44 protein-coding genes and 11 pseudogenes (1 of these 55 only partly in view) are annotated in these 57,671 nt (G+C 34.5%); 17 read left to right on the plus strand and 38 right to left on the minus strand.

Annotation, left to right across the window (positions count from 1 at the left end; translation table 11 throughout):
- From HGO49_RS00535 to HGO49_RS00545, 3 genes and pseudogenes are all read right to left on the minus strand, one after another.
- On the minus strand, positions 1–640 hold the start of the coding sequence (locus tag HGO49_RS00535; protein WP_172758476.1) for a phage portal protein. 773 nt of this gene lie to the left of the window's left edge; only the first 640 of its 1,413 coding nucleotides appear in the window; its start codon is at positions 638–640; its stop codon lies beyond the left edge, outside the window.
- Positions 641–865, minus strand: a complete 225-nt coding sequence (locus HGO49_RS00540; protein ID WP_077188541.1) for a gpW family head-tail joining protein — start codon at positions 863–865, stop codon at positions 641–643.
- Positions 855–1,811, minus strand: a pseudogene (locus HGO49_RS00545) (terminase gpA endonuclease subunit); the annotation flags it as partial. The gene HGO49_RS00540 and the pseudogene HGO49_RS00545, both read right to left, overlap by 11 nt.
- Positions 1,812–2,136: 325 nt before the next feature.
- Between HGO49_RS00545 and HGO49_RS00550 the strand changes: the two are divergent.
- The gene (locus HGO49_RS00550; RefSeq protein ID WP_017532574.1) at positions 2,137–2,643 is read left to right on the plus strand and encodes a phage major tail tube protein; all 507 of its coding nucleotides are present in this window, start codon (positions 2,137–2,139) and stop codon (positions 2,641–2,643) included.
- Between the two features lie 137 nt (positions 2,644–2,780).
- Here the strand turns inward: HGO49_RS00550 and HGO49_RS00555 are convergent, their stop codons facing one another.
- The gene (locus tag HGO49_RS00555; RefSeq protein ID WP_017532573.1) at positions 2,781–3,746 is read right to left on the minus strand and encodes an IS110 family RNA-guided transposase; all 966 of its coding nucleotides are present in this window, start codon (positions 3,744–3,746) and stop codon (positions 2,781–2,783) included.
- A gap of 206 nt (positions 3,747–3,952) precedes the next feature.
- On the opposite strand from HGO49_RS00555, the pseudogene HGO49_RS00560 reads away from it, so the two are divergent.
- The 10 genes and pseudogenes from HGO49_RS00560 to HGO49_RS00605 form a co-directional block, all read left to right on the plus strand.
- Positions 3,953–4,234 (plus strand): annotated as a pseudogene (locus HGO49_RS00560) (phage major tail tube protein); the annotation flags it as partial.
- 95 nt (positions 4,235–4,329) lie between these two features.
- Positions 4,330–5,241: an Rpn family recombination-promoting nuclease/putative transposase gene (locus HGO49_RS00565; protein WP_172758475.1), complete on the plus strand. Its 912-nt coding sequence runs from the start codon at positions 4,330–4,332 to the stop codon at positions 5,239–5,241.
- A gap of 133 nt (positions 5,242–5,374) precedes the next feature.
- Positions 5,375–5,632, plus strand: a complete 258-nt coding sequence (locus tag HGO49_RS00570; RefSeq protein ID WP_017532593.1) for a phage tail assembly protein — start codon at positions 5,375–5,377, stop codon at positions 5,630–5,632.
- 109 nt (positions 5,633–5,741) lie between these two features.
- Complete coding sequence (locus HGO49_RS00575) at positions 5,742–8,048, plus strand: phage tail tape measure protein (protein WP_172758474.1); 2,307 nt, start codon at positions 5,742–5,744, stop codon at positions 8,046–8,048.
- Between the two features lies 1 nt (position 8,049).
- Complete coding sequence (locus HGO49_RS00580; protein ID WP_172758473.1) at positions 8,050–8,397, plus strand: phage tail protein; 348 nt, start codon at positions 8,050–8,052, stop codon at positions 8,395–8,397.
- Positions 8,394–8,603, plus strand: coding sequence for a tail protein X (locus tag HGO49_RS00585; protein WP_172758472.1), 210 nt, complete (start codon positions 8,394–8,396; stop codon positions 8,601–8,603). Before HGO49_RS00580 ends, HGO49_RS00585 begins: the two co-directional genes overlap by 4 nt.
- Position 8,604: 1 nt before the next feature.
- Entirely contained in the window at positions 8,605–9,552 is a 948-nt protein-coding gene (locus HGO49_RS00590; protein WP_172758471.1) for a phage late control D family protein, read from the plus strand.
- A gap of 26 nt (positions 9,553–9,578) precedes the next feature.
- A complete protein-coding gene (locus HGO49_RS00595) occupies positions 9,579–10,079 on the plus strand; it encodes an ankyrin repeat domain-containing protein (protein ID WP_172758470.1) in 501 nt (166 codons plus the stop codon).
- Positions 10,080–10,145: 66 nt separating this feature from the next.
- Positions 10,146–10,373 (plus strand): hypothetical protein, encoded by a 228-nt coding sequence (locus HGO49_RS00600; RefSeq protein ID WP_172758469.1) that lies wholly within the window; start codon positions 10,146–10,148, stop codon positions 10,371–10,373.
- A gap of 20 nt (positions 10,374–10,393) precedes the next feature.
- Entirely contained in the window at positions 10,394–11,317 is a 924-nt protein-coding gene (locus HGO49_RS00605) for a patatin-like phospholipase family protein (protein ID WP_172758468.1), read from the plus strand.
- A gap of 96 nt (positions 11,318–11,413) precedes the next feature.
- On the opposite strand, the pseudogene wmk (HGO49_RS07160) reads toward HGO49_RS00605, so the two are convergent.
- From wmk (HGO49_RS07160) to wmk (HGO49_RS07520), 5 pseudogenes are all read right to left on the minus strand, one after another.
- Positions 11,414–12,245, minus strand: a pseudogene (wmk, locus tag HGO49_RS07160) (WO male-killing family protein Wmk).
- A gap of 113 nt (positions 12,246–12,358) precedes the next feature.
- A pseudogene (gene wmk, locus HGO49_RS00620) lies at positions 12,359–13,289 on the minus strand (WO male-killing family protein Wmk).
- Positions 13,290–13,385: 96 nt separating this feature from the next.
- Positions 13,386–14,564: pseudogene (locus HGO49_RS00625) on the minus strand (hypothetical protein).
- Between the two features lie 103 nt (positions 14,565–14,667).
- A pseudogene (locus HGO49_RS00630) lies at positions 14,668–15,301 on the minus strand (JAB domain-containing protein).
- A 202-nt stretch (positions 15,302–15,503) separates the two neighbouring features.
- Positions 15,504–16,458, minus strand: a pseudogene (gene wmk, locus HGO49_RS07520) (WO male-killing family protein Wmk).
- Between the two features lie 365 nt (positions 16,459–16,823).
- On the opposite strand from wmk (HGO49_RS07520), the gene HGO49_RS00640 reads away from it, so the two are divergent.
- Positions 16,824–17,759, plus strand: coding sequence for an Rpn family recombination-promoting nuclease/putative transposase (locus HGO49_RS00640; protein ID WP_172758467.1), 936 nt, complete (start codon positions 16,824–16,826; stop codon positions 17,757–17,759).
- 289 nt (positions 17,760–18,048) lie between these two features.
- On the opposite strand, the gene HGO49_RS07165 is transcribed toward HGO49_RS00640, so the two are convergent.
- Complete coding sequence (locus HGO49_RS07165) at positions 18,049–22,527, minus strand: DEAD/DEAH box helicase family protein (RefSeq protein WP_237398569.1); 4,479 nt, start codon at positions 22,525–22,527, stop codon at positions 18,049–18,051.
- A gap of 314 nt (positions 22,528–22,841) precedes the next feature.
- Between HGO49_RS07165 and HGO49_RS00655 the strand changes: the two genes are divergently transcribed.
- The gene (locus HGO49_RS00655) at positions 22,842–24,074 is read left to right on the plus strand and encodes a hypothetical protein (RefSeq protein WP_172758350.1); all 1,233 of its coding nucleotides are present in this window, start codon (positions 22,842–22,844) and stop codon (positions 24,072–24,074) included.
- On the opposite strand, the gene HGO49_RS00660 is transcribed toward HGO49_RS00655, so the two are convergent.
- Positions 24,028–25,353 (minus strand): IS110 family RNA-guided transposase, encoded by a 1,326-nt coding sequence (locus HGO49_RS00660; protein WP_172758466.1) that lies wholly within the window; start codon positions 25,351–25,353, stop codon positions 24,028–24,030. The genes HGO49_RS00655 and HGO49_RS00660 overlap by 47 nt on opposite strands.
- A 1,917-nt stretch (positions 25,354–27,270) precedes the next feature.
- Between HGO49_RS00660 and HGO49_RS00665 the strand changes: the two genes are divergently transcribed.
- On the plus strand, positions 27,271–28,596 hold the full coding sequence (locus HGO49_RS00665) for a hypothetical protein (RefSeq protein ID WP_017532019.1): 1,326 nt from the start codon (positions 27,271–27,273) through the stop codon (positions 28,594–28,596).
- 188 nt (positions 28,597–28,784) lie between these two features.
- Here the strand turns inward: HGO49_RS00665 and HGO49_RS00670 are convergent, their stop codons facing one another.
- On the minus strand, positions 28,785–29,441 hold the full coding sequence (locus tag HGO49_RS00670) for an exopolysaccharide biosynthesis protein (protein ID WP_172758465.1): 657 nt from the start codon (positions 29,439–29,441) through the stop codon (positions 28,785–28,787).
- A 322-nt stretch (positions 29,442–29,763) separates the two neighbouring features.
- Here HGO49_RS00670 and HGO49_RS00675 point away from each other — a divergent pair, with 322 nt between their 5' ends.
- Positions 29,764–30,927 (plus strand): actin-bundling T4SS effector WalE1 family protein, encoded by a 1,164-nt coding sequence (locus HGO49_RS00675; protein WP_172758464.1) that lies wholly within the window; start codon positions 29,764–29,766, stop codon positions 30,925–30,927.
- 123 nt (positions 30,928–31,050) lie between these two features.
- Here the strand turns inward: HGO49_RS00675 and HGO49_RS00680 are convergent, their stop codons facing one another.
- The gene (locus HGO49_RS00680; RefSeq protein WP_172758362.1) at positions 31,051–32,289 is read right to left on the minus strand and encodes an IS256 family transposase; all 1,239 of its coding nucleotides are present in this window, start codon (positions 32,287–32,289) and stop codon (positions 31,051–31,053) included.
- A gap of 219 nt (positions 32,290–32,508) precedes the next feature.
- On the opposite strand from HGO49_RS00680, the gene HGO49_RS00685 reads away from it, so the two are divergent.
- A complete protein-coding gene (locus HGO49_RS00685) occupies positions 32,509–32,754 on the plus strand; it encodes a hypothetical protein (RefSeq protein WP_172758463.1) in 246 nt (81 codons plus the stop codon).
- Between the two features lie 216 nt (positions 32,755–32,970).
- Here HGO49_RS00685 and HGO49_RS00690 read toward each other — a convergent pair whose 3' ends face one another.
- From HGO49_RS00690 to HGO49_RS00800, 23 genes and pseudogenes are all read right to left on the minus strand, one after another.
- Positions 32,971–34,500, minus strand: coding sequence for an ankyrin repeat domain-containing protein (locus HGO49_RS00690; RefSeq protein ID WP_172758462.1), 1,530 nt, complete (start codon positions 34,498–34,500; stop codon positions 32,971–32,973).
- Between the two features lie 156 nt (positions 34,501–34,656).
- Positions 34,657–36,147: a recombinase family protein gene (locus HGO49_RS00695; RefSeq protein ID WP_172758461.1), complete on the minus strand. Its 1,491-nt coding sequence runs from the start codon at positions 36,145–36,147 to the stop codon at positions 34,657–34,659.
- A 2-nt stretch (positions 36,148–36,149) separates the two neighbouring features.
- A complete protein-coding gene (locus HGO49_RS00700) occupies positions 36,150–36,581 on the minus strand; it encodes a DUF2924 domain-containing protein (protein ID WP_172758460.1) in 432 nt (143 codons plus the stop codon).
- A 4-nt stretch (positions 36,582–36,585) separates the two neighbouring features.
- On the minus strand, positions 36,586–37,083 hold the full coding sequence (locus HGO49_RS00705; protein WP_172758459.1) for an ankyrin repeat domain-containing protein: 498 nt from the start codon (positions 37,081–37,083) through the stop codon (positions 36,586–36,588).
- A 38-nt stretch (positions 37,084–37,121) separates the two neighbouring features.
- Positions 37,122–37,859, minus strand: coding sequence for an ankyrin repeat domain-containing protein (locus tag HGO49_RS00710; RefSeq protein ID WP_172758458.1), 738 nt, complete (start codon positions 37,857–37,859; stop codon positions 37,122–37,124).
- Between the two features lie 168 nt (positions 37,860–38,027).
- Positions 38,028–39,199: pseudogene (locus tag HGO49_RS00715) on the minus strand (phage tail protein).
- 263 nt (positions 39,200–39,462) lie between these two features.
- Positions 39,463–40,254, minus strand: a complete 792-nt coding sequence (locus tag HGO49_RS00720) for a baseplate assembly protein (RefSeq protein ID WP_172758457.1) — start codon at positions 40,252–40,254, stop codon at positions 39,463–39,465.
- A 2-nt stretch (positions 40,255–40,256) separates the two neighbouring features.
- A complete protein-coding gene (locus HGO49_RS00725; protein ID WP_172758456.1) occupies positions 40,257–40,592 on the minus strand; it encodes a GPW/gp25 family protein in 336 nt (111 codons plus the stop codon).
- A gap of 5 nt (positions 40,593–40,597) precedes the next feature.
- Positions 40,598–40,852, minus strand: coding sequence for a PAAR domain-containing protein (locus HGO49_RS00730; protein ID WP_172758455.1), 255 nt, complete (start codon positions 40,850–40,852; stop codon positions 40,598–40,600).
- Between the two features lie 5 nt (positions 40,853–40,857).
- A complete protein-coding gene (locus tag HGO49_RS00735; protein ID WP_172758454.1) occupies positions 40,858–41,322 on the minus strand; it encodes a phage baseplate assembly protein V in 465 nt (154 codons plus the stop codon).
- Entirely contained in the window at positions 41,309–41,779 is a 471-nt protein-coding gene (locus HGO49_RS00740) for a hypothetical protein (protein ID WP_172758453.1), read from the minus strand. Before HGO49_RS00740 ends, HGO49_RS00735 begins: the two co-directional genes overlap by 14 nt.
- A complete protein-coding gene (locus tag HGO49_RS00745; protein WP_409350572.1) occupies positions 41,776–42,267 on the minus strand; it encodes a phage tail protein in 492 nt (163 codons plus the stop codon). The genes HGO49_RS00740 and HGO49_RS00745 overlap by 4 nt, the downstream gene beginning before the upstream one ends.
- Positions 42,264–42,575: a head-tail joining protein gene (locus HGO49_RS00750; protein WP_172758452.1), complete on the minus strand. Its 312-nt coding sequence runs from the start codon at positions 42,573–42,575 to the stop codon at positions 42,264–42,266. Before HGO49_RS00750 ends, HGO49_RS00745 begins: the two co-directional genes overlap by 4 nt.
- Positions 42,575–43,579 carry a major capsid protein gene (locus tag HGO49_RS00755; protein WP_172758451.1) on the minus strand — a complete coding sequence of 335 codons (1,005 nt, stop codon included), beginning with the start codon at positions 43,577–43,579 and terminating at the stop codon, positions 42,575–42,577. The genes HGO49_RS00750 and HGO49_RS00755 overlap by 1 nt, the downstream gene beginning before the upstream one ends.
- A 43-nt stretch (positions 43,580–43,622) precedes the next feature.
- A complete protein-coding gene (locus HGO49_RS00760; RefSeq protein WP_038536951.1) occupies positions 43,623–43,994 on the minus strand; it encodes a head decoration protein in 372 nt (123 codons plus the stop codon).
- A gap of 74 nt (positions 43,995–44,068) precedes the next feature.
- On the minus strand, positions 44,069–45,106 hold the full coding sequence (locus HGO49_RS00765; protein ID WP_172758538.1) for a S49 family peptidase: 1,038 nt from the start codon (positions 45,104–45,106) through the stop codon (positions 44,069–44,071).
- On the minus strand, positions 45,106–46,512 hold the full coding sequence (locus HGO49_RS00770) for a phage portal protein (RefSeq protein WP_172758450.1): 1,407 nt from the start codon (positions 46,510–46,512) through the stop codon (positions 45,106–45,108). The genes HGO49_RS00765 and HGO49_RS00770 overlap by 1 nt, the downstream gene beginning before the upstream one ends.
- A complete protein-coding gene (locus tag HGO49_RS00775) occupies positions 46,513–46,737 on the minus strand; it encodes a gpW family head-tail joining protein (protein ID WP_077188541.1) in 225 nt (74 codons plus the stop codon). It lies immediately after the preceding gene.
- Positions 46,727–48,554 (minus strand): annotated as a pseudogene (locus tag HGO49_RS00780) (phage terminase large subunit family protein). The gene HGO49_RS00775 and the pseudogene HGO49_RS00780 overlap by 11 nt, the downstream one beginning before the upstream one ends.
- Positions 48,551–50,017, minus strand: coding sequence for an ankyrin repeat domain-containing protein (locus tag HGO49_RS00785; protein ID WP_017532592.1), 1,467 nt, complete (start codon positions 50,015–50,017; stop codon positions 48,551–48,553). Before HGO49_RS00785 ends, HGO49_RS00780 begins: the two are co-directional and overlap by 4 nt.
- A gap of 19 nt (positions 50,018–50,036) precedes the next feature.
- Complete coding sequence (locus HGO49_RS00790) at positions 50,037–50,519, minus strand: hypothetical protein (protein ID WP_017532591.1); 483 nt, start codon at positions 50,517–50,519, stop codon at positions 50,037–50,039.
- 35 nt (positions 50,520–50,554) lie between these two features.
- Complete coding sequence (locus HGO49_RS00795; RefSeq protein ID WP_010405490.1) at positions 50,555–51,769, minus strand: DNA modification methylase; 1,215 nt, start codon at positions 51,767–51,769, stop codon at positions 50,555–50,557.
- Positions 51,770–51,872: 103 nt separating this feature from the next.
- Positions 51,873–52,333: pseudogene (locus HGO49_RS00800) on the minus strand (crossover junction endodeoxyribonuclease RuvC).
- A gap of 529 nt (positions 52,334–52,862) precedes the next feature.
- Here HGO49_RS00800 and HGO49_RS00805 point away from each other — a divergent pair.
- On the plus strand, positions 52,863–53,885 hold the full coding sequence (locus HGO49_RS00805; protein ID WP_172758449.1) for a virulence RhuM family protein: 1,023 nt from the start codon (positions 52,863–52,865) through the stop codon (positions 53,883–53,885).
- Between the two features lie 817 nt (positions 53,886–54,702).
- Here the strand turns inward: HGO49_RS00805 and HGO49_RS00810 are convergent.
- Positions 54,703–56,409 (minus strand): annotated as a pseudogene (locus HGO49_RS00810) (AAA family ATPase); the annotation flags it as partial.
- Positions 56,410–56,628: 219 nt separating this feature from the next.
- The gene (locus HGO49_RS00815; RefSeq protein ID WP_017532059.1) at positions 56,629–57,573 is read right to left on the minus strand and encodes an IS110 family RNA-guided transposase; all 945 of its coding nucleotides are present in this window, start codon (positions 57,571–57,573) and stop codon (positions 56,629–56,631) included.
- Between the last annotated feature and the right edge of the window lie 98 nt (positions 57,574–57,671).

Genomic DNA, 57,671 nt, shown 5'->3' on the forward strand with positions numbered 1-57,671 from the left:
AGATATGTAAAACATCATTTGCCGGTACTCTAACTGATTCTCCAAACGAACCTTCACCTGGGTGCTCTCTAAATAGGTAATAAGCTTCTCTTTGACCAAGTCGGTTAAATTCAATACCACTACGAATAATATTGCCGTTCGCAAGAGTCTGATTGCTTTTGTTATCTAAATGCTCTGATTCCAATACTTGAAGTTGCAATGGTACAGAAAATCCATCTTCGAGTTTACGATTTCGGAGGCGTACAAAACACTCTCCACCTTCTATCATGCTCCTACATACCAGAGCTTGTAATCCATAAAAATCACTTACTCCGCTACTGTCTGCTTCATCTGTCCATTTTAGCCATAATTCTTGTACTTTCTTTCGAAATTCTCCATCTCTTGCTTTTGATTGCGGTTTTATTCCTGTTCCAATAGAGTTACTTACTATCGTATCAATTATATTTGCAGCGTAAGGATTTTTTCTCACCATATCACGTGATCTACTACGTAAAGTTTCAAGGTTTTGAGACAGCAAATTGTTTATACTTCCTAACTCTGGTTGAAAGTGAAAAAATCTTCTTCCTGAGCCTGCTGCATCCCACGCTGAGCTTTTTATCTTTGGTTTGTTAAATAATTGCTTGAAGGTTTTTAGCAGCATTTATAAAATTCCTTTACTCGTTGAAAAAACAATTTTCCTCTTTGGCCTCATGCCTGCAACTTTTAACTCAGCCTTAATTCGTTGTCTTAAATTCAATAAATCCTTTATTTGAACTTCCCCGTACCGCACAACATGGTCACCATATGCAATTGAGACAACTCTTTCTCCGCTTTGCAGTTTTTGAATTGCTTTCTCAACTTGAGTTAAATATTCTTCACTGTACATTTTGATTACCAAGCCACTTACTCTGTCTTACTTTTTTAGGCTTTTTGCTTTCCATTTTTCCACTCAAACTATTCCATTTACTCTCTGGCCATCTATCAATACCAAGCGCAATAGATGCTGCTCTTGCGTAAATTCGGCAATCTAGTACTTCATTTCTCTCTCTTACCTTTTGCCACTCTTGTTTGGTATATCCTTTCACTACTTTACTGACTAATTGCTCTGCCGTTAGCTGCTTAAAATATTCAGGTGCATACTCCGGAAAATGACAATATCCTGCTGGAGCTTCTTCACCTTCTTTTAAAACATTAAGTAATTGAAAAAGCTCTGACTTTAATATCGATACTCCAACTGGCCATAGCTTTATTCCTCTCTTTAGCTTTTGACCACCAACTGTTATATCTACTCTACTTGGGCTGCTAAGTGGTACTAGTGCTTTATTTACACCTTTCACTGCCATTACTCTTCCAGATCCTTGATGACTCCTTACCCAATTATACACTTCTTGCGTTGCATATCCAGCATCAACCGCCATCATGCTTATCATGTATTCAAGCCCATTTTCACCGATAAAATGATGATTTAAGAGCTCAGAGAGTTTTCCCCATACTTCTCCTCCTCCTGTATCTCCTTCAAATACTCGATAGTCTATTGACCAACTTTCACGGCTTTTTCCCCATGCTACAACTTCTACTTCTAACCGGTCTTTTTGGACATCAACACCTGCTGTGAGAACTACTTCGCCTTTTGGTACTGTGCCTATGGGAAAAAATTCTCTCCTGTTAAATAATTGCTTCCAGTCCGGTACTTCTCCTTTATCTACCCAAGTTTCTCCAAGCGTTGTATTTATCCAAACCTTTAACAATTGCTCACTTTCTTTACTATGCAGAAAATCCTCTACTGCTTGATTCCAACTATACCAGCCAACAGGACTGTAAAGACTTGATAGCAGTTGTGTTAAAAATCAATAAAAAAATGAAAAATGCTAAAAATAATTTTTACTTGGTGGGTCAAAGATGCTTTAACGCATTTTTACGTAATTTAAGTTGTAATTCTGAGCTTAAATTCTTTTAACAACTAAGGAAAATATGAAGCTTTAGATTTAACAGGTCAAGGAATATGTGCTTATAGTTTGTGTGGACGCACATATTCCTTAACTTAAAGAAGGTTAATTTTAAGATAGAATGTCAGTATTTTAGCTATCAGCCTTTAGGGTGAGGTAATGGTCAGGTTGGTTAATAAAAAAATATTTTATATTTTAAAGGTATAAAAAGATGTTGCCAAAAATCTTAAAGAACTTTAACGTGTTTGTTGATGGTAAAGGTTATGCTGGGAAAATCGATGAAATCACTCTGCCGAAGCTTACTATCAAAACAGAAGAATATCGTGCAGGTGGCATGGATATTCCAATAAGCATTGACATGGGCATGGAAAAGCTTGAAGCTGAGTTTACTTTTGCTGAATATGATTCAGAGCTATTTAGGCTTTTTGGTTTAATAAATGGAAATTCAGTAGCTTTGACACTCAGGGGTGGTATGCAAGGAAGTGGTAGTAATGATATTGAAGCAGTAGTTATAAATCTTAGGGGAATATTCAAAGAATTTGACTTTGGTAGCTGGAAACCTGCCGAGAAAGCAACACTTAGATGCATGGTTGCAGCTCATTATTATAAACTTATCATCTCTGGTCAGGAGCTTATTGAAATTGATGCAGAAAATATGATCCGTAAAATTAATGGCGTTGATCAGATGGCCTTACTGCAGACAGTTTTAGGTATTTAAGTTTTTATTTTTTATAGAAAATGCGGACAATAATAACCCTATTAGAGTTGAATTTTACATCAAAAAATATTTTCAATGATATAAAAATTATTATTGACTTTTACGCAATTAGAGCACAACCACACTCTACTAAAGATCTAAGCAGATTTAGGGCTGTATTCCTCAGTAAAAACCCTGCCATCTCTTACTAAAGAGTTAGCAAGTAAAAGTAACTTTCTCATAGCAGCAGTGGAAGCAATTTTATATGGCTTTTTATATTGATTGTATAATCTAGTAAAGAAAGGTTTGATATAAGAATTAACTTTTTGTGCACTGAGAATACACATGTGTAAAACTTTCCTGATTTGTGATCTACCTCCCTGGATGCACCTTTTTCCTCTACTAGAGCCACTATCTCGATTAAAAGGTGCAAGTCCGACAAGGCTAGATATTTGTTTTTTTTGAAGGGTTCCAAGTTCAGGCAAATGGCAAATCAAAGTGGTGGCTGTGATTTTACTTATACCTGGTATACTGGTTATTGATATGTATTTTTTCTTAAGCTCTTGGTTTTGATCAATAAATGTAATTATCTCATCTTCTAAAGTTTTTATTTGATTTTGTAAAATTGCAAGAAGTTCTTCTATCTGTTTGATTATAGATGTATCAGTTATCTGTTGGATTTGGTTTTTTTGTATTTTTGCTATTTCTACTAGCTGGTTCCTACGAGATAGCTTTTGTTTCAAGTAATCAATATTACCATTATCAACTTTTAAAGGAATAGCACGCATATCTGTGTTATTAATATAACGTGAGATGATACTGCAGTCTATTTTGTCAGTTTTTGTAGTAATACCGAGGCTTTTAGCATAGTCTCTTACCCACCTTGGTTGAATGATGTACACTTCAAAACCATTGCTTAGTAAAGTATAGGCACATAATTTTTCGTATCCACCAGTTGCCTCAAGACCAACTTTGGTTACATTATGCAAACGTAAAAAGTCCAGCATTTCATCAATGGATTGTACATTGTTTTCAAATATTTTATAATGCTCAAGTGGGTGAATGTGGATATCTAATTTACTTTTGCTAACATCAACGCCAGCAATAATGTTTGATGAATTCATAATTCCTCCATAAAATAATATGTAATACTGCATTTTCCACTCTTATATACGAGCCTAAAAGCTCAATCAGTTGTTCGGAACTTTCAGTATAATAAATCAAAGAAGAGAACCTTGCTATCAAACGGTCCTTGTGACCAAGATGGGAAACGGTTCCTCTTCTCTTCAGTTCTTACTTTAATTTGTAAGAACATATTTCCAACATATAAGATGGAAACTCAGTATCTTTAACGCTCCGTGGAGGATTACAAGGCAGCGGAAACAATGATATTGAAGGAGTAATAATCAACCTTAGGGGCATATTCAGAGAATTTGATTTTGGTAACTGGAAACCTGCTGAAAAAGCAACGCTGAAGTGTACTGTAGCTGCTCATTACTATAAACTTACTATAGGTGGTAATGAACTGATAGAGATCGATGCTGAAAATATGATAAGAAAGATAAACGGTGTTGATCAAATGGCCTTGCTGCAAACGATTTTAGGGATTTAATGGAATAGATGGATGCCTTTTCATATAACCACTTTTTTATTGAAAAATTACTGATAATACTGTATAATTATTAATGTTTTTTAAGCATTTGTGCTATGGCTTTATCTAAATTTCTCGATCCTAAAAATGATATAGCATTTCGCCGTATCTTTGGTACAGAAAAGAATAAAGACATCCTCATTCACTTCCTCAATGATATTTTGAGCTTTACTGGCAAAAATGCAATACAGGATATAGAGTTTTTAAGTACTATTCAAGATCCTGAAATTGCCGCTAAAAAACAAAGTATTGTTGATGTGCTATGTAAAGATTCAACAGGAGTACAATGGATAATTGAGATGCAGGTTGCTAAAACCAAAGGCTTTGAAAAACGTGCCCAATATTACGCTGCTAAAGCCTATTCAAGACAAGCAGATAAAGGTGATCAATACCATGACCTTAAGGAAATTATCTTTATTGCTATAGCAGATTGTATACTATTTCCGGATAAGTCTGAGTATAAATCAAAACACACCATTCGGGATGAAGATACTAATGAACATGATCTAAAAGATTTTTACTTTGTATTTATTGAACTGCCTAAATTTTCCAAAACTAAAGAAGATCAGCTTTCAAATATAGTTGAGAAGTGGGTGTATTTTTTTAAGTACGCTGATGAAACAAGTGAAGAAGAATTGGAAAGAATAACAGGAAGTGACGTAATAATCAAAAAAGCGTACGAAGAGCTAAACAGGTTTAACTGGTCAGAAAAAGAGTTTATAGCATATGAACAGGAGACCAAGCGTATTCGTGATGAACAGGCTGTCCTTGCTCAAAAACTTGATGATGCCAAAAAAGAAGGAAAGATTGAAGGAAAGATTGAAGGAAAGATTGAAGGAAAGATTGAAGGAAAGATTGAAGTTGCAAAAGCGATGTTGACTAATAATGTTGATATTAGCACTATTGTCAAGTGTACAGGTCTTTCTGTCGATGAAGTTCAAGAATTAATTCAAGTTGAGGAAAAATAAACCCTACTATCATCTTTATATTGAGAAATTTAGTATGAAGGATCGTTAATCAAACACAAAAACTATAGTAAAAAAAATTAGTTATGTAAAAGCCGATATAGACTTTTATTTAATTAACTTTTTAAGGAGGAACATGCAAGCTATAACACTTAATAACCCAATAACAGTTGATGGAATTTCTGTTTCAGAACTTACCATTAGACGTCCAAAAGTTAGAGACTATTTGGCAATAGAACGCATTAATGGTAGTGACCTAAATAAGGAAGTGACTTTGACTGCCAACCTGACATCAGTTGCAAAAGAAGCAATTGAAGAGTTAGATATTGCTGATTATGTGAAAATTCAAGAGGTATTAAAGGATTTTTTTTCACCAATTATTCAAAAGACTTGAGATTAGAAGTACTCGTGCTTAGCTCTATCATAGGTGGTGGAGTTGAGCACATTCTTGATATGGAATTTAACGAATTTATCTTATGGGAAGAAACAGCAAAGAGGTCTAAATGTCAACGTTATCTATAAAAATCGGAGCAGTCTTAGATGGCAGTTTTAATACTGTAATAAAAGGAAGTAGCAGTCAACTTACTCGTCTTGGTGAGAATATAAGAAAGCTTGATTCATCTTTAAAATCAGTATCAAAATTTAAGCAGTTGGGTAGTGATGTTTTGACTAGCAGGAGGTCGTGGAAGGGCTTTGAAGATCAAGTAAAATCTTTAGCTAAACAAATGAAAGCGGTGGAGAAACCAAGCAAAACTTTAAAAGCAGAATTTGACAAGGCCAAAACCTCCGCAATAAAAGCAAAAGAAGCATATTTGAAAAAGAGAGATGCTTTGCATTCATTTAATGAAGAAGTAAGAAAAAGTGGAAGAAATATTAAGTCATTAGTAAGCGACCAATATAAACTTGGCTCGTCCATTGAAGCGCTGAAAGGCAAGTATGGTAAGCTTGGATCTGCAATACGTAGTCACCAAAGTTTTTTAGCAAGTAAGGCACATTTTAAGTCACAAATTATAGAGACTATTGGGCTAGGTCTTTCGCTTGCAGCTCCAGTTAAAGTTGCGATTGATTTTGAATCGGCTATGGCTGATGTTAAGAAGGTAGTAAAGTTTGATAATAAAAAAGATGAAGTAACTAAATTTGCTGAAGGGTTAAAGGAAATGTCAAGAACAATACCATTATCAGCCGCAGAATTAGCACAAATAGCTGCAAGCGGTGGTCAACTTGGTATCAAGAAAGAAGATCTTTTTAAGTTTACAGAAACAGTGGCAAAAATGTCTACAGCATTTGATATGTCTGCAGAGCAAGCAGGTGATTCCATAGCTAAACTCTCTAACGTTTATGGAATTGATGTTAGTGAAATGGAGCATGTTGGTAATGTCATCAACCACTTATCAGATAACACTGCTGCTAAAGCAAAAGATATGGTTGAAGCTCTAGCAATAGTTGGTGGTACTGCAAAGCAGTTTGGATTAAAGTTTGAACAAACAAGCAGTTTAGTAAATGCTTTCATTAGTTTAGGCAAACAACCAGCAAAAGCTGCAACTGCTATAAATGCTTTACTTTCTAAGCTTCAAACTGCTGAAGGACAAGGAAAAGAATTTAAGGCAGCGCTAGAAGAAATGGGTATAGCTACAGAAGAAATGGTGCAAAGAATAAGTGAAAATGGGGAAGAAGCATTACTCTACTTTTTTCAAACTCTAAAGAAAATGGATAATCAGGAACGTTCTACAATCCTGATGAAACTTTTCGGTCAGGAATATCAAGATGACATTGCATTATTAGCTGGAAGTTTTAATAAGTATGAGGATGCAATAAAGTTATTGGCTAACACAGAAAAGTACGGAAGCTCTCTGCAAAAAGAATTCAAAAATCGTGCAGACACTACAGCCAATAAATTAAGACTCCTTCGAAATGCAATAGCTGAAGTTGGTATGAACCTGGGCTCGGTGATGCTGCCTACTTTAAAATTTATAGCTGAATTTTTACAAGAAAAAACTAGATATATAGCAGAGTTTGCAGAAAAATATCCAACCTTAACTACAGCAATCATGGGAACTATAGCAGCTTTAATAAGTTTAAAAATTGTAGCAGTAGGACTAGGATACGGATTTACATTGCTAGGAAGTACGATTTTTAGTCTGAAAGCAAACCTACTTGGAGTATTTTCATTTTTATCAGCTACAGTTTTTCCTGCAGTAGTAACAGGACTAAGAGCAATAACACTCGCTATAATGAGTAACCCGATTGGATTTTTAATAGCATGTCTTGTTACTGGTGCAGCTCTTGTTGTGACTAACTGGCAAAAGGTGAAAGACTTTTTTTCTAGCTTTTTGGAATACATAAAATCACTCATTAAACCTATAGGAGAAGCCTTTTCATGGATAGAAAATACAGTTAGTAGCATATTTGCTAAAAATAGTCCACTGAAAGAATTTGAAAAAAGAAAAAGTATTGTTACTGAAATAAAAGCAGTACATAGTCCCCTAAAGAGTAATATTCTCAACAGTGGAAATCCTTTGCTAGGTAACAGTATAATTAAAGAATTTTCCAATAGAAATCAGAATAGCTTCAGAATCAAAAGCCTTATTGAGGAGAAAAAGTTTACAGAGAGTGATAATGATAAGATATTTGCAAAGAGTAAATTTGAAAATAAAGAACAAAATAAAACTCAGAACATCACTAATAATTATACTATCAGCATTAAAGCAGAGCCAAATCAAGATGTTCGTAGTCTTGCAGATGAAGTAATAAAAAGGATAAGAGAAAAGTCACGTGATGTTTTATTTGATACCATAGACTCCGTTTATTAAAATGTTGTCTCTTGGCCCTTATAAATTTGCTCCAACAAGTTTAAAGTATAATAGAGAAAATCGTTGGAGTACAATTGAGTGTATTGAAAATATACCACTATTACAAAATATCGGTCAAGGTATAGAAAATATAGATTTAGAAGGAACGATTTATCCACATAATCTCAACGGGCTAAATCAATTAAAGAATATGAAAGAAGCTGAAAACCCAAATGTTTTAGTAGATAGTTTAGGTAATATTTTAGGACAATTTGTAATTACTCGTTTTGAAGAAAAGCTAACGTCATTTTTCCCTTGTGGGTTACCAAAGAAAGTTGAATTTAATTTAAGTTTGAGGCGCTATTCATGACTATATATTACTTGACAAAAGAGAAGGACATGTTGGACTATATTTGCTGGGAACACTATGGATTTACTTCAGGAGTAGTAGAAGTGGTCTTGGAAAAAAATCCTGGACTTGCGGAATATGGAAGCTTTTTACCGGCAGGACTGAAAATTACATTGCCTGTAAGAGAAAAGCCTCTACAAAAGTCAACTTTAAAGGTTTGGGAATAAAATGCAGCCAGACTTTATTATTGAAGAGTATGAATTAACAAAAGACCGCTTAGTGTCAATGCATATTACTGATGAATCAGGGACTATAGAAGATGTAGTTGAAATATGTGTTGATTACAGGGATGATAACATAAAAGTTCCAAAAGAGCTAAAGATTGCTTTGGGATATAGAGAAACAGGAGTACTACCTATAGGTGTATATACAGTCAATGAAGTTACAGTACAAAGTCCACCAAAAACCTTAACGATCAAAGCTCATGCAACAAATTTGATGATATCACTAAAGGAAAAAGTATCTAGGGAGTGGCACCAGATTACACTGGGTGATCTAGTCAAAGAAATAGCAAATAAACATGGATATGGGCACAAAGTTGCTGAAGAATTTAAAGATATATTGATACCACACATTGATCAGACTGAGGAAAGTGATATAAATTTATTAACTAGGATAGCTATAGAGCGAGAAGCCATGGCAAAATTAGCAGGAGGATATATATTATTTATTCCAAAAGGTGCAGCAAAATCAGCAACAGGAAAGGTTTTAGGAACAACAACTATCAGACCTGAAGACACAATCAATTGGAAAGTACATTTTACTGTACGTAATAAATACAACTCAGTGCTAGCAAAATGGTATAGTTATGAAAAGGGAGAGCAAATATCAGAAACAGTAGGCAGCGGTGAACCAAGTTACGCCATACAGACAATTTATCCAAATGCAGAATCAGCAATTAGTGCAGCAAAAGCCAGATTTAAGCAACTGCAGCGTAATAATGAGACTTTAGAGATGACAATACCAGGTAATCCAGAGCTATTTGCAGAAGCAAAACTTAATCTTGTAGGATTCAATCAAGACATAGATGGTAAATGGGTGGTTGATAAAGCAGAACATACTTTAAATAGTTCAGGTTATCTTACTACATTATCAGCGTCTTTGAGTAAGTATTAAGAGAAAATAAGTAAATTGCTGATTTAATGCTGAACATGAGCAAGATATCAAGAAACAAGTTTTTGTGGTGTATAGTAGCAATAGTATTTATTGTTATTACGTATTACTATCAAAAATCTAAGGCTGCTGAAGATCATCAGAAAATGTTGGAAGTGTCAGCTAAGAACTGTGACTTAGACACTCTGAAATTATTAATAAAAAAGAGTAGAGGTGATTCAAGAGTTAGTGAAAGAGCATTATATGATGCCGCAGAGAAAGGATGCTTAGAAGTTGTCAAATTTCTGCTCGATGAAGGAGTAGATATAAATACTAGTTTAGCGCTACTTAGTGCTGCTGACAGTGGCCAATTAGAGGTTGTGAAACTTTTACTAAAAAGAGGAGCTAACCCTCATGTTGAAGGCCGGAAAAGAAGAACTGCAAAAACTATAGCAATGAAAAGGTCAGCTTATAGTGGAAATAAGAAGTCTTATAGAGAAATCGTAGACCTACTTGCTGAGGCAGAAAAAAATTATAAAACAGAAAAGTAACGGCTAATTCATTTCTACAGTTTGAAACAAAAGCTTTCAATAGTTTTCATAATAAATTAAATCGTTATGCAGAACCAAAAAATCCCAATTACGGTAATTATTACCATATTAATCCAAACCGTAGCATTGATATGGTGGTTATCCAAGTTAGACTCAAGGGTACAATTTCACGATAAACTTATTGAATATGGTTTAATGGAAAAAGTGTTAGTACTTGAGGAAAGGGTGAAAAATCTTTCTGAGGAATTGGATGAGTTTAAATTACACGTTCTAAGCGGAAAAATTAAATCTTAATACCCTTACCTAAATTCATAATGATTAAATATATTTTATCCGTTGATGGAGGTGGAATTAGAGGAATCATTCCTGCCATTATTCTAGCAGAAATAGAAAAAAGAACAAGAAAGAGAGTAGCTGAAATCTTTCACTTAATGGCAGGAACCTCAACCGGTGGAATTGTTGTAGCAGGTTTATGCAAAAAAGATGAACGGGGAAATCCCCAATATTCAGCCAATGATTTAGTCGAGCTTTACCAAAAGTACGGAGCATATATTTTTAAATCTTCATTTTTGAGAAGATCAATATTTTCTTGGCTTAATTGTGCACAATACCCACATAAAAATATTGAATTTGTACTTCATAAATATTTTGGAGAGGATATTCTAAAAAACACATTAAGTAACGTGTTGATTACGAGTTACGATATTCACAATCACTGCCCATTTTTCTTCAAAAGCTGGAAAGAGGATAGAAATTTTATTAAATTAAGGGATGTATTAAGAGCTGCAACGGCTGCACCTACTTACTTTGCACCTAAATATTTAAAAGTCAACCAAAAGGAAATGGTATTAGTGGATGGCGGGGTGTTTGCCAATAATCCAGCGGCTTGTGCATATGCAAGTGGTAAGAAATTGTTTCCAAATGATGAGATTATACTGTTATCAATAGGTACTGGCAGAACAGATAGGAGCATAGATAATTCAAGGAGATTTGGAAAAATAAGCTGGATAAAACCACTACTACATGTGATGTTTGCCTCAAGTTTAGATGCAGTAAACTATCAACTTAATCAAGTTATAGCTGATAAATATATACGTATACAATCGCAACTAAAAATAGCATCACCTGACATGGATAATATTACATCAAAAAATATCAAATCTCTTCAGCAAGAGGCAAATGCAATGATAGAGGACAACCAGAAATTAATAGATAAACTTTGCGATTTCATATCTTAATTTATACCAAGCAAAATTCAACTGAGCCAAAAAAGTTGGTTAGCAAATTCTGCTGGTTAAATCATTAACTAACTTTACTTATATCTTTAACACAATTCAATTTTCACACTCATCAACAGTTAGGCCACTTGCTCGCACAATAATATCAATAGCAACACCTACCTTTGCTAGATTTTTTGCAACCTTGATCCTTTCTGTTTTTTTAACTTTTTCCTTGCCACTTTTCATATTTTCAGATAGAGATTTGACTAATGATTCTTGTTCTCCGTACTCATCCATTAAACTCAATAGCTTTTTGCTTTCTCTTGTTTTAGGTAGCAGAACTTTAATATTCACTGATAATGCATTTGATATTTCATATAATTTATCAAATGTTATAGCAGTATAGCCTCTTTCATACTCGTGTATTTCCTTAAGTGTTAAACCAACTTTATCCGCCAAATCTTTTTGAGTGTATCTCCTTATCAATCTCCATTCTCTTATTCTTTGTCCTATTCTGTAATATATAGAATCAGTGCAGATTTCTCTCTCTGTACTATCATACTCGTAAATAGATAAACCCGTTGCCTGGGAAATTATGTCAACTGAAACTCCTTCTTTCACTAGATTTTTTGCTATTTCCAACCTTGCCTCTTCTTGATTAATTTTTTCGCTAATATGAACAAACCTGACTAATGAAGGTACTATTTTGCCTAACTTTTGATTCTCGTATATTTTCGTTAGATAGAGTATTTCCTCGTCTTCATCTTCATACTCTCTTACTGTTATTGGTTTAGGTAATAGATCTACAGCATTAACTGATAATACTCTTGCTATTACATATAGCACTTCAACTGGAATAGGAATATACCCATTTTCATAATCCTTTATTTCTTGATACGCTAATCCGATTTTACTTGCCAACTCTATTTGAGTATGCTCTCTGCATTAACCTACAATTTTCTACTCTTTGCCTATTCTAGCTTATAGAACTAACATCTGCTTGCAGAAACAAACATTATACCTCATTTAGAAATAAAACTTTTCATGCTATAATTTGTTTTACGAGCGAGCATCTAAAACCATATCAATAGATAAACCTACCGCTTGCAAAATAGTATCAACAGAAATTCCCCTTTTACTAGATCTCTTGCAACTTTGATCCTTTCCGCTATCTCTCTCACTTTCTCCTCACAAATACGTATCCCTTCAAACAAAGATTTTATTAGTGCATGACGTAGTTCTTGGCTCTCAATTTCTTTGTATTCTTTATCAAATTCGGTAGCTCATTTTCCACTTTACTACCTTCATCTTCCTCTGTTAGTAGATCTGTAATACTAATCGATAATGTTTCTGCTATCTCATATAATTTTCCCAGTGGAGTAGCTACGCGTCCTTGTTCATAGTTGCTTATTTCGTCACGTGTTGTACTCATTTTCTCCGCCAAATCCTTTTGAGTATACTCTCTCACTAGCCTCCATTCTCTTATCTTTTTGCCTATTTGGTAGTAGATAGAACCAACGTTTTTTCTTCAACACATTCATCAGCAGACAGAGGCCAATTGTTTTCGCAACAACGTCAACAGAAACTCCTGCTTTGACCAGATCTTTGCAATCTTTATTTTCTCCGCTTTCCTACTACTTTTCTCACTAACTTGGACAAATTTGGTTAGCAAACAAAACATCCTACGTAACTCCTGATCATTAATTGTTTCATATTTTCTTACTAAATTTAATATTTCTTCTCCCTCATCTTCAAGACAGCTTTTTGATATAGGAATAAGATCCGTAATACTGATTGATAGTGCCTCAGCTATAGCATATAACCTTTCAATTGAAATTCTACGGTTCCCTTTTTCATATTGCAGTATTACCCAGTACTTTACACCAAGTTTCTCTGCTAAATCCTTCTGAGTATAACCTCGCTCTAACCTCCAATTTTTTACTTTTCCCCCTACTTCACAGTCTAGACTTTTTTCCACTAAAAGAACCATACATATAATATTTTCTACTATAGCTTAATTTTGTTAAGGCTCCAGATATAACGGTAAGAAAAAAACTCTGGAACCTTAAAGTTGACTGTAGACACATTAAAGTTCCCTAAAGGTTTCTTTACTACCTCCACATACCCTATTTACCCATGAAGACAATACTTCATCATTGCTAATCTCTTTTATAGCATACTTTTCACTCCATATGCCACATCTAGTGAAATTACCTCTTTCTACCACTTCCTTAAGCTTCACTCGAGAGGCAATTTTTTCCTACTTCTTCGCTCTTTTTTGTAACTCAGCCCACATTTCCTTGTTTTCTACTCTGACTTGTACTTGATCATATTTTTTTACATCGTGGTACAATATAATATTTAGCTTACCAATGCTTGTAGGAAACTCTAATATAATAGAGCTTCCATCTGACATATCGATATAGTTTCTTATACCTCCCTTCTCACTTTTAACCTCAACTGCATCATTGCCAATTTTTAAAATATTACTTCCTAACTCTCTCAGTATTTTGGCTACCTCTACCTTGCTATCATCAGAAAATTCTATATATGATGTTGTATTGTCTATCTCGAAATCTATTAAGGATCCTTCTTGAACAGCACTTTCGCCAGCCTTCTCTAGTTCTTCTAGTCTCTTATCTATCTGTGGCTGAACTTCTGGCTGTAGCTCATTATAGATTTCACCTATCAATTTATTCTCCAATAAAGTATCATGAAACTCTGCACCGTTTAGCATTAATTTACGCATTATCTTTTTTCGATCAGTCTTATCAAATTTATGAAAATGTGTACCCAATACTGCATACTCTGCAATGCTCCATTCCCCATCGTTATATGCATTTATTCTTGCTCCTGAGGCTAGTACTTGGTCTATAGTTTTGTACAATTCATTTACGTTTTTTGCCTCTACCACAGCACTCTTAAACCAACTCAACTTTTCGCTTTCGCTTATACTTGGCTTTATTTTTTGCAAAGCTGAAGCAAATGGATTTTTATCTTCTTGATCATTTAAAGGTTTTGTACCATATATGTAGTCAAGTCCTTTCCCATAGTTGATTTTGTTTTCGCGAACTTCTCTAGCAGGGAAAGGTGCTATTTCTTGAGACTTTTTAGCCTTATTAATTTTGCTTACAAAAGTGGACTGCTCTTTAGTACCTACAATAGCATTTGATATTTCACCCTTCGATAATCTATCAAGATCAATGTTTAATTCGTAAGTATCTCCCTTTTTATCATTAAAAGGTACAATTGTTTTATTAACCATATTATCCTCACTATTAAAAATACTTTTTAAGTATACAAACCTTAGTTTATATATTCTATTACTCATTATAAATTATAGTGAGTAGATTTGCAAATACTTTCTGCTATAACAATCCGTTTTCTCGAAAGCTGAAATAGCCTCCACTTGTGATGATAATATGGTCAAACAATTTTACGCTTACAGTACTACATGCTGCTGCTAAGCTCTTCGTTACTTCTTGATCTTCTTCTGACGGCTCTAAGCTCCCTCCAGGGTGGTTGTGTGACATTATTATTAATGCTGCATTTTTTATTAATGCTTTTTTTATAATTTCCTTTATGTATACTGGTGCTTTTTCCATTTCACCAATATAGGATTCTTCTCCGATTAATTGACGCCTTTTATTCAAATACAGTATTTTTACACATTCCCTTTCTGAGTGGCCTATACTTACGTTTAAGTACTCTACTAGCCTTGTAAGTCCATTATTGGCTCACTCTTGAGCTTTTCTCTCAGTACCTTTCTAGTGTTTCCTTAACACACATAATCATTGCTACTGCAGAATCAGTTACTCCTTCTACAACTTTCAGGTCATCCATTTCTCGGCCTAAAATCCTTCCTACTCCTGTATAAGTATTCACCAGATTTTTAGCAATTTCCTGAGCTTGTGGCCTTTCATGTACCGCACTTAGAAACGTTTCCATTATTTCACGATCAAGTAGTGCTTTGCCTTTGCTTTCTAATATTCTGAATTCGATTTCTTCTCTATGATCTCTCTACTTTTCTTATATTCATAAAAATTACCCTTCACTAACAACAAACTGTTTTTAATTATTTACTGCTGTTTTTTATCAGCATTGGCATAAAGCCATAGCTTCCGAGTGAAGTCAAATCAATTTCTCAATCTTTTTTACTTATTTTTTCATCTAAGAGTGAAGATATTAACATATGACTGATTTTTTATTTTATATGTTGAATTTCGCCTAAAGAGAGGCCTGTTATTTGCAAAATAATATCGGTAGAAATTCCTTTTTTAACTAAGTTCTTTGCAATTTTCATCTCTTTCTTCTCTCTCTCACTTTCTCCTCGCAAACTTGTATGCTTTCAAACAGAGATTTTATGAGTACATGACGTAGTTCTTGGCTCTCAATCTCTTTGTATTCTTCTATCACTCTGTAGCTCACTTTTCACTATACTCACCTTCATCTTGCTTCTGGATTAGCAGATCTGTAATATTAATCGATAGCATCTCCGCTATTGCATACTAACTTTTCCAGTGGAAACGCAGCTCGTCCTTGCTCATAGTTGCTTATATTCTCACGTGATGTATTACGCCCACTTTGCTCTGCCAAATCTTCTTGAGTGTATCCTCGTATCAATCGTCCATTCTTTTATCTCTTTGTCCTACTTTATACGGAGATAGAACTGTTTTTTCTTCATCATCATCATCATTCAGCAGAGAGGCCAAACTGCTTGTGAGAGACACATCGACAGAAACTCCTGCTTAACCAGACCCTTTGCTACTTCTATTTTCTACCGCTTTTCCACTACTCTTCTCACTAACTCGGACCAATTTGGTCAGTAAACAAAACGCTCTCGCGTAACTCCTGATCGCCAATCTCTCTATAGTCTCTTACTAGATTTAATACCTCTCCTCTCTCAAGTACAGATCTCATTTGATACTTCTTGTCCGCAAGTGAGATCTCTAGCAGTCTATCGATAACGCTTCTGCTATATGCGTACAACTTCTCAATCGAAATTCTGCGTGTTCCTTTTTCATATTGCAGTACTACCTGATACGTTGTACGCCGATTTTTCCCGCTAATTCTTTTTGAGTATATCCCTTTGCTAACCTAAAACTTCTTACCTTCTCTCCTACTTTGTGATCTAAAGGATTAGTATAGCTAACGGTCATTCTTTTTCATAACTTACCATTTTAAAAGTTTTAGATAGAAATTTTGCTAGCATATGTTACCTTTGTTGAAAACTAGTATATTAAATGCCTATGCTATGACAAGCTAAGAAGTTCACACTTTAAATAGGTATCGGCTGCTAAATCATAAATCCATTTGTTAGCATTTTAATATACCTTATAGAAGAGTTGATAAAAAGATCTACAAAAGGGCGTCTAAGGTGCATAGTAGCATTCTAAGGTTATCTATGAAAGTAATTTTTCCCAACTCTTGAAATTTTGCTAACTTTAATAGACTTTAGCACAAAAACGTTGAATATTTCTTCACAATTGTGTATAATTATTAATGCTTTTTAGGTTAATTTATCATGGCTTTTTCTAAATTTCTTGATGCACGCAATGATTATGCCTTTAAAAGAATATTTGGCAACGAGAAGAATAAAGATATTCTCATTCATTTCTTGAACGATATTTTAGGCTTCACTGGCTTAGCTGCTATTCACGATGTTGAATTCTTAGCTACCATTTTGGACCCTGAAATTGCCGCTAAAAAGCAGAGTATTGTCGATGTTCTTTGTAAAGACTCTCAAGGTTCAAGATACATCATAGAAATGCAGTTTACTAAGACCAAAGGCTTCGAAAAACGTGCTCAATATTATGCTGCCAAAGCCTACTCAAGTCAAGCTGATCAAGGTGATAATTATCATAATCTCAAGGAAATTATCTTTATTGCTGTTGCTGATTGTATTATTTTTCCAGATAAGGCTGAGTACAAATCTAATCATGTCATTTTAGATCAAAATAGCTTTGAACATGACTTAAAGGATTTTTACTTCGTATTCATAGAACTACCAAAATTTACAAAGACAAAAGAAGATCAACTAGAAAATATAGTAGAAAAATGGTGTTATTTTTTTCGATATGCAGCAGAAACAAACGAAGAAGACCTAGATAAAATAGTTGGTAGTGACGTAATAATAAAACGAGCTTATGAAGAGATGAATAAGTTTAATTGGTCAGAAGAAGAGTTACTAGCATATGAACAAATGAAAAAACGCATAATGGATGAGGTAGCTGCTTTTGCTCAAAAATTTGATGAGGGTCTTAAAGTTGGTCAAGAAAAAGGTAGACAAGAAGGTATCCTCATTGGCGAAGAACGTGGCATCAAAATTGGTGAAGAGAAGGGCGAAAAACAGACTAAAATAGCTGTGGCCAAAAACTCACTCAAGGCCGGTGTCTCTATTGATGTTATCGCTGAAATAACAGGCCTTTCTTTGGATGAGATTCAAAAATTAAGAAGTTAATTTAACCTTATCCTGAGTAAAATCACTTTGAGGTCTTGAATTTATTTGCCCATCATTCACTTGTTCCGTACGTATAGCTCTTTTCACAATAATCCGAACGTATCGTAATATGCTACTGGCCCACTATCGACATAAATACATATCTTATCACGTTCGAACTATTATAAGAAAGTCTATACTTCTTGGCACACCTTACATTTTTGTAATTACTAACTTTTATCATCTGTGCTCTCTAAAATATTTATTTCTTAACCACTCCTTTTTAGCTTTCCTCCCTTTCTCTTACCTCCTATAAACATTTCGAAGTGTCTTTCAATTTTGCTATAGGATTAATAAACTCAGTGCTTGGTGAAATAACTTCTTCAGTAGTAAAAGGCTTGACGTTTTTCTCAAGATCATTTTTAACTTCACTTGCTTTAGCAACAACACTATCGATAATTATTTTGTCTTCTTCTGAGCTTTGCTTATTTTTTGCTGCACGAGAAGAGTCATCAAGTAGCGGAGAGATAACATAATCTGCAGCTTCTTTTGCCAATTTTATATTTTCCCTTTGTGACAAAACCTTTAGCTCATTTAAGTCACTTCTACATGCACTTTTAGCTTTATCTTGTTGTAATTCTATATATTGTTGTCTATGCTCACCTAATTTTTTATCCTCTTCAATGTTACATGTATTATTAACCCTATATTTTGATAACGCAGAAGGAATAATAGAAGCATCCTCTTTTACTCTGTAATAATAATTACTATAGATGTTAATCCTTTCAGTTATACTCTGCAAATAAGATTGCACCTCCCCTATATCTTTTAAATCATCTTTTGTGAATTGAAAAGATTTGTCTTTTAAATTTTTCCTAAATTTTTTCAAATTCTCCACTTTATCTTGATTGCTTTCTCCTGGATAAATTTGATCAAGTAATTTGAGCAAATAATCACCTTTCATCAATGGTGATGTTATTTTATCAAATAATTTAAGATGCACTGGATGTTTCAAACATGCACTCATATGCTCTAAATAATTGTTGAAGCTTTTAGTGTCAGCTTCGTCCTGTGGTTTTTCTCTCTGTTGATAAACTGCATTAAATTTCTGACTTAACAAATTAATCTCTGTGACACTTTTAACGCTATACTCTGCTATAATATGAGCATACGTGTCTACATTTCGATCATTCTTCAACTCATTAACTTTCTTCAAAAAGCTATTATAAGTATCTCTTGTTTCCAAGTAATATATGAAACAATTAAGAAGATATATAACTGTTATAAAAGCATTTTTTAGCATTATAAGCAAAGTACCACCATAATTATCTCTTAATTCTTTTTCGTAATTATTAAGCTTTCTTTGTGCATGTTTTAATACATCAATAAATTCCTTCTTACTTTTATTGAAGTCATGCCCATTGGTATTATAAACTTCTATAAACGAATCTAAGGCAATTTGAATACTTTGATCAGCCAAATCGTCAATTCTTTTCAGGCTTTTTATTTCCTGGTTAATATAATCTATTATCTCTGTTGCAAGCTTATTTCCGTAAATTTGCTGATTTGACAACTTTGCTACTGATTCATTATAAGCATCAATATACTCTCCTCCTTTCTTGAGTAGATTTATGTCAAAGCTCAGTTCACCATTGGAATAGCAAAAGAATATGGAGTGTCTATTAGGATTTAGGCATCTAAGTCTACCTGGAGCTTGAATAAGTTGTGCAGGCTTATTAAAATCAGTGGATATTGGGTCTATTAGCATCCCAATATGTTGTAAATTGATGTCATTGTATCCCTGTACCTTGGTAGGATCTACATCATTACCAACTAATCCCATGCGGCACAAAGCATGATGATCGTTTTCTTCTCCCAATAAACCCTCATATAAATCCTTTAGCTCATCTTCTAATAAATGGTCTATTGCCAATTTAGCTAACTGTTCTTGGTTTAATTTTTTTATAATATCTTTCTTATCAGAGTTAATTCTCTCAAGCTTCCGCTTAACATACTCCTGAACATCCTTCAGAATATAATTTAACCGTCCTATGTCCACCTTTTTTAAGCATTCTTGAGTAGTCAACTCTTTTTTATTGTGATAAGTAGCGAGTAGCAAGTCTATTATAGACTCTACATTTTTATCACCTGGGCATACCTCATCTCTCCACCATTTAAGACGTTCTTCATAATGGTCAGCTCGCTTAATCTTAGCAAGCATCTCGGCAGCAAAATCATTCTTATTTAGATCTATTAGATCTTCACATATGCCTGAACTGTTACTCGAGGACAATTTCTTTTTTACAAGCTCTAATTCTTCTAATGGTTGACTACTTATATAGTCTGAAAGCTTATTCTTAAAGTCTTCCGCAGATAAATTGCCTGAGCGATTTAAATTTTCTAATTTTGCTTTATACTTATTTTCATAACAAAAATCTTTTAGTGCGCTTAATGGATATGCTTTTTCATTACAAGAATACGAAGGCGTGGACTTCTTATAAGTCAGCTCACTACCATTTTCTAATGTCATTCTAAGTGCTTTTCCAAGCTCCTCGAGTAGCTTTTTCTCACTTTTTCCTAGAGGTGTAGATTCTTTGCGCTTATCTTGTTCTTCATCACTCAACTCTCTTAAAGAATTAATAAACTTTCTTCTTTCAGTAGATGCTTCTTTTTCCAGTTTACATAGGTCATCTATTTCACTTTCTTCTACTCCATAATATTCAAGATAGTCTCTTACTACAGCATCGTTGCCGTTACTGAGTAAATCTACTAGCTTTTTAGGAACTTGTTCTAATCCTTCAGATGACATCAAGAGGTGAAGTTTTTTATCTTGGTTCCAGTTTCTTATCAATCTTATGAACAAATCATAGTCTTTGTTTTCCTTTAGAACATTAATCACAGATTGCATATGTTGAGCAAGCTCTTGCTTCAATTTATCGCTTTGAACACCTTGGTCTTTAACGTATGTTTCTAAATCATAATTATTGTCTAATGCTGCTTTAACTTCTTCTACTAAGCCTTTCAAATCTGTACACCTCTTTTCATCAAGCTCGTGTCTGTTTAGACCCGTTAAGCATGAAAGTGTATTCTCAATTATTCCATGCATTACGCGGAATGCAGAATAATCAGCAATACCACTAAAATCATAATATTCTTTTACAATTTTAGATGCCTTTTCTTTTGTAATATTGAACTGCTTAGCAACTTGCTCTGTTATGAGAGCAAACTTTTTTGACTGGGTTACTAACTTATATTCTGGTTTAGAATCAAACTTTCGCGCTAAGAAATCAAGAATCTTTGATCCAATAGGTTGCGGCAAGGTTTCGTTTCTACCATATTTCAATATTTCTTTCAGATTATCTATCTGCTTATTTGACTCAGCTAAAATCAATGCTGGTTCACCAATTACGCTTTGAACATTTCTATACAGATAATTCTCTACTTCTTTTCTTAACTCATCGTCTGTTAAACTTGCATTGCTATATTTATTGTTTTCTTCCGGCTTAAAATCCACATACTCTTCAACGCCATTAGAGTATTCCTTTGCTAGATTTTTACTTTTTACTTTTGTATGAACTTGTAAATTTAAAGCTCCATACACACCTGACTTCATTTTATCTGTCAAAGAAAGAGTTTTAAGTAAACCATCATTTTCTTTAATATATTTATGAGTGCTTATTGAAGGCGTTGCACTTAAAAACAGCGTAGGTACAAGTGCAGATAAGAGCCCCATACGATGTTTATACAACTCTTGCTCTGCCACTCGGTGCTCTTCATCAAAGGATAAAGATATAGATTTTTCAATATTTAGCTCAAATTCTTGGTCATCAATTGTAACTTTACCATCTTGAATTTTATATTCCTTATCTCCAAATTGAATTTTATCCGCAAGAATCACAAAATCCTTACCATCTATATTTATTTTCCCATTCTTTATTTTAAATTCTTTATCTCCAATGTTGAGAGCTTTTATAATATCAGGAAGCTGTCGAAGACCTATTGCCTCTAAAAATTGATCCCAATTTTTCATCAAACTTTCGCTACTCAATATAGAGCACCCTTTATTACCGCTTATCTCTTTCAACTCAATATCTTCAATATCGGAATCAGATAATACTTTTTTCCAATCATCGCGTTTCTGTGTTACAAGATCTTCATTAGGTGCTAGGGATATATAAGGTACACCCATTAGCCTAGCAGGCAAATATTCAACAAGCAGTTCTATGAATGTTTTTCCAGTTCCTGTTGCAAGCGCAAACTCTTTAGTTGGATTCTTACCTTCTTTCAAGTGCTCTATTGTTTCTTTGATGTAAGATAAATGTTGTCGAAATATTACAATTTTACCAGGCCCACCTACTGTTGCACTTTTTTCTTTACCTTTGATTGTTAGACTATAATGGTGATTACCTTTCTTATCTCTGCTGATTGTCAACTCATGCTGTGTGCACAAAGTAAGCAGATCCTCGGCAGTGTAATCTTTCGTATCTTTAATATCTACCGAAGAAGGATCACTTTCATCAAATTTGACACTGTATGTACCTTCTGCCTTCTTCGTTAAAGTTACACCAATTTCTCTTTCACCTATTATTACTTTATCATTTATTTCACCTTCATTGTTACTCAACAAACTTTCTATTTTTTCTTTAATGCCCTTCGCAATTTGAGAAGTTTTGCTATTTAATTCAATTGACAGCAAGACTCCCAAGTAAGTCTTTTCTAGCCCTTCTATATTTCTCTGTTTTGAATCGTTATCAAACTTTGTGAATATTTGCGCAGATGAATGTACCATGTTTTTACCTTTAAAATACAGTGTTAATATTCTAATAATATACGAGATTAGATAATTTATCAAGATATTTAATTAATGAATTATAAAATAGTCATAAATTTTCTATTATTTTCAAATAAATCAGTATTAACTCTTTAATGTACGTTAGTAAAAACCCAAATAATATAACCATTGATAACAATAAAAACCAAAGATCGTGAGAACTGTTTTTCTTTGAATCTGCAGGTCTAGTTTATTAATTAATTTAAAGTATTACATACTATCTTTATTTATATTATAATTAAAATAATAAATTAACTATAGAGAGGTATATAATGAAAAGTATATTTAATAAAGCTAATGCACCTTATCTTGTGAGTGGTACTTTGGCCACTGCAGCTTTATTGGCATCAGGAGTATTTGCTGTAGCTCCTTACATTGGGTTTTTAGCTCCAGTTGCAGCTTTAAGTCTTGGCCTTCCACTTATTGTTGTTGCTGCTGTGTTTTCTGTTGTAGCTATTGCGCTTTCGTGTTCTGCAATTAGTAAAAACAACACCATTGCTGAGAAAAACAAAGTTATTGATCAGAAAACAAAAGAGATAAAATGTAAAGACAAGCTCATCTCTAGGAAAAAAGGTGAACTTAATCAGACAAACATTGAGACTTCTAGCCTGAAAGAGAAACTCTCTAATAAAAAAGCTGAAGTACAAGCTCAAAAGCAAAAAATTTCTGAGAAAAATGACCAAATAACTCAAACAGAAGAAGAAATGAATGTCCAAGCAGCATTGACATCTACAAAAGAAGCATCTACTAGTGGTCGTGCAACTCGTATTGTTAAAGATGGCTTAAAAGATGCTTATAGTGCTATGCCGTTAGCTAACTCAATAAAAGAAATATTCGGCAGTGTTTATGATAAGTCAGTCGAGTATACAAAAGGTGCACCTAACAGTGTAAAAAATGGCTTAAAAAGCATTATGCCGTCAGTTGATTCTATAGAGGATACCCAAGCAGCATTGGGAAAAGCATTTATATCTACAAAAAAAGCATTGATCAGTGGCCGTGTAAATCGTATTGTTAAAGATGGCTTAAAAGATGTTCACGACGCAATTCCATCAGCTGAGTCAATTGATAATCGAGTTCCGATTGCAGAAACAATAGGATGGACATTCACAGCAGTGAATTTGTTAATAAATCTAATGCCTTTTTTTGCTAATCAAAGATTTGATGTTGCTACTGACACTTCGCCTAATGCAGTAAATCCCATTGCTAAGGATTTAGGAAATCATACCTTAAGCTCAAATTCACGCCATATACCTGTTTCCCTACAGGTTACAATGGAAAATAAGACTAATGAGTATAGTAAAAAATTAGATGATGCTTTGGAAAGTGCTAAAAATAATTTTGGTATACCTCAAGATCATTCTGAACCTCAATGGGTTAAGGACTTACATAAATCAGAAATTACAGAAGAAATTGTAGATAATGGGACTCTTCCTAATCTTCTAAGAAACTTCCCATTAGTTATTCCTGTTGAACTAAGATATAACCGAATTCCTGTGCCTTTTTGATTAAATTTTTTACAACCCTCTCTTTGTAACGTGTTTCATAATAGTCCATACCTCTTTCTACATATTCTTGTCCATACTTCAACATACTATAAAAGATACATGCTAATTTTCTTGCCGTAGCAGTAATCGCTTTTGGTGCACCTAGTCTTTTTTTTAACCTTCTACAATATGCACCTATTCCGCTATTGCTTCTTGATACACAGTGAGCAGCCATTCGAAATGCATTCGCGGCACGATTAATGACTTTACGTGTTCTTGTGCTAAACACTTTTTCCCCTGTAATTTTATTAGCAGGGCTTAGCCCCAACCACGAAGTAAAATGCTTTTCTGATCGCCATTTATTATAGTTAACACCAACTTCCGAAATGATAGTTTGTACAGTTAGTATATCCAATCCAGGAATTTTGGTAAAATCTATACCAGTTACTCGATATAATTCTTCATGCAAAGCAAAGTTTGGTTTACTTTTTCTATGCTTATTTTTCTCTTCACCTAACTTTTTACTCTCATCAGACTTTGTCTCAAATGTTTTATAATATTCTTCAATGCTCCTGTCACATTCTGCTACTTTTTCCTGATAAATATTATATAGCTCAAATTCTTGCTTTAATGTAAATAGGTGTTCTTTTCTATAGTTTCCTGCTAATGCTTTTGCAATAACAGATTTATCACTTTTTATTCGTCCATCTCTTAGTTCAGCCAATTTTTCAGGATTACTCTCACCATCTATTATTGCTTTAATAATTTGCATTCCAGTTACACCAGTTGTATCGCTTATAACTCTATGTAGTTGAATATTCATTTGTGTTAGCGCTTTTTGCATACGCAAAGTATGTGTAGAAGCATTTTCAATTAAATTTTTACGTTGCCGAACATAACTACGCAATACACACATTTGATCATCTGGCCTAAATGACCCTTGGAGTAACCCGTAACTGTGTAGTTGTTGAATCCATTGACAATCTTGCACATCTGATTTTCTCCCAGGTACATTTTTAACATGTTTTGCGTTTACCAGTTTTACTTCAAATCCGTGTGATTCAAGTACTTGAAACAAAGGAATCCAGTACACTCCTGTTGACTCCATGGCTACTGTATTAACTTTACATTTTTTCAACCATTTTGCTATGTTGTAGAGATCTTCCGTAAAGCAGCTAAATTTTTGTATACGTTGTTCATCGCTTCCTTCGGGTACACATACATAATGTACAGCCGAGCCAACATCGATTCCTGCTGCATTAGGATTCGTTATCTCTAATTTACTTTTGACCTTTGCCATTTTTAATCTCCATTATATAATAATCCATAGTTGAGAAGTGCTTAAGCTTGGGACGGTTGAGTTATACATTCTTCTAATCGAGGTAGCCCAAAAGGCTCCATCAGTGGTTTGACCGTTCCTCCAAAGCCACGCTATTCTACGGGCACTTAAGGCACCATTGCACAGTTCGGCTATAACTGCAAAAAGCTCTTCTCTACAAAATTATATATAAAATTTGCCGTACACTCAGCTAGGAAGTTTCTTTTTGGTTTGACAGGTTTTATCTGTCCGGCGCTATTCTCTGAAGACAGTAATAGTGATTATCAATGTGCTAAACCGAGTGTAAATCATGATGAGAGTAGTAAAACTGTTGATACAGCTATAGCAACAGTGTATAGTAATGCTCATACAAGCAGCATATGTTCTATGAAAGATAATACTAGTAGTTTATTCTCGGGAGTGTTAAATAAATTACATCTATCAATCCTTTTGGTTCTCGTGAAAACAACACTAGTATTGTAAATGGCAGTGATAATCAATTTGCTAAACCAGATAGCGTTAGAGCGATTAGTGAAACTAATACAGCTGTAGCAACATATAGCAACACTGATGCAAGTGGCACATGTTCTGCTAATTATGAAACATCTTTAGCGAAGTATGATAGTACTGGTACATGTTCTAGCCAAGATGTATGTCTTAATAAAAATGGTAACATATGGTCATACATTAGCAAATTTATACCTTTTGGTTCTCAAAGATCAAGTAAGACAGATGTAGCAACATATAGCAACACTGATGCAAGTGGCACATGTCCTGCTAATTATGAAACATCTTTAGCGAAGTATGATAGTACTGGTACATGCCTTAGTGATAATCAATTTGCTAAATCAGATATAACTCAGGTTGAAAGTGGTAAAGCTATTTCAGAGTCTAATAGTTCTAATGTTGTACCATTTTGTGCAAAAGTCTCTAATGATATAGACACGTCAAAATCCCAAGGCACCCTTGTTAATTCTGTTGAGTTAGAAAGGCTAACTAGAGAAGTCCATCCTTCAATTACTCCAGAGGTTTACTAAGGGTTCTTTAGGTATCAACTTTCAAAAAATTGGCGTAAGTTTAGGCAGTGTTATGTCTAGATTTACGCGCATGCTACACAAGATTCTAAATCATATTATCCTTTTGGAACACATGTAGGCTATAGGTTATAATAAATGATCTTACCATTCTAAATAAATTATATTAACTTAATATTATATATTATTAATAACCTTAATGATATAACCATTTTTAGCACCCAAAATCAGTTGTTGTGAGAAGAGTTTGTTTTGGAATCTCATGGTCTACCATGTGATCTGTACGAACTTTTTAATATAGTGATTTCATTATACGCTAAAACTAGCCACATTAGCCCATTTCATCAATATCCACATACGAACTGTTTTGCCTAAGCTTATTGAAATAATTTAAATCTTCTATTTTTATAACCTTATTTTTACGCGGCTTGTTCTCACAAATATACGACCTTTTTTGCAATCTTAGGAAGAGTCAATAATTCAATTCTTTAGCTAGCATGGTATCTTCACTAAAATATTTTTTGAAAAAGTTAGTTGACTTATAAATAACTCTCTACTAATACTAGCATGTGTTTGTTTATTCTGCTGAACATGCAAATTTAATGTGCAAACTTCAGCAGCCTCCTTAAAGTATATTCTATCTTCCTTCATATTCTTATGGTCGTGATATTAAACATCATTAGTATTTCTCAATTTTGTTAAATAGAGTAAAGTTAGCCTGCATTTATAAGGAATTTTCAACCATCTCCATACATTAGACCATAAAAACTGAACAAAAATATGAATAGTAAAAAGATTATGGTTATTGACTTAATGTTATATATCGCATACAATATGCCATATATCTTAGTTTAGAGGGACAAGTATGGCGTTAGAACATATTTTAGATAATAAGCAAGTTTGTACAAAAAAGCCATTTGGTGGGTCAGATACTGAGGAACAGCATACGCAACATTTTGGCCGGTACACTCTTGAAAGCAGCGCATCATCGTTAAGTCAAGAACAAACTGATGACTGGAATGAGTCCATTATTGAAGATAAAAATACCGTTTTTGAAAGTTCTTTTATTCCAGAAAACTCACTTTTTATGAATTTATCAAATCTGTTAACTGAAAACGAAAAAGTTTCGATTAATGAATTTCATGAAAAGATGGAAAACATAATGAAAGAGTTTCATGAAAATAGATACGAAAGTTCTGCAAAGGTTACTCTAGAACAGATGGAACGTTTAATAGATGAATATTTGAAAAGGAAAATAAAGCTAAATTTACGCTGTGATCACTATGAATGCACTGTATCGAATTTTGTATTCAAAAAAATAATTGATATTGCTAATGCTAGTAGTGTTATGCGTATAACGCCTACTACTAGATCACGTTATAAAGACAATGGGGAAGAAGCAATGGATGAGTGGGAAGAAGGTTTAGAACCTTTATTTAACATTGTCAATAAACTATTATCATCAGGTGCAAAAATAGAGTCTGATTTTTACAATAATAGTATGATAAGTGAAGTTATGTGGGGAAATGATGAGCCTATTTTTACAGAACGTAAAAAAATCAAAGAGGAACTGAAAAGTATAGCATATGAAGGTTTAGTAAACAAGAATGAACAAGTTCAAGGTGATGATCTGACAGGAGAAGTAGATAACAATCTTGTTCTTTTTAGGTGGCCAAAAAACAGTATCGTTGAAGTTGCAAAGGTTATGAATAGTAAGGTGAATGAAAATTTCAGTATAGAAAGTAGCATCTTACAGATCGGGAAAAGTATAATAAGAGTTGAAAGCATAGGAAGAAAAAGAAATTATACAGATGTCTTGGGAGGTGGAATTGAAATGTCCTTTACCACTGAAGTAGGCAAGATTAGTATTCATCTATGTCCTAGTGATGAAGGTAATAATATAATAGAAGTAAATCTTGATGGAGAGAGCCAAGAGAAGTTTGACAAATTAAAAGATCAATCAATTCTAGGGGAAAGCTGCCTTTTAGGAGGAAAAAGTGTTCTACAAGCTATAAAAGATAAAGGTTTTGAAAGAAATGGTGGAATATTTATAGAGCTAGCTGAAACTATCAAACAATCAGATTTTGTAGTGAAAGAATCAGGTGTTCCGTCTACTCTTATGAGATCGGTTGATAGTTTAGACCAGTTGCAAAAGATGAAAGCTTCGAAAGAAATACTAGTGTGTTCATAAAGTCAACTAAAATTATAAAACAAAAGAAAGGTCTTGGAGGGGTAAAGAGATTGATCTTTCTCAGCCGACTTATCTCTCCCTATGTAACACTTGTCTCTCATTCTTTGTCACTTATATTGCTTGTTACCCTCCTATTTTTTGCTTACCTCATCTTATTCCCTTTCAAAATAGGTTCTCACAGTTAAAAATTAACCATATACACAACTTTTGAGAAAAGAAAACGCACTAATTATAAGCTGTGGTCCTTTAACCATTACAATAAGAGCAAATAATATTCCACATAAAGATACCAACACTCCAAGTATCGAGACAAGCCCATCCTTACTCATAATACCAAGTGAAATAAGGGTTGTACCGATTGCTGGAATAAAGTGAGTTAACGGAAACGGATTTGCTATCATCAACGCACAAATTAACATTATAAATGCCAAAATCTTTTCACCTGGCCCTCGGAAGATAAAGGACATTCTTGGTTTCATGAACTTTTCTATTTTTTTTAATGCAGGTAAAGTTTTTTTGACCACAAGGGTTAGTGTTGAACGTTTAAAGGATTTTCTTTCTAACCAAATTGGCATCCAGGGAGAATGAAACCCAAGCAGAAGCTGCAGTGAAAATAAGATTAACGGTATGGAAAGTATAGTTGTATAGCCAGGTGGAACTGGTATAGGTACAGATAGTGGCAAGGAGAAAATAATTATTAAAATACCAAAACCACGTTCTTGTAGAGATGTTTTAATTTCAAACAACGTCACTTTGTCACTATTAGTATTACCAGCATCTGCAACCTTTTGTAGAATATCAGATGCTAATTTTTTATCTTCAGTCAAATTCTCACTTTTTTGCACAATTACTTTTTAACAAAATCATTCCTAATAAATAGCATAATTACTCGTATATTCCAATCTTGATTTAACACTATTATCAGGATAATCCTCTGATATTCTATATACAGCCTTATCAGTTTGAATCTAATTATTTTGGCTGAACAAAGTCTCTTGAGTCATTTATAATTACTATACTCTAGGCTCTAATCGTAAATTTGAGTCTCTATAAAATCATGTCCAGCTAAATTATTCTAAGCTATACCAATATTAGTAATCAAGTTAACACTAATTTAATGATGACATATATAAAATATAATATATTGAATTAATAGTGAGGTTAAAAATGTTACCTAATGAAACAAATTCATATTCTCTTGTAACTCAACAAGAAAATGATCTTGATTTTAAGAAATTTACTGAAGATCTATCGAATATGAAGAGTGTTAATAATCACAAAAAGCTAAAGGAAAGAATCACTGACCTGTTAAAAGGAGATACAGAATTCTCTCGCATGAAACAAGGAGAGCAGGCTCTTGTAGTAGGTACAGCAAGTGGGTTATTTACAGCATTATTACCACTTTTAGCAGTTGGTGTAACACTTGCTATACCAGGTGCTATAGTTGGTCTTACTTTATATTTCGCTGTAAAAGTAGCTGTAAAATCAGTTCAATCTGGATATAAAGGACTCAAATGGTCAGCTGAAAAAACTGTTGAAGGAGCACAATATACTGCAGGCACAATAAAAAAAGGCTTTATAAATGCTAGAGATTCATTAAAAGAAGCTGGAAGTTCTGTAGCACAGAAAACAAGAGAAGGCACCAGTGATACACTTAAAAAAGTAGGAAGTAAATTGGGTAATTTGGGTTCAAGTATATCTAATTTGGATAGCATTCCATATTCAATAGACTTACAGAGTCAAACTGTTGTTTTAAAAACAGAAGAAAAAACGAAAAATTTCAACAGTGTGAAGGAGATGCTTGTTAGTGAAATTTTGCAAGACAAGACTGTAAATAAGTCTGCTTTAATTAAGGAAATATTCTCTGGATTAAACAGAAAAATATCAGAAAAAGCTGGTTCTATTGATGGTCCACAAGGTTTCAAAAAGGATCAGTTAATCAATCAATTGAAACAACAAGCAGATTTTGTCAAAAAATTGGATGATAAGAAGTTGCAAAATTTATTGGCTCAAGATGATAACAATCTCTATGAAATTTTCTCTGAACATCATGATGAAATTAAGAGGATTATTAGAGAATGTACAATAGAGCATAAACTTTCTAATTCTATAGAGAAGCTTAATAAGATAGCAAGCAAGTGTGGTGAAAGCAAAAAAGTAAGTAATGTGAAGTATCAAGTTTTAGCTGCAACACCAACTGCAACAATAGGAAGTAGACCAGGAGTAACGCGACGTAATAGCACTGGTAACCTTACTAAGGTATTAACTCCAAAAGTACCAAATATAAGTGCTTCACTGACTAATTTGAATGAGGTTATAAATTCATTTTGAGGATGTTCAAAAAAGTGTGTCAAACCGAATTTTTAATTCAACTCAATCTTTAATCTACTAGGGAAAAAAATATCGAGTTGAGATATAGAGAGGATGTTCAAAAAAGTGTGTCAAACCGAATTTTTAATTCAACTCAATCTTTAATCTACTAGGGAAAAAAATATCGAGTTGAGATATAGATAATGCCCAATCATGTACAGGCATCGTCCATTTCTCTTCCACCTTTCTTATAGCACAATATACCAGCTTGTACAAGGCATTTATGCTGGTGAATGCGCCTTTGGTCTTGGTAAATTTCCTAATTTGCCTGTGTAGCCCCTCGATGAGATTAGTGGTATAAATTAGCCTTCTAACAGGACCTGAATACTTGAAGTAACCAGATAAACTTTCCCAATTGTTCTGCCAAGATTTTACAACTAATGGATACTTTTCGCCCCATTTTTCCTCCAGCTCAAGCAAATAATTTTCTGCAATTTCTTTACTTGTAGCGCGGTATATTTTTTTTAAATCATTCATGAAAACTTTTACATCTTTGCTTGATACGTATTTCAGAGAGTTCCGTATTTGATGCACTACACATAGCTGTACTTCCACATTAGGAAATACGCTATTTATAGCTGCAGGAAAGCTTTTTAGGCCATCGACACAAGCTATCAAAATGTCTTCTATTCCTCTCTCTTTCAAGTCATTTAATACGCCTAACCAGAAGCTAGCTCCCTCGCTTTCTGCTAAGTAAAAACCCAGTACTTCTTTTCTGCCATTTTGGTCTATTCCTAATATGTTATACATGCACTTACTTACACAGCGACCGTCTTCTTTTACCTTAAAAAACATCCCATCCATAAATACTATTGGATACACTGATTGCAGTGGACGGCTACGCCATTCATTGATTATAGGTAGTAATTTATCTGTAATTCCAGATATCTCTGCTGCAGATATTTTATGGTCATAAATTTCTTCCACATATGATGCTATATCTCTGTATCCCACACCACTTGCAAACATGTTCAAGACCTTTGTTTCAAGTTCTGGATGTAGGCTTGTTTGCCTTTTTTTCACTATCTGTGGTTCAAAACTTCCCTCTCTGTCTCTTGGTGTCAATAGTTCAAATGAACCTGCACTTGTTTTCAAAGTTTTTCCATTCCTTCCGTTTCTACGATTGTTTTCTTCGCTTTCAGTAGATAAATGATGTTCTATTTCACCCTCCAAGCTTGCTTCAAGTAGCCTTTTTACAAATGGCGTTAATGCACCATCTTTTCCCATTAATGGTCTACCTTCTCGTATAGACGACAAGATATTTGTTTCTAATTCTTTATAATCTACCAAACCAGTAGTTCTATCTGCTATTCTTTGACTCATGTCAAACCTCCATTTTTATCTCAATTATATTTTACTTCTCGGTTTGACACACTTTTTTGAACATCCCCTTCATTTTCACAAAATTCTCTAAGTGAAGATGTTTTCAATCATCCTACTGTCAAACGCAATCTGGATATTTTATCTAATAGAACTCCAACTCGCAGTAATTCTGTTAGTAGTTTTGCTTCTAATAATATCCATTCAAGTTTTAGTAGTAGTATGGATGGCAGTATTGAGTCTAAAAGCAGTTCTTTTATTGACCTTAGTGGTTCTGATAGTGGAAAAGGTACATCTATTCCTTCTACACCAGAGAGGATGATTATTTCTTCGGACGACTTAATTAAAACTAGGTCACAATTGAAAAAAGTAAATTATCAGGAAAAAGTAGGGAAACAACAGCCTTCTACATTTATGTCTGGTCAAGAGCCTATTCAGGTGACACAATCTTTGCAAACATCAATATAAACAAAACAGCTCACCTTCTTCAAAAGGATGTTACTTATTCAGTAATGTCCTTTTATTTCTTATTACAATATAGATTTTCGATTATATTTTAGATAAGTTGTTAAAAATCCTTTTATTAAGTATAACCAAATTTTAAATATTGTATACCTATTAACTTTAGTTAAAATATACATAATAGCATTATTCAATGTTATGTTGGTTGTACTATCTGACTTATCAGAATAAATCAAGGCTTTGTTCTAATTGAACAGGTGTGTTATCATTTTCTGTATCATTTCCGTATATGAATAGCTTGTTACTAAAATTAACATATAAGTTCTCGCGATAACAGCAGTCTTTATTTATTTCTAGATTATGGTAATTTTTGTAGTGAAGATTATTATTACGATCATAATAGATAAACTCATCAATAAGATGACCTACTTTTCTATTTGTTATAACTTTATAAACACTTACACTCTGCCCCTCAGAATCGTTCTTTAACTGAAATAATGGTCTCCAATCATAGGATAGATTTAAATTTCTACCTTTCTGTAAACATATATGAGAATTTTCAACGAAATCTGGCAATTCTCTGTACTCTGGATCATATTTTTTATATTCGGACAGTAAGTTTCCTAAGCTGTTGCATAATGCCAACTTTAGTTCTCCATCATCATCACGCACCACTCTTAAAAAGCTGAATTCCTGAGGTATTTTGATATTCTTATCAGTGAAATAATTGCGTATATATAACTCATTATCCTGAAAAAAGTATCCTATATTTGAAAAGTTACCAACATCGTTATTTTTCTCATTTGATATCTTTGTACTACTAATATCACCATAATTTTCTCCCTTGACGATCTTAAATAACATACTTGCTTGTGTGTTATTGTGATCTAAAAATTTATAGTTTTCATTATTAGCAACATCTAGTACTGCTTTTGCTAGTTCTTTTAACTTAGTAGTCATAAGTTGCTCTGTAACCTTCTCTGGTTTTACATCTTCACCTTTAAGTCCTGGATCGCCCTTTTCTCCTTTAGGACCTTCTGGCCCTGGGCTACCCGCTGGCCCCCTAGCAGAATTTTGAAACTCAGTATCACCCTTTACACTCTTTGCTACTGCACCCTGAAAATCTGAATTATTAGCAATCTCTGTTACCAACTTATTCTTATGAGATGGATCAGTAACCAATTTCTCAGCAACTTTCTCAGGATCCGCATCTCTTCCCTCAAGACCTGTATCACCTTTCATTCCCTTTTCGCCCTTTGGTCCTTGTTCACCTTTTATGCTTGCTTTGAATCTGTCGTCTTTCTTAAGTGTTTCTGATATTCGTCTTGTTAAACTTGATAACAACTCCTCACCCATAAGCTTGTCTGCTACTTCTTTGTGACCCCGCAATTCAGCTTCATGAAGTGGAATTTGCCCTTTATTATCCTTAGAATTAACATTAGCACCCTTCTCCATAAGCTGTTCTACTACATCTAAGTGACCATAGTATGCAGCTTTGTGTAGTGGTGTTTCACCCTGATCATCCTTAGAATTAATATCAGCTTTACTTTCTATAAGCTTTTTTACTATATCTAAGTGACCTTTCTCTGCAGCTTTATGCAATGGAGTTTTACTATGATCATCCTTATAATTAACATCACCTCCCTCTGATATCTTATTTGCAACTCTTGTAATATCTCCTTTGCTTGCAGCCCAAATCAAGTCTTTATTCAATTTTTCCTGTTGTTCAGGAGTTATTTCATTGTTAGACATGTATACCTTCTTTTTTTGTTACAGAGATTATTGATTCATAAACACTTTTAAAATCTGATATATTAAGTTATATTATCAGAATGTGTATGTAATACAGCGTAAGTAATTACAATTTGTTAATTTCCTGTGATTAGTATAGATTATCGCGACTGGTTTTTAGGAACAAGATAATGCTAATTTGTAAAATTTCTTCATCTGCTCACTCCAAAGCATCGGTATTTCTCTTAAATCAGCTAGCCTCAAATTACTTGGTTGCCTCCCATTTACTATATCTTCTTTAATCTTTGGTGCTAAATAATTCAGCCTTAAAATTTGCTGTATACGTTTTGTACCTATATTAATTTTGGCACTCAGTTCCTTTACACTTCCATATTTTCCCTCTTCTAGTTGACGTTTCCATAGGTGGGCTCTTACCACTGCTTTGAGTAACGCATTGTTTGTTTTACCTTCTGGCTCTACTACTGTGCATTTATTTCCTTTCTTTTTTATTGGTATAAACTTTTCCTCTGATTCAGAATGCACCTCTATTCCATCTTCTCTTACCATTACTCCCTTTATTAACTTTTTCACTACTTCTTTCTGTTCTCTGAAACTTAAATTTTTCCATTCTTCTCCCCATTTTTCATATAGCTGCTCTGTCTTTCTCATTACTTCTTTTTCCACCTCTCCCGCTACTATAGTTCTGTTTATTGATTCACAACCTTTTCCCCTTAAATGGTTATTACATATATAATATCGGTACCTTTTATTCTCTTTTTTTGAGTACGTCAAAGTCATATTTACATCACAGCTTTTGCACTTAATTATTCCCTTTAGTAGCGCCTCTTCATATCTTGCTTTTCTATATGGTTGATTCCTTATCAATTCCTGCGCTTTTTGCCATTTTTCTTCCTCTATTATCGCCTCATGTTTTCCTTCATACTCTTTCTCATAATGCCTTATTTTTCCCGTATATATTGGATTTGTTATTATTCTTCTCACCGTCGCTTTTTTAAAGATATCTGATTTTCCTTTCGTACGGTACCCTTCTCTGTTTAACTCCCTTGCCAACTCTGCCATTGACTTCAGCTCCACATATCTTTCAAATATATGCTTTACTGTTTTTGCTTCTTTCTCATTTATTATTAATTCTTTATCTTTTACATCATATCCAAATGGCAAAGTTCCTCCCATCCATAGTCCGTGTTCTTTTGATGTTGCTATTTTATTTTTTACTCTCTCTACTATCATCTCTCTTTCTAGCTGTGCTGCTCCTGATAACACCGTTTGTACGAACTTTCCCATTGGCGTATTATTATCAAATATCTGCGTTACTGCTACAAAATTTACTCTATGTCTTCTAAAAAATGATGTAACTTCGATGCTATCTTTTGTTTCCCTTGATAGTCTGTCTAGTGTGTACACTACTACACAATCTACTTCCCCTCCCTTAACATCTTCAAATAATTCCTTTATTGCTGGTCTTTCTAAATTCTTTCCTGAATATCCTCCATCATCGTACCTTTTGGCCAATATTACCCAGCCTTCTCTGCTCTTTATGTACTTTTCACATGCTACTCGCTGTGCATCAAGACTGTTAAACTTTTGTTCTAGTCCATCCTCATTTGATTTTCTCGTATATATCGCACATCTTACTTCTTTTAGCATTTTCAACTTCCATTTTTTTCACGCATTCCAAATAATAAAGGTCCGTTGTAACTCATTCCCATTATTTTTCCGGCTACTGCTGACAATGACGTGAAAAACTCTTCTTTGTAGATTAAACCCTTATCTGTTACCATTACCGCATGAGTCTCTTTACCTCTTTCTAATATTAGCTCTGTTCCTGCTACCGGAAGTTTATCACTACTTATTCTCTTTCCCTTCTCCAGCCGATCTGCTAAATAATCTAGTCTTTTTAACCCTTTTCTTGAAATTTCTCCATATGCTTTTTCCTGCATTCTATAAGCTAATCTTGGTATCAGATATTTCTTTGAATGTTTAGGTGCCTCTTCCCCAAATACCTTCTTCCACATTCTCCTTAGCTCTTCTAACGTTTTTTTCTCTAAATTCATTACTTTCTTTTCTGTTTCTTCCTCCATGTTTTTAGCCTCTCATAGAAGATTTCCCACTTTGCTGTTCAAATAACTTTTCAATTCTGTCTATTTCTTTCTTTAATACCTTGGCTATTTCTTCACTATTTTTTGCATAATCCATCGCTGTCATTCCGAACTTATCTTCTTGCTCTATTTCTGCTCCTGCTTCCACTAACTCTTTTACTATTTCTACTTTCCCCACCATACATGCAAGGTGCAATGGAGTGCATTTATTGCCATACTCTTCAGCATTTACATTCCCTCCTGATTTTATCAATTCTCTCACGGTTTCTAGACGTTTCTCCGTTACCGCTAGGTGCAGTGCTGCGTATCCTTTTACATCTGCTGCATTCACATTCGCTCCTTTTTCGACTAACAACTCCACTGTTTTTACCTCTACTGCATAATGTAGAGCTGTTCTTCCATTCTTGTCTCTTGCATAAATATTTTTATATAAGTTCTCTAATAGCGATTTATTAAATGATTCTTTGTTACCAAGCTTTAACATAATCCACCTCACCTTTTCTTTAAAATCAAGTCCCCTTTTTAAGCCTTTCTTCCTACTACATTTTCTACCTCATCTATCATTTCATTCACTTGGCTGATTATCTTGCTTGCTAAATTTTGACATTCTTTCTTTATTAGCGATTTGTCTCTCTTCCTTATTTCTCCTATCTCTATTATTTTTAGCTCTGGCATGTAGCTTCCATTCAACATGTCTGCTATTTCTCCCACTAGCCTCTCTATTCCATAGCATGTCAGTTCTCTATTTTTTATTACTCCTCCTTTTTCTCTCAAAAACTTGCTTGCCTTTTCACTTTCTTTGCTATCACACAGAGAATACTTTTCACTTTCCCAGATGTAATACATTGGTGTTGCACCATATTTATTCAGTTGATTAACCTCAGCTCCTGCTTTTACTAGCTCTTTTATTATTTCAACTCCTGCTCCTCCTATTTTGCACGCAGAGTGCAGTGGCGTACATCCACTGACATATTGAGTGGCATTTACTTCTGCTCCTTCTCTTAGCAGTACTTTTACATTTTCTAAACTCTTTGCGAATACTGCACAGTGTAGTGGTGTATAACCATTTTTATCTCTTGCATTTACCTCTGCTCCTTTTTTTATTAATAATCTCACTATTTTGTAATCAGAGATTTCTACTGCTTGATGCAAGATCGTCTCTCCTTCTTCATTTCTTTTATTAATGTTTTTAAACCCGTTACTTGATACTTCTTTAAAAAACTTACTAAAAGATTCTCTCTTTTCTTCGTTGAACCCCATTGCATACCTCACAAAATTAGCTTTTCTAGCGCCAGATAAATTTCTTATGTTTACCTTCCGCTATTCAAGTCATGTCCTTTTTAGCATGAGAAAGCAAGTCTTTTTCTTTTTATTTCATACACTTTTACCTATTATTAATATAATATATGAGTATCTAAATATAAATACTTAACTTATTAGAGATATTATTCGACTATCTTTCCAACTTCTGTGTAAATGTCGATGTTCGTGCCACTTCAGTACTCCCAGGTAAAATACTAAAATGTGCTTTTCTAATTCGTGTATTGAGTCTTTTTGCTCTGAATCCAAATCATTTTTATAGTAAACGTTGTGTTCTGCTAAAACATATTTTCTGACCTTCTGATCTGTATAATTTTCTACTTTATAGTTGTGAGTAACGCTAAATCTTTCTAAAATTGGCTTGTGTTTTAAATTCCAACGTTGCCCTGAAAGTTTATCGCTTCCCAATACAAATTTATTTCCTCTTTCTTCTACGCTACTAACTGGAAAGCACGCATTTATTTCTCCTAACCTCCAACTGTCCGATAATACTATTTGTGCCTTAGCAAACTTAATCGATGGTAATAAACTTTGTGGTAATGGATATAGTGCTTTTAAGTTGTACCACTGATGACTTCTTTCATAGATACCGTTTGTAATCCTTTGTGTGAGGCTCTGTTTCTCCAAGTACTGCCACATCTAACCGATATATGTCATTACTAAATGCCTGCTCATAATGCTCTCGTAAATAGTTGTCTACAATCTCTACTTGAATTCGAGACCTCTAGAACTGCAAATGTGTTCTTTCTTCCAAACGACAGCACTGGTCCATCTTTTTCAACCTTTATACCTGAGTAGTCCGATAACAAACTTCCAAATAAACTTTCATCTAAAATAAACCTATCAACGTTGTAGTGATCATTGACATCCTCATTAGCCGCGATCTTGCTGGTAACGATAGTTTTGCAAGCTCTACTACCGCATCCACAAAAAAGTCATTTGGAACATCCTTATCCTATCTGCAGCTCGAAAAAATGTTTACCAGGTGGTTCTTCGATGATTGTAATATCTTCTATATTTGCCCACTTTAGTGCTATTTTAAGTGATGCAGGTGTTCCTCTCAGTCTTTGAAATTTTACTCCTTCTACTATCGCCCTTCTTTTATTTTTTACCCAGCGCAATATCTCTTCTAAACCATATTCTTCTATTATCCATGGTAATGTTTCTTCTTTCAGGTTGAACTTAAACCCTCTGATACAGCTTGGATCAACCTTATAATCTATTGCATCAACCAGTGCTTGCTCTTGCTTTGTTGCGTTTGGCGGTAATAAACTTTTCATTTGTCTTTTCTTTCAAGTTGCTTTAATTTCCTTTATTTAGGTAGCTTATGAGTAAGCAAGAGATCATTTCAGAAAAATAAAGATGTTCTTAATATCAAAAACACTTTCCATAATGTTTGACAATATTATCCATACTTTAAAAAACAAGTTACAACTTCTGGAAGAAAATCAATACTTTCGTCTCCCTAACATTGGATCCAGTAAACCTTAAACCACTTATTGCACGCAATCCCCTCACTGGCACAAAACAAAAAAAATACGTTTTAAATCCTATCTAACTTGACGTAGCCAAGCACTGCACACTCATTCCCCAGAACCACAACATCCTCTCTTGGCTCGATTAATTCTACGTTTTCTACACCATCTACAAATAGATTCGCTATTATCCAAGATCTTGTTACGTTCCATCCCAACCTTTTGCTTGCTTCAAACTTCTTAATGAACTGCTTCTTGATTTCCTCCTTTGATATTATAGGACTTATACTCATTCTGCTGTGAATATCTATTTCCGTAATATTGCAACCAATGACTGTTACTGTATCTGTTAAAACCCTTATATCATCTCTAGTAACCTGCTTTCTTATAATTTCAAGTAGCTCTTCTGGCAGTGTGGATAATTGTGTTGATAAGATTGAAATTTGTACTTTTCCTGGTATAGGTGATTCTACCAATGCATCTTTTACTCTACTATCTGCTGACAGTGCATGATATTTATAATATTCCTTACTTCCTCCTGTTGACCAACCTGCTATTTTTGCTTTTACCCTCTTTCTAAATCGTTCGTCATCTTCTTCTTTCTGCCTCTCTACTCCATAAAATTCAGCCAAATTATCAAGATCTTCTCCCGTTGCAAATTTAAGTAAATTACCCTTTACAGCTTCGCTTATCCTTTGTCTGAGCAAAAGTTCTCTCCACGCTGCTACTTCCAGAACCTTCATTGCTGGATCGGATTCTACTAATCCTGAAAAGGTTTCATCTCTACGGACCAATTCTTCCTTCATTCTCGAAAAGATTTCCTCAAAGTTCAGTGGCTCGATAATATTTGGCTGCTGCATCTTTATACCACAATCCCATCAAAGCGAATGTTTTTCCCACTTGGCACGTATAATCCTTCCAGGTCAAGCGTTACTTTTCCCTCTTTTACTTCTGTAATTTTTACTTTTTCTAATTTAAACCTTTTTTCCCATTTTTCCAAAGCCTCTGCTGTTGCTGCATATATCTCAAGTGTTAAATCTCTATTTATCGGTTTATCAACTAATTCAAGTAGCCTTGAACCATAACTTCTCCTCATTATTCTACTGTTTACTGGAGTGGTTAATATATCAATTATTGATTGTTTAAGATGGTCTAAACCTTCCAATTCCTTTCCACTAGTAGCACTCATACCACGCATCTTTTTTACCCTACAAATACATTTTTGCTATTACCCATCACATAAAAACCACACGATACTAAATCTCCTGTTCTCACTACACCAATACCATTCACAAATACTCTGTTTGAACCTTGTACTATCGTCTCTCCCAAAGTTGCAATATCACCTTTTCGACACACAGATCTTCCTTTCTCAAAAACATTGCTGCTTCCACTCATACAAACATGAGCTGGTATTCCACTGCAATAATCTCCTACACAAGCTACTGTTTTTCCCATGTATTTTAATTTAGGTCTATTCTACTTCCTTTCAGTTTTATTCCACTTTTTGTCATCTCTATGCTCGATTCCCCAGCCTTCAGTGTTATTTTATCTACTACTTCAATCTCTAAATGATGTTTATCTTTATCGTATGACAACTTTGTTCCATCTTGAAACTTCACACTATTTATTTCTTTTTTATTCTCTGGTGCAGAGTATTTTTCCTGGTATATCCCTCCTAACACCACTCCTAACGATAATTCGCCAAGAGGAGAAAATATCATAACCTGTTCACCGATATCTGGTGGAGACCAATCTCTATCTTTTCCTGCTTTATTTGTTATCCACGGTAAATAATCTGTTAAAAATTCGCCTATTTTAATTCTTACTTTTGCTTTTTCATAATCTACTTCTTTTACAAGCCCTATTCGTACAATGTTTGCTAATTTTCTTTGCAGCTCTGAAATAGCAAAATTACTCTCTAACATTTTCTCCTATTGTAATCGTATGTGGCTTAATCTTATTTTCTGTCCATATCGATTTACCTAAATGAAGCTGATGATTCCAATCAACCATCCACACCAAATATGCATCTAATTCTGGTCTAAATCCATCAGGCTCTGCAGAAAGAAATTCAGCCGGAGATACATTCTTTTCCCAGGTATTCTTGTTCACTACTCTTGCTACTTCTGCTGCTAATGACCTTACAACTAACGAGGAATCCTCTACTGTTCCATCAACTACAATTCTCGCTTCAAATCTTGCTTTCAGCGCTAATTCTTCTGTTCCAGGATCATGTCCTTTTTCAAATCCGCTAAGTTCCACAAACACCGCTGGCGCTAATAATTCTTTCCTTATCGATGGATAAATTTCACAAGTTTGAATTGCTGGTATTTCTTTCTTCAGCGTAGTGCAGATTGCGTTATGCAAATCTTTAAAATTCATATATTTCTTGTAATATCACGTTCAAAGAACTTTTCAAACACTTCCTCAACCTCATAATTAACAAGATTCCCTATTATCCTTGAAGCCTCTGGTTCCAGTGGTAGTTTTACTTCCTTTATTGGCAATGCTGCTCTTCCTTCACGTTTAAAAATACCGCTATTTCCTTTTGGCATAACTGCTGCAAATCCTCCTATAAACTCATGCTTTCCTACTTTCGATCCTCTTCTTGTTTTTTGTATTTTACCAATTGTCGATGCTTTAATGTCATAGAGATTTGCTCTAATTAACACTTCTAATCTGCTAGTTTTCGCCTTAAAAATTCTTAATCTCTTTCTTATCAAACTTTTCTTTTCCTCACTGATTTCCTTAGCTGCTTTTGATTTTAGCCATATTGCTGTTTTGTTCAGCGCTTTTGTAACTGCCAGTTTTATTTTTTGCTCTTTTCTTTCAATATTGGAGATTATTTCATTAATATTGTTACTAATCACACACTTTCTATTGCCTCAATTTTTAATATTTTACCTGAAGAATCTTTCAATGGTTGTTCAAAAATCTTGTAGAACCTTTTTTCAATCTTGATATAATCACCTATGCTAAAGGAAGTAACGTCCTGATCACGTATTTCTATAGAAGCAATTTGCTGAGTTAATTCTCCACCTGCACCTAAAGAGTACGTAGTCTCAGGACATTTAATTAGCACTTTTATTTTACGAATGCCCTCCTTATTTTTATTACAATATGTGGCTTCCACTCCTAAATGCTCAAAACAATCTTCCAATAATTTTCCTATATTCATCAACTAGAACTAATTTTTACCAAAATGGCCGGACGATGGCACATTGGCAGAGGATTTGACTGCGTATGTAAATCGGTCCCTCTATCGAATCTTCTCGGCTCTTGTTTTGCGTATAGTGGCTGTCCAAGAGTATTTACTGTCTCATTAAAATCTGCTGGTGCAAAATATGTTGTAAATGTGCTTGCTGTTCCTACTGGAAAACAGTGCCCTGTATCTTTCTCAATAAATCTTCTAACCGTTCCTTCAGGGCCAGTTGCTTGCCCTCTATATTCCTCAAATGTTATGCCACAGAACGTAAATCCTGACCTCATATCATTCCGAAGTGCTGCTCCTTCTTGCCATCTTTCGTATGCTTCTTTCACTTTACTATGCGAAGTTAATGCATCAAAAAACTCAGGGCTTACCAAAGCATGAATCCCGGTCATATATTCACCACTTAGATTATCTTCAATATGCCGCAATACTTCTAGACATTTACGCTTGACATCGGTTGTCGCTGTTCCTAGTGCAAAATTTACTACTTTTGGTGTTATTTCAAATTCGTTGTACAGATTTAGTAATTCTGACCCATCAGCATCTAAAATTATTCCTTTCAGCGCTCCCATCCGCAAATGCTCCAACGTTATTGCATGTTTATTTCTCATTAGCTGCAAATGGTCAGTTATTACATCTGCCAGCGCTTTCAGTTCACTCTCTGATCCAAATGCCCTTATTCCTTGTACTTCCTCTGGCAGTACTACATCATCATGTGGAATATGTGGAATCGTAAACGTTCTTACCTTTCTTTTTCCTCTTTTTCCTACTGTTGCTGGCGCCCCTGGAACTTGCGTTGGTAGTAAACTTAAAACTCCGTTATGTTCTTCTATTGTAATATGTCTAAATCTTACTGACCTATTTGGAAATAAATTTAAATTTTCAACCCGTCCATAATTTATCGGCAATATATTCATCGCATTTGTTAGTGCCGTCATGCTAAATGCTGTATTTGTAAATGGATTTTGCATTTTTTCTTTTCCCCCTTTGTGTTTTTTATTGTTTAATATAGCTTTAGGCCGCTTTACGGATAATGATTCCTCGTCCTTCAAGTTGCTTTATTGCTGTAGCTTTCTGTTCTTCAGTAATATTTGCTGGCCACACAACTGCATGATCAGCTAGCATGGCACCACGAGCAATAATTACTCCTTTACTATTTTCCTTTGCGTTTACATCGCTTGCTATCACTCCTATCGCCGTTTGTGTACCATCTGTGGCAGTTGGATTTAAAGCTTTAATAAAACCATCTTTAGTATCATAACCAACTACTGTTCCCAGCTTTAGATTTTGTCCCTTGGCTACTGTTATCTGATCTCTTGAATATAAGTTGGACACTTCATATTTCAGAAGATCTCCTAAATTATTTCCTTCAGTTATACTTATCATGTCTTTTTCTCTCCTTTTTTTATTTTTTTACCGCCATATTTGTGGTTGTTATACACGGCGGTTATACACATACTTTAAATGTTTGATTGCCCACGACTTTTCGCTACCTGCATCATCAACTCTTCTCCTGAATTCTGTGGTATTGCACTCAGTATCTCTGTCTTTTTCGTTCGCTCTGCAAGTAATTCCATTAAAACCTCCCTTGCTTGCTCAACACTTACACTTTGCTCAATAAATTCTCCTATCTTTTCTGGCATCTTCGATAAATTACATAAACGTATTAATTCAAGAACTTCAGTACGATACTTGGTTAAATTATCAGTTTCTAGGTCATTTGTAGTTTGTTCATTCATAGTAATACTCCTATTTTTATTAATAGATGAAAGAATTGTCATTCCGTCTGCAAGGCCTATTTCTACTGCTTTCTCCCCAAAATATAGCCCTGCCTCTGTTGATCGAATCTTTTCAATTGAAAGACCTCTGTTCCTTGCTATTAGCTGCAAAAACATTTCATATAGTCGGTCTACTTCTTTTTGTAAGCTTCCCAGACTTTCAGACGTCATTGGCTCATGTGGATTTAAATCATTCTTTCGACTACCAGCAAAGATTGTGGTATACTTAATACCTTGCTTTTCATCAAACCTACTTTGATCTATGTGACTTGCTATTACTCCAACACTTCCTACTCCTGAAGTTCTACTCACAAATACCTTCTCAGTGCTAGAAGCTATAGCGTACGCTGCAGAATATGCATCATCATTTGCTATCGCTATTATCCTCTTTTTTCCTCTTGCACTATAGATAAAATCAGCTAAGTCAAATACTCCATTTACCTCTCCTCCTGGGCTATCTATGTCCAGTAAAATAGTCTCTATACTACTATCTGCTAATGCTTGTGCAATTTGTTCTTCTATTTGCTCATATGATGTCATCCCAAGCATTTCATCAAACGCACCTGGTTTTTTCGTCAAGATTCCATGAATTGGTATAATTGCAGTTCTTTCTACGTTACTTTTGATAGAGTGATTTTTGAAAATTGGCTGTTTTCCTTTGTATAGCGATAGTAGCTCAAAACTCCTTGGTTCAAGCATTAATGGCTTTCCTAAGAGCATCATAATCCTTTACAATCAGAGTCAAACATTAAGTTGAGACTATTTGCACGACTCTGATCTTCTGCTATTTCTTGATCTATTTCTTCTACATCGTAACCCATTTCTGATACTACTTCCGATCGACTTTTGAAGCCATTCCTTACTGCCATTTGCTGTGCTTGTTGATCTTTTAAAGGATCCACCCAATCAAATCCCTGTGGTATCCATTTTACTTCTTCTTTCGCTGCTTTTACTACTTTTTCATCTATACGGAGTTCTCCACAAAGTACTGCTAATTCTAGCCATCTATTCCAAATAGGTCTACAAAACTGGAACACTATCACGTTATGCTGTAACATTGCACACCTTCTGCGAAACTCTATCAGCCCTGCTCGAATGGATGAATAATTAACACCGGTTAAATCTCCTGTTAGCTGCTCATATGTTATCCCTGTACCAATCGCTATTGCTCTGAGTTGCTGTCTCATAAACGCTTCATAACTTCCTCCAACATCTGATGGCTCTGAAAATTTTATATCTTCTCCTGGGTCTAAAAGCTGCATTGTTCCAGGTTCCAGTCCAGATAGTGCTACTCCTTGCTCATTACTTTCACTTTCTCCCATGATATTTGCTTCTGGATCAAGTCTTGTAATAAACCCTGCAAACATCGCTGCTGTCTTTTTTCTCACTAATTCTGCATCATCGTATTGATCAAGCTCATAAAGTTTCAGCAGTATATTAGAAAGCCAAGGCTCCCCTCTGATTTGCCCAGGTCTTAAAGGTTTATAGATATGTAAAACATCATTTGCCGGTACTCTAACTGATTCTCCAAACGAACCTTCACCTGGGTGCTCTCTAAATAGGTAATAAGCTTCTCTTTGACCAAGTCGGTTAAATTCAATACCACTACGAATAATATTGCCGTTCGCAAGAGTCTGATTGCTTTTGTTATCTAAATGCTCTGATTCCAATACTTGAAGTTGCAATGGTACAGAAAATCCATCTTCGAGTTTACGATTTCGGAGGCGTACAAAACACTCTCCACCTTCTATCATGCTCCTACATACCAGAGCTTGTAATCCATAAAAATCACTTACTCCGCTACTGTCTGCTTCATCTGTCCATTTTAGCCATAATTCTTGTACTTTCTTTCGAAATTCTCCATCTCTTGCTTTTGATTGCGGTTTTATTCCTGTTCCAATAGAGTTACTTACTATCGTATCAATTATATTTGCAGCGTAAGGATTTTTTCTCACCATATCACGTGATCTACTACGTAAAGTTTCAAGGTTTTGAGACAGCAAATTGTTTATACTTCCTAACTCTGGTTGAAAGTGAAAAAATCTTCTTCCTGAGCCTGCTGCATCCCACGCTGAGCTTTTTATCTTTGGTTTGTTAAATAATTGCTTGAAGGTTTTTAGCAGCATTTATAAAATTCCTTTACTCGTTGAAAAAACAATTTTCCTCTTTGGCCTCATGCCTGCAACTTTTAACTCAGCCTTAATTCGTTGTCTTAAATTCAATAAATCCTTTATTTGAACTTCCCCGTACCGCACAACATGGTCACCATATGCAATTGAGACAACTCTTTCTCCGCTTTGCAGTTTTTGAATTGCTTTTTCAACTTGAGTTAAATATTCTTCACTGTACATTTTGATTACCAAGCCACTTACTCTGTCTTACTTTTTTAGGCTTTTTGCTTTCCATTTTTCCACTCAAACTATTCCATTTACTCTCTGGCCATCTATCAATACCAAGCGCAATAGATGCTGCTCTTGCGTAAATTCGGCAATCTAGTACTTCATTTCTCTCTCTTACCTTTTGCCACTCTTGTTTGGTATATCCTTTCACTACTTTACTGACTAATTGCTCTGCCGTTAGCTGCTTAAAATATTCAGGTGCATACTCCGGAAAATGACAATATCCTGCTGGAGCTTCTTCACCTTCTTTTAAAACATTAAGTAATTGAAAAAGCTCTGACTTTAATATCGATACTCCAACTGGCCATAGCTTTATTCCTCTCTTTAGCTTTTGACCACCAACTGTTATATCTACTCTACTTGGGCTGCTAAGTGGTACTAGTGCTTTATTTACACCTTTCACTGCCATTACTCTTCCAGATCCTTGATGACTCCTTACCCAATTATACACTTCTTGCGTTGCATATCCAGCATCAACCGCCATCATGCTTATCATGTATTCAAGCCCATTTTCACCGATAAAATGATGATTTAAGAGCTCAGAGAGTTTTCCCCATACTTCTCCTCCTCCTGTATCTCCTTCAAATACTCGATAGTCTATTGACCAACTTTCACGGCTTTTTCCCCATGCTACAACTTCTACTTCTAACCGGTCTTTTTGGACATCAACACCTGCTGTGAGAACTACTTCGCCTTTTGGTACTGTGCCTATGGGAAAAAATTCTCTCCTGTTAAATAATTGCTTCCAGTCTGGTACTTCTCCTTTATCTACCCAAGTTTCTCCTAAAGTGGTATTTATCCATACTTTTAGTAATTGTTCACTTTCCTTTGCATGCAGAAAATCTTCTACTGCTTGTTGCCAACTATACCAACCAACTGGGCTATAAAGACTTGAAAGATGAAATCCTTTTTTCTCCCCTTCTTTTGCCTCTGTAGCTCTCCATTCTCCACGCTCAAGCATCTCTGTCTTTTGATGATTTTCTATTTTGCCGCTACATTCAGTGCAGACATAATGTGCTGTTCTTGAGTCGTTGTTTTCCCATTTTATTTGTGACCATTTTAGAACTTGATAGTAATTACAATACGGACAGGGAACAAAAAAATATCTCTTATCTGTTGCTTCAAATTCTTTCTCAATTCTCATGAATCGTTGGTGTTGATACTAAAAAAATCTTTCGCCTTGCAAAGGTATTAGTTCGTGCAATACTGAGCAGTACTGGATCTCCTTCACCTCCTGAATCTCCTGGATAGGCATCAATCTCATCAAGAAAGAGGTATTTTACTGGCATAGATCGGAGTCCTACACTGCTATTTGCTCCAGTTATTACTACTATTCCACCTGGAAATTCCTTACTTTGCACAGTATTCCCTGAATCTCTTGATCTTGGGTCTTTTACTTTACTTTTTAAACATGGCGTACTCTCTATTAACGGTGCAAATCTTCCCTTCGACCAACGCTTTCCCATTTCAACTGTTGGCTGTACTACCAGCATTGGACCTGGTGTCTGATCTATGATATAGCCAATCCAGTTATTACCAGCTTCTGTTCCTCCAATTTGTGCTCCTTTCATGAATACTATTTTCTCCGCTGGTGAAGATGGAGATAGTGAATCCATGATTTCTTTTAAATAAGGAGTTCTTTCCGTTCTCCATTTTCCTGGCTCTGATGCTGCAGTTGGCGCTAAAACTCGATACTCATTCGCCCACTCTGATACTTTAAGCTGCGGATCTGGTCTTAAACCTTCAGAAAAAGATGTAGCATAGATCATACCTTAACCCTACTTATTGCTGGTTCTATCTCAACATCATTAACAGTAGAACTACATTCCTCCAGTTCCATAAACATCTTTTTCTGAAATTCGTTTTCTATATATCTTTTGCTCATCTCACTTATCATTATTGCTATAATAAGTGCAAGTATTCCTGTTATTGTTGCAAAAATGATTGCACTACTTATTGTTGTTGCTGTTAACCCTATATATACCGCTATTGCTACTGCACTTACTGAGGTAAAAATACAGATCACATTATTGTATTTTCTTACTTTTGCATCTCTATGCTCTATACACCTATAATAAATTGGTACAGATCTGCCTATCTCATCTGGTAATTTGATACTCTTTTCTTTAAATAAAGTTTTTAACAATTCTAAATTATTTGACTTGATTGCTGAGTGCAGAACAGGTGTATAGTTTGCTCCTTTTTCCAGTAGTAATTTTACTACATGTAAATGTCCTTTTTCTGCAGCAAGGTAAATTGGAGAGTGACCTTTGTTATTTAAGATATCAATATCAATTTCTTCCTTTAAGATTGCATCTACAACTCCTTTTTGTGCGGCTAAATGCAATAGACTATTCTTTTCAGAACCGTACTTATTGTTCATCAAAGCCTTCTTGATCTCAGGTCTATTTTCAGCGTAATCAAATGGTGTCTTGCCGCTATCATCTTTTACCAGAGGGTCTATATCTTCTCGCGTTAGTAAAACTTCTATTGTTTTCAGTCTTTCAGCATAATGTAGTGGTGTTTTATTTTCGTAGTCCTGCAAATTGACTTGAGCATTAGGCTCCTTTATTAAGCATTTGAGAATATCGAGACATAAATCTCTTTCATCGTAATTAGTGTTACTTACAGCTATATGCACTGGTGATAATTTCATCGAATTTTGTCCTACACGTGCGCTATTTACATCTGCTCCTAGCTCCAGTAATAACTTTACTATCTCCAATTTTTTGTTGTTAACTGCATAGTGCATCGGTGTCTGATTTCGTACATCAAAGACATCTATTTCAGCGTTTCCTTCTCTTATCAAAATCTTTACAACTTCTGCATGTCCTATTCCTGCTGCTAGATGTAATGGAGTATGATGCAGAGCATTTCGTACATTAACGTCAACACCTTTTCCTATCAAATATCTAACTGCATTAACTTCACCTATCATTGCAGCTAAATGAAGTAAGTTATCTTGCTCTGATCCGTATTTGTTATTAATTAGCGCTTGTAATATTTCTGCTTTTTTCCCTTCTTTGGCATAATCAAGAGATGTTTTACCTTCATTATCTTCCACAAAAGGATTAATGTTCTTCTTCGTGAGTAACAAATCTACCATGCTTAATTCATCAAACTCTATAGCGCAATGCAGTGGAGTTTTTCCGTTTAACCCTCTGACATTAACATCTAATCCAGGTTGATTGATGAGGCACTTTATTAACTCCAAACTTAAGTTATCAGCCATTTTATATTCAAAATCTTTTTTATATTTGAAATTTAGTATTAGATAATTCTTGTAATGAGTTTGTAATCTCTTCGGTTAGCGCCATATGAATCTTTTCAGTGTCACTCAGTGATGCAAGCAGTGCTGAAACTCTATTTGGAATATTAAGCAGATTATTACGGACAACTCTTGCTACATTAAATGCTTCGCTCTTTACTTCCTCTACTGCTACAAGTTCACCAATCTCAGCTTTTGCCTTTGCCTCAAGTAGTTTACCTCGTTCCATTTCATTTTTTATTCGCGTTTTTAGCAACATTGTGGAAAGGTTACTTGTATTTTCGTTTTCTGGATTTTTCCTCCTCAGTGGCTGACTTGGATCTCTTATTGCCGCTACTGCTTCATTTGCTTGTTCTCTATTGATCAAACCATCCTCCAACTCAACTATTCCTTTTTTTACTAAATAACAGACATACTGCTTTGATACTCCTATCTCTCTTGCCCATTCTGTTTGTGTGATTTTCACTTTTTTTCTCCTCTCTCTCTTTATTTACCTTTTTTCTACGAATTTTCTTCTTGAATCTTTGAAAAAGTTTTACCAGTACCAGAAAGAATTGCCTCCCTACCTGTGTACACTTGCCAACGTTTTATGGTTACATCTACAAATTTTGAATCTAGCTCTATTGTCCTACAAATTCTTCCTGTTCTCTCACATGCAATCAGTGTGCTGCCAGAACCGCTAAATGGATCAAGTACTATGTCTCCTGGTCTACTGCTATTAACTATTGCTCTCTCCATTAGCTCTACTGGCTTCATCGTTGGATGTAGTGTATTGTGTGTTGGCTTATCATAAAACCACAGATCACTTTGATTTCTTCCTCCATGCCACTCACGTTTATTGCCGCTTTTCCATCCATAGAGCATTGCTTCGTATTGTCTTTGATAATCAGACCTGCCTAGCGTAAAGTGATTCTTTGCCCAAATGATAAATGTCGACCATTTTCCTCCTGCTTCCTCAAATACTTTTTGTAACGTTGAAAACTCTGATGATGATATGCAGATGTAAATTGCTCCCTTCGTATATGCTAAAATATTGGAACAGATGTCGTAAAGAAAAAGCTCATACTTTTCACCTTGATTATCATTTAATATTTTTTTATCTTCTCTTTCTTGACTGCTACCATAATCAACGTTATATGGAGGATCACAAACAGTAATGTCTGCCATTTTATCATCTAACAGCGCTTTATATGATTCAACTACAGAGCTATCACCACAATAGATTCTATGATCACCTAAAATCCAAAGATCACCTGGTTTTGTTACTTTTTTGTTATCAACAGCTAAATCAGAAAGATCTTCTTTTTCACCATCAAAATCATCGAGAAACCTTTGAACTTTTTCCAATTCAAATCCTGTCATTTTAAGGTCAAATTGCAAATCTTCTAACTCTTGAATTTCCACCTTCAAAAGATCATCATCCCACTTTGCCCAGTTAGCTGATTGATTGGCAAGCAGTCGAAAAGCTTTGGTTTGTGGTCCATTTAAATTATCACTTAAGACTACGGGAATACTTTCCATACCAAGTTTTCTTGCTGCTTTAAGTCTTAAATGACCATCAACCACAGTACCATCACTTTTTGCAACTATTGGAATACGAAAGCCGAATTCCCTGATTGAAGCACACATTCTGTTGACCACATCGTCATTTTTACGAGGATTACGCTCATATTCAACTAGATTTCGAATAGGATAGTAGTGGATTGCTAAATTCATATCTTAATAATTAAAAAGTTAATATTCAAAATATATCTGACGCTAGAGAAGGCCTGGGGTCAAACCTACCAAACCCGCCATTATGGACGAAAGGACCCACTTTTTATGGGTTTTTTGTCTTATTAATATCCTTACTAATATAGAACATTAATGCCAAAGCATCGGCCTCATTATCATCTCTAGGTGAAAAACTTTTTTCACGTATCGCTTCAATAACTTCACTCTTACTTGCATTGCCTTTGCCTGTTATAAAGCGTTTTATAGTTTTAACATTAACACCTTTGTACGGCACATGATGTTCTTCACACCAAGCAGAGAGAACGGCAAGAAAACCACCGTAGCAATGCGCTGCATCAGTTCCTAGATGTCTTCTCACTTCCTCAAAATACACTGCAGTGAACTCATGTCTTTCAAAGAATTGAGCCAATTACGAAAATTCAAGAAGCACATGCCACCTCCGCTAAAACGGCTACCATGAAAGCTTTTGCTTCCACTTTCAATTACTCCATCTGTTAGAATTGCCCAGCCGGTTTGTTTGCCGAGGTCCAGTGTTAGGATTGACATTTGCTATTATTAAAATTACAAGTAGCACTGACTCCTAAATATCGTTTGGTTCCTCGAACGTACTATTAAAAAGCGGTTTATAGTTTTTTTGTTGGCCAACAACGGAAATTCGAGAATCATGTGCTACTCCTAAGAAGTATATGGATTAAGGTTGTCTACGTTATAGTAGCTCTTTCAACCACCTCTTAACAGATATATACTAGAAATGAGGTTGGAAATTTGATTTGCACTAAAATTTTTTCGTTTTAGTTAAGTTATTTCTTCTCAATTACGCAACTTACCAAACATATTATACTTCGTTTTTCTTGCTATCAGCTAATTTAAAGGCTTTTTGGGAACACTCAATAAAAAAAGATGAGAGATACAAGGAACTTATGAAAGCTATTGCAAAGTGAGTTTTCTTCTTTATACAAATTTTTTCTTTACAATGAATGAAAACGATGTTAAACTTATTCATAAGTTTACTTATATCAATCCAATCATTAGGAGTACTTTTTATTTGCTTTTTAAAGGGTGTTAAAGGAAGTGTATGAATAGAAATCATAATGAAATTTTGTTCTATGAAACAGATGACGGAAAGGTATGTATTGAAGTTAGATTTGAAAATGAAAATCTATGGCTTACTCAGAAACATATGGCTGAGTTATTTGGCTGTTCAACTGATAATATTTCATTGCACCTGAAGAACATTTATCTATGTAAAGAACTAGATAAAAACTCAACTACCGAGGAATCCTCGATAGTTCAAAAAGAGGGAGAAAGAGAAGTAAAACGTGATGTGGTTTTCTACAATTTAGAGGCTGTGATATCAGTTGGTTATCGTGTCAATTCAGAACGTGGTGCTGCTTTTCGTACATGGGCAACTGATAAGCTAAAGAAGTATATTTTCAAAGGTTTCGTGATTGATAGCAATAGATTTAAAAATGGCTCTAGATTTGACACTCGGTTTTTTGATGAGTTGCTTGAAGAAATTAGAGAAATTCGTGCAAGTGAGCGTATGGCTTATCAGAAAATCACAGACATTTATGCAACTTCAGTAGACTATGCAAGCTGTTCAACTGAAACAAAAAATTTCTTTGCTATAGTGCAGAATAAATTGCATTTTGCTATTACTGGAAATACAGCAGCAGAAATTATTGCTAACAGAGTGGATAGAAGTAAACCTAATATGGGATTAACAAATTGGCGTAAGGGGCCTAAGGGAAAAATCTTTCTTTCTGACACGCAAGTAGCAAAAAACTATTTAGATAAAAATGAAATTGCTCAGCTAAACAGAATAGTAAATATGTATATAGATTACGCAGAGTTTCAAGCTGCCAGGGGTAAAGTAATGTATATGAAGGATTGGAAAGAGAAACTCGATGCATTTTTAAGATTTAATGAGCAAGATATATTACAGAATTATGGCAAAACCTCTCATGAAGTAGCAATTGCCCTAGCTACAAAAGAATATGAGGTGTTTAGAAAAACACAGGATAAGTCATACAAGTCAGACTTTGATAAATTGGTAGAAGAAAAGAAAAGTCTTGATCAAAAAAGTGTAAAAGCTTAGGGCTGAATCTTGTAAAGGTAAAGAAATCATAAAAAAATCTATTTGTTATTTAGGTTTCAGAAATTTTCTTTGCAACTACAGTTTTTTAATAAATAAAAGTTTGGGGTAAAAGGCACTATTTTTTAAAGCCAGAGTATAAACGTTAAAAGGTACAGCTCTAGTTTTGCCCATCAACATGGAGACATAAAACCCAAAATTTAAATCTTCGTCTCCTCTTTGCGTTAACAGTTTTTTTGAAAAAATTTCTTTCTTCTACGGTGATTCAAGAATAGCTTTTATTTGAGCTTTAAGGTCTGTTATAAGCCTGACTATACAGATATCCTAAAATTACACCTAGCTTAAAAATGTGTTTTTACCTTCTCTAAAAAAATTTAAAGCATTAGAGTTAAATTTCTAGTTTAACCACGAAGACTTAAAGTTATACACTTCAATTGCACATAGAGCTGTAGCCTACTTTGTTGATTAAGTTATTTGCACCTGTTTTTCTGACTTCCTTTAATTTTAAGAAATTATATTTATTTTAGTTGCAAAGGTTAGGTACAAGTAGTATGTTTTAAAGTCATACTACTATATTATTATTATATAATAATAGGAGTTATTCTGAAAACTGAGAGTTGAACAAAACCCTCTATATTCCTGAAGTTTTTCCCTATTGTTCAGTCTGCAGCTATAAAATTCAACAATCCCTCTAAGCTGTTGAAAATCTCGCATTTCTTTCATCCTTACTAAATTCAGTCTGCATAGACTAAGCAAATTCTGAAGACAAACTGAGCAAATCCGAAGACTGAAATAACTCATATTTTCTATTTTAATTTTATTAATTGCAGATGCTATGATGAACCCAAGTATTCGGATTTTCAACTGGTAAAATGCTACCATTCTCCAGTGATTTATAGTCGGTTGGTAAGACCTTTTCATAAATTGTCACTTCTTTATTCAGTTGATGATCAAATACCTTACTTTTCTTTTCCATGCCTGCAACACAAAGCACCCCATATCTAGTTCTTGCTCCATTTTTACCTTCTCTATTAAATTTTATATAGCCCTTTGTAGCTAAAGTATCAATACGTTCACGGATCGAATGTTGACTACCAAGACCTGCTTTATTCTCAAATGCCTGACAGAACGAATTTATTGTATATAGACGTCCCTTCCGTGCTTCATCATAAATTAATTGTAGAATAGTATCATACCTACGCGAACGTTCTGCATCTAACCTTTGACCATAATCTTTATTCACAAGTCTTTGCGATTCATAATCAACCACGTACCAGTTATTGTTAATTTTATCAACGTATTTTGATGCAATAGCATGACCATTGCGTAACTCAAAGATTAGCTGACGTTTACTTTGTTGTTCATCTGGTCTGTGCATAATTATTCCTGTAGTATAAAATCCCCTTAAACTGCTTGCACCGCTAAAACTTTGAAATGGGTCTTCTTCCAATGATTTCTTTTGCATCTTCTTTGTGTGGTGTACTAAAATAACTCCTGCATCTTGATTAGCCAGCTTTCTCAATTTACCAACCCTTTCTTGTAGAAAGAATAACATAGCATTGTTGTCATTTTCACTACTATTCTCGCCGGCATCAAAAATATTGCGTAGTGGATCTATTGCTATTATATCAACTGCATTCGAGCCAAATGAACTTTCTATTTTATCTACAATAATCTCTATACTATCATCATTTAGAAGTAACTCCACTTGTGGTGTAATAACTAAGTTATATCCAGCAATTTCAAGAAGTTCTTCATTGATTTTTAGTTGCTGTAGACGTTCACGCATATAGTGGTAGCCAATTTCAGTTTGAAGATAGAAAATCCTCAAAGGCCTTTTAGGTATCATATCAAGAAATTGAACTCCTGCTGCCATGTAAATTAGCCATGAAATGAGAAAGTCACTTTTTCCTACTTTAGGTGCTCCAGCAAACACTAAAAGTCCACTTGGAGTTAAAATTCGAGGAGCAACTATATCTTCTGGCATCGGTGATTTATCGTTAAAGTATTGCCTTGCAGAAAATGAAATCAAACTTTTTGTACTTAGAGTATTAGTAGTAAGCGCAGTTGAAGCTAAAAATTCTTTAACATTTATTCCTTCTAATACACCATCTGCAGCATCCCAACCTTTCGGCCTATCTTGTGGTATCTTAAGCTTAACAAGTGATGCAACTCCGATCTCTAAAAGCTTTTTTTCAGCATTTTTTGCGTATTTATTACCTGCTTCATCATTATCTGGCCATATAATAATATGTTTGCCCTTTAGGGGCGACCAGTCTGTTTTATCAACATCTGCGTTTGCTCCAGACATTGTTGTTGTAGCTACAATTCCTTGTTCTATCAGCGCTTCTGCACATTTTTCTCCTTCAACCAGAATAACTTTATCAGACTTTAAGATTTCTGGAATGTTGTAGAGTGGCCTTATCTCTGGTGCTGCAAACTTAGATTGTTTGACATCAAAAGGCTTGTATACTTTTTTCTTTCCTGGAGGATCAGAACGGTAAACTTTTACAATTACCTGGCCATCAACTATGTTTTTTAAAATTTTTTGAGTTTAGTCTCATTTGTTCATAATTTTGCATTTTTATTCAATTGAAAAATGTATTTTGGCAACAAAGATCCCAGTTTATACAGAAAGAAATTTATATCAAACAGCAACCACTGCTTAGATTTTATGGTTAACGAATATGTGCTTTAAATGTGTGTAGACTCACATATCCGTTAACCTATTTTCTATGCAGATTTTTTATTTCATATTAATTGCTTCTTTAAGTCTTGCATTGGCAATTACTATGATTTTTCGCATTAGAGCTGTTATAGCTACCATCTTCTTTTTACCTCTACCAATAAGATTAGAGTAAAAAGCACCAAGTGCAGATTTAGATCTTGCAGCAGCCATAGCAGCTGTAAAAAGCTTTGCACGAACATTGCTTCTACCACCTGTTATCCTTCGGTAACCAATAGTTTTACCGCTTTCTTTTGGATGTGGAGCAACCCCAGCAAGACTTGCAACTTCTTTTTTGTTTAGGTAGCCAAGTTCTGGCATTAGACACACAAAAACTTGAGATAGCTTGAGACCTATTCCTGGCACTGTTCTCAGGATCTTTTGACGCTTTTGTAACTCTGGATTTTTATCAATAATTCTTTGTATGGCATCGTTGAACTCATTTATCTGATTGGTAAAAAAGTCTATTGTTTTTTGGCAACTTTCCTTTATATAGTCGTTTTCAGGTGCTGCAAGCCTACATTTCTCTTGAGTTCTCATTTGCGTAATGTCATCACGACGTTGACAGAGTGCAACTAAGGCAGTTTGTTCTTTTGACATAGGCACAAATAGAGATAGAGCACTATAGCGTTCAAAACCATATTGAGCAAGGGCTTTTGCATCTGATTGATCAGTTTTTGCTAAAGTTCCATGTGATATGATAAAACTTTTTACTTTACGAGTATTAGCTCGATGCACAGCAACATTCATATCAACAAGATAACGTGCTAAACCAAGCTCATATTTTCCTGTATTTTCTAAAGTTACAAAAGAATTAGGTAGAATATTTGAAAATTCTTGAAACAATTGTTGCCAACCAGCATCATTATTATTGAACTTGATAGTGTTTTTTTGGTTGTACACTGCAGCAACATTTTTGAATTTTCCAATATCAATGCCAATAAAATTTTGATAAGATGCAATCATAATAACCTCGATAGTTTAATTAATTTAAGATTGTAAACGGGTGCACATATATGTCCCACACAACTATTCAAACGTATCGAGGGATAGGGCTAGTGTAC

Origin of the sequence: Wolbachia endosymbiont of Diaphorina citri (assembly GCF_013096535.2) — a bacterium.
GTDB lineage: Bacteria > Pseudomonadota > Alphaproteobacteria > Rickettsiales > Anaplasmataceae > Wolbachia.

Coding starts and splice junctions, on each gene's coding strand:
- HGO49_RS00600 (WP_172758469.1), top strand. CDS start 10,146: ATGCAGAACCAAAAAATCCCAATTACGGTAATTATTACCATATTAATC.
- HGO49_RS00590 (WP_172758471.1), top strand. CDS start 8,605: ATGCAGCCAGACTTTATTATTGAAGAGTATGAATTAACAAAAGACCGC.
- HGO49_RS00680 (WP_172758362.1), bottom strand. CDS start 32,289: ATGAGTCAAAGAATAGCAGATAGAACTACTGGTTTGGTAGATTATAAA.
- HGO49_RS00710 (WP_172758458.1), bottom strand. CDS start 37,859: ATGGGGTTCAACGAAGAAAAGAGAGAATCTTTTAGTAAGTTTTTTAAA.
- HGO49_RS00575 (WP_172758474.1), top strand. CDS start 5,742: ATGTCAACGTTATCTATAAAAATCGGAGCAGTCTTAGATGGCAGTTTT.
- HGO49_RS00690 (WP_172758462.1), bottom strand. CDS start 34,500: ATGTCTAACAATGAAATAACTCCTGAACAACAGGAAAAATTGAATAAA.
- HGO49_RS00805 (WP_172758449.1), top strand. CDS start 52,863: ATGAATAGAAATCATAATGAAATTTTGTTCTATGAAACAGATGACGGA.
- HGO49_RS00640 (WP_172758467.1), top strand. CDS start 16,824: ATGGCTTTTTCTAAATTTCTTGATGCACGCAATGATTATGCCTTTAAA.
- HGO49_RS00585 (WP_172758472.1), top strand. CDS start 8,394: ATGACTATATATTACTTGACAAAAGAGAAGGACATGTTGGACTATATT.
- HGO49_RS00595 (WP_172758470.1), top strand. CDS start 9,579: ATGCTGAACATGAGCAAGATATCAAGAAACAAGTTTTTGTGGTGTATA.
- HGO49_RS00765 (WP_172758538.1), bottom strand. CDS start 45,106: ATGCTCTTAGGAAAGCCATTAATGCTTGAACCAAGGAGTTTTGAGCTA.
- HGO49_RS00795 (WP_010405490.1), bottom strand. CDS start 51,769: ATGAATTTAGCAATCCACTACTATCCTATTCGAAATCTAGTTGAATAT.
- HGO49_RS00730 (WP_172758455.1), bottom strand. CDS start 40,852: ATGGGAAAAACAGTAGCTTGTGTAGGAGATTATTGCAGTGGAATACCA.
- HGO49_RS00725 (WP_172758456.1), bottom strand. CDS start 40,592: ATGCGTGGTATGAGTGCTACTAGTGGAAAGGAATTGGAAGGTTTAGAC.
- HGO49_RS00770 (WP_172758450.1), bottom strand. CDS start 46,512: ATGCTGCTAAAAACCTTCAAGCAATTATTTAACAAACCAAAGATAAAA.
- HGO49_RS07165 (WP_237398569.1), bottom strand. CDS start 22,527: ATGGTACATTCATCTGCGCAAATATTCACAAAGTTTGATAACGATTCA.
- HGO49_RS00720 (WP_172758457.1), bottom strand. CDS start 40,254: ATGCAGCAGCCAAATATTATCGAGCCACTGAACTTTGAGGAAATCTTT.
- HGO49_RS00695 (WP_172758461.1), bottom strand. CDS start 36,147: ATGCTAAAAGAAGTAAGATGTGCGATATATACGAGAAAATCAAATGAG.
- HGO49_RS00760 (WP_038536951.1), bottom strand. CDS start 43,994: ATGATAAGTATAACTGAAGGAAATAATTTAGGAGATCTTCTGAAATAT.
- HGO49_RS00660 (WP_172758466.1), bottom strand. CDS start 25,353: ATGGCAAAGGTCAAAAGTAAATTAGAGATAACGAATCCTAATGCAGCA.
- HGO49_RS00550 (WP_017532574.1), top strand. CDS start 2,137: ATGTTGCCAAAAATCTTAAAGAACTTTAACGTGTTTGTTGATGGTAAA.
- HGO49_RS00735 (WP_172758454.1), bottom strand. CDS start 41,322: ATGTTAGAGAGTAATTTTGCTATTTCAGAGCTGCAAAGAAAATTAGCA.
- HGO49_RS00785 (WP_017532592.1), bottom strand. CDS start 50,017: ATGGCTGATAACTTAAGTTTGGAGTTAATAAAGTGCCTCATCAATCAA.
- HGO49_RS00750 (WP_172758452.1), bottom strand. CDS start 42,575: ATGAATATAGGAAAATTATTGGAAGATTGTTTTGAGCATTTAGGAGTG.
- HGO49_RS00565 (WP_172758475.1), top strand. CDS start 4,330: ATGGCTTTATCTAAATTTCTCGATCCTAAAAATGATATAGCATTTCGC.
- HGO49_RS00705 (WP_172758459.1), bottom strand. CDS start 37,083: ATGTTAAAGCTTGGTAACAAAGAATCATTTAATAAATCGCTATTAGAG.
- HGO49_RS00605 (WP_172758468.1), top strand. CDS start 10,394: ATGATTAAATATATTTTATCCGTTGATGGAGGTGGAATTAGAGGAATC.
- HGO49_RS00580 (WP_172758473.1), top strand. CDS start 8,050: ATGTTGTCTCTTGGCCCTTATAAATTTGCTCCAACAAGTTTAAAGTAT.
- HGO49_RS00740 (WP_172758453.1), bottom strand. CDS start 41,779: ATGAATTTTAAAGATTTGCATAACGCAATCTGCACTACGCTGAAGAAA.
- HGO49_RS00570 (WP_017532593.1), top strand. CDS start 5,375: ATGCAAGCTATAACACTTAATAACCCAATAACAGTTGATGGAATTTCT.
- HGO49_RS00540 (WP_077188541.1), bottom strand. CDS start 865: ATGTACAGTGAAGAATATTTAACTCAAGTTGAGAAAGCAATTCAAAAA.
- HGO49_RS00700 (WP_172758460.1), bottom strand. CDS start 36,581: ATGGAGGAAGAAACAGAAAAGAAAGTAATGAATTTAGAGAAAAAAACG.
- HGO49_RS00755 (WP_172758451.1), bottom strand. CDS start 43,579: ATGCAAAATCCATTTACAAATACAGCATTTAGCATGACGGCACTAACA.
- HGO49_RS00555 (WP_017532573.1), bottom strand. CDS start 3,746: ATGAATTCATCAAACATTATTGCTGGCGTTGATGTTAGCAAAAGTAAA.
- HGO49_RS00815 (WP_017532059.1), bottom strand. CDS start 57,573: ATGATTGCATCTTATCAAAATTTTATTGGCATTGATATTGGAAAATTC.
- HGO49_RS00685 (WP_172758463.1), top strand. CDS start 32,509: ATGGATGGCAGTATTGAGTCTAAAAGCAGTTCTTTTATTGACCTTAGT.
- HGO49_RS00655 (WP_172758350.1), top strand. CDS start 22,842: ATGAAAAGTATATTTAATAAAGCTAATGCACCTTATCTTGTGAGTGGT.
- HGO49_RS00665 (WP_017532019.1), top strand. CDS start 27,271: ATGGCGTTAGAACATATTTTAGATAATAAGCAAGTTTGTACAAAAAAG.
- HGO49_RS00775 (WP_077188541.1), bottom strand. CDS start 46,737: ATGTACAGTGAAGAATATTTAACTCAAGTTGAAAAAGCAATTCAAAAA.
- HGO49_RS00675 (WP_172758464.1), top strand. CDS start 29,764: ATGTTACCTAATGAAACAAATTCATATTCTCTTGTAACTCAACAAGAA.